This is a genomic window from Streptomyces sp. NPDC058279, from assembly GCF_042881255.1.
Taxonomy (GTDB): Bacteria; Actinomycetota; Actinomycetes; order Streptomycetales; family Streptomycetaceae; genus Streptomyces.
The window spans coordinates 169,681-225,364 of sequence record NZ_JBHVYA010000002.1 but is presented as its reverse complement, the minus strand read 5'-3'; the positions used below and the strand labels follow the sequence as shown (position 1 = coordinate 225,364).

The window sequence follows — 55,684 nt, the reverse complement described above, 5'->3', positions numbered from 1 at the left end:
GACATCGGTGAAGGTGCGCCCGCGCCGCAGCACCGGTCGCGCGGCGAGGGCCAGGAGCCCCGCCCGGGCGGCGGCGCGCACGGGCCCGCGCGGCAGCGCCGAGGTGAGGGCGCCGAGCACGGTGTTGAAGCCGTAGCTGGTGCCGACGTCCAGGGCCCGGCGGGTCTCCCGGTCCGCCCCGTGCCGCAGCGCCCCGTACACGAGCAGGGTCGCCGCCGCGTGCCCGAACAGGAACACCGCCGCCGTCCACCAGGCCCCGTACGCGTACTCCGCGTACCCGAGCACCGCGACCAGCAGCAACGCGTAGGGCAGCGGCATGGGCTCCTCGACGGTGCAGGCGCTGCTCAGCAGGGTCTCCCAGTGGCCCGCGGCCAGATTGTCGACGTTCGTCGAGCAGCGGCGCAGCACCCGGTCCCGCGCCTGCGGGCCGAGCCGCTCCAGCGCGTGGGCGCCGAACTGGACCCCGCCGGCGTAGACGACTCCGAGCGGTACCGACCACGGCGGCTTTTTCACCCGACCATGATCCCGCACGACCTCCTCGCGGAGGGCGGCGGGGTCCGTGGGAGCATGAGCCGACATGTCCCATTCCCGCGCGCCGATGCGCGCCCCGCGGGCCGCGATGTTCGCGGCGGTGTGCGTCACCCTGGGCGCGATGGGGCATTCGTACATGTCCGGCATGGATGTTCCCTTTTCAGGGCTTCTGACCTCCTTCGTGGTGATCGGCGGCCTCGCCCGGCTCGCCACCGGGCGGCGCCGGGGTCCGCTCGCGATCAGCACCGCGCTGCTCGCCGCGCAGGGCGCGCTGCACCTGGCCTTCACCGGGAGCCAGGCGGCCCGGTCGGCTTCGACCCCCGCGCCGATGCCCGTGCACCACCACATGCCGGGCATGGACATGAGCGCCATGGACGGTGCCATGGGTGCCATGGGCGCCGACGCGTCCGCGATGGCGGGGATGCCGGGCATGGCGGGCATGGCCGCGCACGGGCACGGCGGCCTCGGCATGATCGCCGCGCACGTCCTCGCCGGTCTGTTCTGCGCCGCCTGGCTGGCCCGGGGCGAGGCGGCCGTGTTCCGGCTCGCCGCGGCCCTCGCGGCCGCCGCCCTGCCGGCGGCCCGATCGCTCGCCCGCGCGCTCGCGCTCCTGCGGACCAGGCCGGCCCCCGTACCGGCGCCGGTCGGGTACCGCCCCCGGTACGGACGGCCGCGTCGGCTGCGCGGGGCGGTACCCGCCCATACCGTGGTCCGGCGCGGGCCCCCGGTCCGGCGAGACACCCGAGCAACGGCCCCCGGCCGGCCCGTCCCCGCCTGAGAGGCGCGCACGGCGAGGTCAGGGGTCGATCACCCATGTCTTCGCCAACTTTCAGGACAACCATGTCTTTCGACGAGCTCCAAGCCGATCCCGCGCGGACGGCCGAAGCGCAACCCTCCGACACACCCGCCGTCGGATCGACCGCGCGCACCCCGGGAGCGTGGGCCGCGCTGCGACCGCTGCTCTTGCGCATGCACTTCTACGCCGGGCTGCTGATAGCCCCGCTGCTGTTCGTCGCCGCCGCCACCGGACTGCTGTACGCCGGCTCCTGGCAGGCCGAGAAGATCCTCTACTCCGACGAGCTGACCGTCGCCCGGGTCGGCGACCACACCGTGCCGCTCGGCGACCAGGTCGAGGCGGCCAAGCGTGCCGCACCGCAGGGCAAGGTGGTGGCCGTCTGGCCCGCACCGGATGCCGAGGCGACCACCCGGGTGATCATGGAGAGCCCGGGCCTCGCGGACGACGAGACCCTGACCGTGTTCGTCGACCCCTACACGTCGGACGTACGGGGGCAGCTCACCACCGCCGGCGACGCGCTCCCGCTGCGCGCCTGGCTGAGCGGGCTGCACGCCGACCTCCGGCTCGGCGCGTTCGGACGCACCTACAGCGAACTCGCCGCCAGCTGGCTCTGGGTGGTCGCGCTGGGCGGCCTCGCCCTGTGGATCGGCCGCCGACGTGCCCGCAGGGCGAGCCTCGTCCTGCCCGACCGCGCGGCGACCGGTCGCCGTCGGACCCTGTCCTGGCACGGGGCGGTCGGGATGTGGGTGGCGGTCGGCCTCGTCGCCCTCTCCGCCACCGGCCTGACCTGGTCGAAGTACGCCGGGGAGCACATCGGGCAGCTTCAGGACGGCCTCGGCGGCGCCACCCCGTCCGTGTCCGCCGGGCTCTCCGGGAGCGCCGGCGCCGACGGCGGCGACGAGCACTCCGGCCACAACATGGAGGGCATGGAGGGCATGGAGATGCCCCCGCCGCCCACCGCGGACATCGGCATCGACCGTGCCGTGGCCGCCGCCCGGGCCGCCGGCGTCACCGAGTCGCTCCGCGTGACCCTGCCCACCGAGGGCAAGGGGTACGTCGTCAAGGAGACGGACAAGCAGGTGCCCGTGCACCTGGACTCCGTCGCCATCGACCCCGCCGACGGCAAGGTCGTCGACGAACTGCGCTTCGCCGACTACCCGCTGCTCGCCCGGTTGACCCGCTTCGGCATCGACCTGCACATGGGCCTGACGTTCGGGATCGTCAACCAACTGGCGCTCGCGGCCCTGGCCGTCGCGCTGATGTTCCTCGTCTTCTGGGGCTACCGGATGTGGTGGCTGCGCCGGCCCACGAAGGAGCGCGCGCTCTCGGTCGGCCGTGCCCACCCGCGCGGGGCGTGGCGCAGGCTGCCCGTGACGCTGCTGCTGCCGCTCGCCGCGGTGACGGCGGTGGTGGGCTGGTTCGTGCCGATGCTGGGCATCAGTCTGGTGGCGTTCCTGGCGATCGACGGCCTGCTCGGCCTCGCCGCCCGCCGTCGCCCGGCCGGGCTCTAGTCCGACCTGCGGCTGGGCCCGTACGCGCCTCCTCGCGCGTACGGGCCCAGCCGCGGGCTCCGCCGACCCGTCGGCTCAGGGGGCGTACTTGTAACCCACCCGGCGCACGGTCTGGATCGCGTCGCGGTGGGCGGCGCCCAGCTTGCGGCGCAGGCGGGCGATGTGGACGTCGACCGTGCGGCCGTCGCCGACGTGGCCGTAGCCCCAGACCGTGGTGACCAATTGGTCCCGACTGTGGACCCGGTGCGGGTGCGCCACCAGGTGGGCCAGAAGCTCGAATTCCAGGTACGTCAGGTCCAGCACCCGGCCGTCGACCTCGGCGGTGCGCTGCGCCGGGTCGATCCGTACGAGGGCGTCGCCGGTGGTGTCGGCGGCCGTGGGGGTCTTCACCGGAGCCGGAACGGAATGCGGGGCGAAGGCGATCGGCGGCTGCTGGTCGGCCGGTACGAGGACCAGGTAGCCGACCATCGGCGGGTGTCCGGGCAGCGTCGGCACCGTGTGCTGGGGCGCGGGCAGCCAGGTGGCGCCGGGCGGGAGCAGGTCCACCACCCGGGCCACCTCGTCCCGGTCCACGGCGCGCAGCCGGTGGCGGGGTGCGGGCGGATAGGTCAGGGGAGCGGAGGTCGCAGCGGAGGCGGCGGAAGTGAGGGAGCGGGTGTTCGCCATGAGTGGTCAGCTCTTTCACGCGGAGTGGTCGGCAGGAGACGTACGTACGTCGTCGTTGTCGTACCGCGCAGACCGAAGGCCACGGGGAGGCTCTGCTGGTGGTTCCCGGGGGCTTTAGAGGGCCGGCGCGTTCTCCGCGCGGCAACACACCCGGTCGAAATCGTGATCCTGACGGGACGGCCAGAACGGCTCCAGGTCCCTGCGACCTGACGAGGTGTACGAGTGGCTGGCCATGGGCGTCATTCAAGCAGATGTACGGGGTCCGGGGCAGACCGCGTCTCACTTCGTGGATCGGTATCTCATATTCCGCCACCCGGGTTCGGTGAAATCGGGACAATGCGCCAGAATCCCCAGACGTCAGGTCCGGCCGCATGGCCACGCTTCCACTTCCCGTATCACATGGTGGGCAGATCCGTCCCGCTCGCCCGGCCCCGGCGACGACGACGGCGCCCGCCGGACCGAGGTGGTCGGCGGGCGCTGTGGCGGCGGCGTGGCGGCGCTGTGGCGGGCACGCGGCGGGCGCGCGGCGAGTCGGGAGCGGTCAGACGAGGCCGGCCTTCTCCAGTCCGGTGCAGCAGGTGTCGGTGATCAGGCGGGTCACCACGTACGGGTCCACGTTGGCGTTCGGGCGGCGGTCCTCGATGTACCCCTTGCCCTCCTTCTCCACCTGCCACGGGATGCGGACCGACGCGCCGCGGTCGGAGACCCCGTAGCTGAACTCGTTCCAGGGAGCCGTCTCGTGCAGCCCCGTCAGGCGCTCGTCGATGCCGGCGCCGTAGTTCTTCACGTGATCCATGGGCTTGGACCCCTCGCCCAGGGCCTCGCACGCGGAGATGATCGCGCGGTAGTCCTCGCGCATCGCCTTCGTGGAGAAGTTGGTGTGCGCGCCCGCGCCGTTCCAGTCGCCCTTGACCGGCTTCGGGTTCAGCGTCGCGGAGACGTTGAAGTCCTCGGCCGTGCGGTACAGCAGCCAGCGGGCGATCCAGAGCTGGTCCGAGACCTCCAGCGGGCCGACCGGGCCGACCTGGAACTCCCACTGGCCCGGCATGACCTCCGCGTTGATGCCCGAGATGGCGAGCCCGGCGGCCAGGCAGTGGTCCAGGTGCCTCTCTACGATCTCGCGCCCGAAGATCTCGTCGGAGCCGACGCCGCAGTAGTAGCCGCCCTGCGCGGCCGGGAAGCCGTTCACCGGGAAGCCGAGCGGACGGGTCCCGTCGAAGAAGGTGTACTCCTGCTCGATGCCGAAGATCGGCTCCTGCCCGGCGAACTTCGCGGCCACAGGGCGCAGCAGCGCGCGCGTGTTCGACTCGTGCGGGGTCATGTCGATGTCCAGGACCTCGCACAGCACGAGGACGTCGTCCCCACCGCGGATCGGGTCCGGGCAGGAGAAGACGGGCTGGAGCACGCGGTCGGAGGCGTGCCCCTCGGCCTGGTTGGTGCTCGACCCGTCGAAGCCCCAGACGGGCAGCGCGTCCCCTTCGGCGAGGATCTTCGTCTTGGAGCGCAGCTTCGCCGTCGGCTCGGTGCCGTCGATCCAGATGTACTCAGCCTTGTAGCTCACGGGCCCCATCCTTCGGTACGTCGCTCCGGCGCGGACCCCGCGAACGGCGGGTCCGACACTGCCCTGCTGATCGCAGCGTGCCCCCGCGCGATTTCTCTTCCGTTGCCCGGCTGTGAACCCCGTGTTACCGAGGTTTACACCGCAGGTGGGCGTGGCCGTGCGGGTCGGCGGTGGGACACCCGTTCGGGTGCGGCAGACTGGGCAGGTGAGCATTTCGTACGATTTGAACTCGTCCGTCGATCCCGCCCGGCACGCCGACGCGGGCTCCCGCCTCCGGGTCGGGCTGCTCGGCACCGGCCCGTGGGCGCGCCGCACCCATGCCCCGGCCCTCGCCGCGCACGCCGGTTCCGACTTCGCCGGAGTGTGGGGCCGGCGTCCCGAGGCGGCGGCCGAGCTGGCGCGGACCCACGGTGTGAAGGTGTACGAAGACCCCGACGCGCTGTTCGCGGACTGTGACGCCGTGGCCTTCGCCCTGCCGCCGGACGTCCAGGCGCCGCTCGCCGTGCGCGCCGCCGCCGCCGGCTGCCACCTGCTGCTCGACAAGCCCGTCGCGACCACCGTGGCGGAGGCCCGCGCGGTCGCGGACGCCGCGGCGCGCCACGACGTGGCCTCCGTCGTCTTCCTCACCCTCCGCTTCGCCGAGCCGACGGCCGCCTGGGTCGAGGAGCAGGCCGGGCGGAGCGGCTGGTTCACCGCCTCCGCCCACTGGCTCGGCGCGGTCTTCCCGCCCGACGGCGGGCCGAGCCCCTACGCCGACTCGCCCTGGCGCAAGACCAAGGGCGGTCTGTGGGACGTCGGGCCGCACGCCCTGTCCGTACTGATCCCGGTACTGGGCGACGTCACCGCCGTCTCTGCGACGCGCGGGCCGTCCGACGTGGTCCAACTCGCCCTGCGCCACTCCTCGGGCGCGGCCAGCACGGCCGTGCTCTCCCTGGGCGCGCCGCGTGCCGCGGCGGGGGTCGGCCTGGAGCTGCGCGGCGCCGAGGGCGTCTTCGCCCTGCCCGACTGGAGCGACGTACCCGGCGCCTACGGCCGGGCGCTGGACGCGCTGCTCGCCGCGGCCCGGACGGGAAGGCCGGATCCGCGCGGGGCGGAGTTCGGGGCGAGGCTGACGGAGATCCTCGCCGAGGCGGAGCGGCTGACCGCGGCGGTGTGACGGGCCGTCCGGGGCGGAGGGGGCGTGAGGGGCGTGGTGCGGGTGCGGGTGCGGGACGCGGCTATTTGATGACGGCGTTGGCCACGATGACCACCATCCCGATCGCGGAGTCCGCCAGGCCGATGGGCAGCGCGCTGCGCAGTCGGTAGCCGGCCCGTACGGCCGCGAAGGTTCCCCAGCCGAACAGCAGCGCGGTGTTCAGCAGGAGGGCCACGCCGGTCACCTCGTACTCGGGCCAGCCCGTGAGCCCGGCGAGCAACAGCAGCACGACGCTCGGCAGGGTGGCCGCCACCATGGGCCACTCGTGCCACACGGTGCGCCCGAGCCCCAGCCACCGATGGCCGGGGGAGCCGGGCTGATGGGTGGTCATGTGGTGGGCGTAGCCGTGCGCGAGAGCGGCCGTCGCGGCGGTGACCAGGACCCAGGCGGCGTCGTAGAAGGGCGTGTACGCCTTGCCCGGCCGCTCCAGCGCGGCCAGCAGCCCGCTGGCCAGGACGGTCCCGTACACCCCGCCGAACATCCAGCGGTCCCGGCGGCCGGGCGGGGGGAGCGGGAGGGCGTGTTCCTGCGGTGATGCCGTCACGATGGTCCCTTTTGGCGTATTGGGTGGTTATGTACTCCTTTTTCCTCGGCCCACAGTAGGGGGTCGGGGGTCGGTCCCGGTTAAGCGCGAGCGGTCCGGCGCGGTCCGATCGCCTTCTCGTCCGCGTCCGCCAGCCAGAAGTAGACCGGCGACAGGGCGAGTTCGACGACCATCAACACCACCTGGAACGCGTGCGGCCATCCCGCGACCGCGATCGACAGCACGCGGGCGAGTCCGCCGAGCAGGAACACGCCGGTCAGCATGCGCACGGCCGCCGCCGGAACCGGCGTTCGGCGCGCCGCCCACAGCCAGGTGAGGCCGTAGCCCACGAAGATCGCGCCGAGGAACCGGCCCAGGCTGTCGATGGTCGCGCCCGCGTCCGCCTCGCCCGGAATGGCGGCGTTGCCGCCGAGGACGTGGAAGAGGCCGATCGCCACGCACGCGATCCCCATCGCCCACGCGAGCGCCCTGAGGGCCTTCGCCTTGCCCATGCCGCACACCCCTCACCCTTGGTTGACATGTGTCTACTTAAACTAAGGGTCGTTGGTGGACGCGTGTCAAGTAACCTGCGGGAGTGCCTTCCTCCCCTCCCCGGCGCAGCCGGCTCGCACCGGCCGACCGCCGCGCCCAGCTCCTCGGCGTCGGCGCGCGGCTCTTCGCCGCCCGCCCCTACGACGAGGTGCTGATGGAGGAGGTGGCGGAGCGGGCGGGCGTGTCCCGTGCCCTGCTCTACCGGCACTTCGCGAGCAAGCACGACCTCTTCGCCGCCGTGTACCGGCAGGCGGCCGACGACCTGCTCGCCGAGACGCGTTTCGACCCGGACCGCACCTTCGTCGAGCAACTGGTCCAGGGTCTCGACGCGCACCTCGACTACTTCGTCGCCAACCGGCACGCCGTCCTGGCCGCCAACCGCGTCCTCGCCGGCGACCCGGTCATCCAGACGATCATGGGGAACGAACTCGACGCCCTCCGCGCGGGCCTGCTCGGCGTGCTCCCGCTCACGGATGCCGCCACCCGGGAGGCGGTCTCCGGCGTCCTCAAGAGCTGGCTCGTCTTCGTCCAAGTGCTCTGCGTGGACTGGCTCACCCGGGAAACCTGCACCCGTGCCGAACTGCGGGACGTGTGTGTCGGAGCCGCGGTGGGCGCCCTCCGGCCCCTCCTCGACTCCGATCCGGCCCCCGACTGGCCGCCGGCGTCCCGCTCCTGAGCGGGTCGGGGCCCTACGGCCGCACGGGCCGCCCCTACCGGCGGGAGAGGGCGTCGCGGACCGCTTCCTCGGAGCGGGCCACCACGGCCGTGCCGTCCTCTGCGGTGATGATGGGCCGCTGGATCAGCTTCGGGTGCGCCGCCAGGTGGGCGATCCAGCGCAAGCGCGCCTCCTCGGTCTCCTCGCGCGGCAGTTCCCGTACGCCGGTCTCCTTCGCCAGCGGATCCGAGGTGCGGGTGATGTCCCAGGGCTCCAGCCCGAGGCGGCCCAGCACCTCGCGGATCTCGGCCTCGGACGGTACGTCTTCCAGGTAGCGGCGCACCGTGTACTCGGCGCCCTCCGCGTCCAGCAGGGTCAGTGCGCCACGGCACTTCGAACACGCGGGATTGATCCAGATCTCCATGCCCTCCAGGGTAGTCAGGTGCCGTCTGGCCAGGGGCGATTGTCAGTGGGTCACCGTAAAATCGAGGGAGCACGACAGGAAGCCAACTACCGTTTGGGAGGCTGTAGATGGCCGCTGCCGCGATCATTTCGATGCCCAAGAAGAAGCCACTGCCGGCCGGGCTGCCGCGCGAGTGGTACGAGAGCCACAACCGCCGCCTCAAGGCGATGCGGTTGGCGATATCCCTGCTCGACACGGGGACGTACGACGCCAAGCGCGCCACCAACCGCAAGATACGCACCATGGCGGTCCGGGTGGGCATCCACCGCCCGTCCAACACCACCTGCCGGATGGTGCGCTCCTTCATCCGCGACGGCGGCTGACGAATCCGGCGGCGGGGGCCGGGCGCGGGCCGGGCAAGGTCGGAACGAGCCGGCCTAGCCCGGCGCCGCGTCGGCCCCCGCCGCCGACAGCACCAACACGGCCACGTCGTCGCCCGGTCCGCCGTCCGTGAAGGCCAGCAGGTCCCGCCACACCGCGCGCGGCAGCCCCTCCGGGTCCTTCGCCAGCATCGGGACCCGCTGCGCCAACGGGTAGAAGTGCCCGGCGGCGTCCCGCGCCTCGGTGACCCCGTCCGTGTGGACGAGCAGCCGGTCGCCCGGGAGCAGCGGGACCTCCGTGATCCGTGTGGGCGCCGGGCCCGCGAGACCCAGACCCAGCGGAGGGCCCGGTTCCACGGCCAGCTCGCAGGCCGCGAAATCCCGGAGCAGCAGCACCGGAGGGTGCCCGCAGGAGGCGATCCGCACCACGTCCCGTTCCGGCGGGAACTCCAGCAGGACAGCCGTCGCGAACAGCTCCGGATGCTCCTCGGGCCCGGTCGCCGCATCCTCCACCAGCCGCCGGTCCAGCCGGGCCGCGACCGCCTCCAACCCGGGGTCGTCCAGGGTCGCCTCCCGGAAGGCACCCAGCAGCGCGGCCACCGTCCCGACCGCGGCCAGCCCGTGCCCGCGTACGTCGCCGACCACCGCCCGCACCCCGTACGGCCCGGCCCGTACGTCGAAGAGGTCCCCGCCGACCAGCGTGCCGCGCTGGGCCGCCCGATAGAGGCCGTCGCAACGCACCCGGCCCACCCGTTCCGGCACGGGGGGCAGCAGCGCGAGCTGCGCCGCCTCGGCGACCGTACGGACGCTGACCAACTGGGCGTCCCGTCGCCGCCGCACCCAGGCGATGACCACGCTGAGCAGACCGACGGTGGCCACCGTGGCCAGGTCGGTCCCCCTGGCGTGCCCGACGCCCAGCCGGTGCACGCCGAGCAGGAGCGTGACCACCCCGGCGAAGGCGGCCGTCCCGACGGCCCCGTACGAGAACGCGGCCACGGCCGGGATCGCGGCCAGGAAGTAGCCGAGTTCCGCGATGCCGGGAGTGAGCCACTGGACGCACGTCAGCCCCACCAAGGCCGCCAGGGGCGCGGCCCGGGCCCACCGGGGCGGCGGCGCACCCCGCAGCCGGCCGGGCTCCTCGCGTCCGTGCATCACCCCTCCACCCTGGCGCCGGCGGACGGGCGCCGCACGCTGGGTGGTGCCGAACGCGCCGGCGCCGGACAGTGGTGCCGTGACGGATACGGCGGACACCCGCAGCGGGACGATCAGCGCCCGGCTGAACTGGCTGCGGGCGGGGGTGCTGGGCGCCAACGACGGGATCATCTCCACGGCGGGCCTGGTGGTCGGAGTGGCCGGTGCGACGACCGCCCGGGGGACGATCCTGGAGGCGGGAGTGGCCGGGCTGCTGGCGGGCTCGCTGTCCATGGCGGCCGGGGAGTACGTGTCGGTCAGCTCCCAGCGCGACTCCGAGCGGGCCGCGCTGGAGGTGGAGCGGCGCGAGCTGGTGGAGGAGCCGGAGGCGGAGCTGGAGGAACTGACCGTGCTGCTCACGGAGCGGGGGCTGAGCCCGCGGCTGGCGCGCGAGGCGGCCGAGCAGCTGACGGAACGGGACGCGCTGCGGGCGCACGCGCGCGTGGAGCTCGGGATCAACCCGGACGAGCTGGCGAACCCCTGGAACGCGGCGTGGGCCAGCCTGATCGCCTTCACGGTGGGGGCGATGCTGCCGTTGCTCGCGATCGTGCTACCGGGCCCCTCGGCGCGGGTGCCGGTCACGGTGGTGGCCGTCCTGGCGGCGCTCACGCTGTGCGGGGTGGTCAGCGCCCGGCTGGGCGGCGCCCCGGCCGGCCGGGCGGTGCTGCGGAACGTGGGCGGCGGCGCGCTGGCCATGGCGGTCACCTACGCGGTGGGCACCCTGCTGGGCAGCACCGGCTGACGCCGCGGACGCCGCCCGAGGCCACGCCGCCCGGCGCCGCCCCGGCCCGCGTGCCACCGCTCCGCGCGGCTCGCCGGGCGCGGCACCGGTGGGCGAGGGCCCGCACCACGGGGTCAGGGGCCCCGTCCCGGGCCGAACGCCCCGGCACGGGGGAGGCCGGGGTCGTCGGTCGGCAGGGCGCCACGCCCGTGCGTCTCCGCGCGGCCGGCCACCGGGCCGAACGCGCACACTGGGCCCATGCGAATCGCCGTCACCGGATCAAGCGGTCTCATCGGCAGTGCCCTCGTACGGGCCCTCCACGCCGACGGGCACGAGCTCGTGCGCCTCGTGCGCCGCGCGCCCGCCCGGGAGGGCGAGGCGCTGTGGGATCCCGCTCGCGGGTACGTGGATCCGGCCGGGCTCGCCGGCTGCGGGGCCGTCGTGCACCTGGCCGGCGCCGGGGTCGGCGACCGCCGCTGGACCGCCGCCTACAAGCGGGAGATCCGCGACAGCCGGGTCCTCGGGACCGCCGCGATCGCCGGCGCCGTCGCGCGGATGGAGGAGCCCCCGAAGGTCCTCGTCTGCGGGAGCGCCATCGGGTACTACGGCGACACCGCCGACCGCACCGTCGACGAGGACGCCCCGGCCGGGGAGGGGTTCCTGCCCTCCGTGTGCGTGGAGTGGGAGGCCGCCGCCGCGCCCGCCCGGGCCGCCGGCGTCCGGACCGTGTTCGCCCGTACCGGATTGGTGGTCTCCGCCGAGGGGGGCGCCTGGGGCAAGCTCTTCCCCATCTTCCGTGCCGGACTCGGCGGCCGGCTCGGCGACGGCCGCCAGTTCTGGTCGCACATCTCGATGCACGATGAGATCGCCGCACTGCGCCACCTCATCGACACGCCGGGACTGACGGGACCGGTCAACCTCACCGCCCCCGAGCCGGTGACGAACCGTGAGGTCACGGCCGCCATGGGCCGCGCCCTGCACCGACCGGCGGTGTTCGCCGTGCCGGCCCCGGCGATGCGCCTGGTGCTCGGGGAGTTCGCCGAGGACGTGCTCGGCAGCCAGCGGGTGCGTCCCACCCGCCTGTTGGAATCGGGCTTCGTGTTCCGCTACCCCGGCATCGACGCCTCGATCCGCGCGGCCCTGACCGGCTGAGCCCCCCGCCCCGGCCCCGCCGCGCCCCGGCCCCGGCCCCGCCCCGGCGGTCCGGGGGGAGCGCCGAGCGCACATGTGCGACCGTTTGTGACCCACATGCGACCGTCATGCGACCGAAGTTGTGCGCAATACCCCACAGGACATGGGTTCTGCCGGAGTCGGAGTGGGGAAGGAGGACCCCACACAGCCGCGCCGACCTCGGGGAGGGGCACGTGCTCAGCAGCGCACACCATGCGGACGTCGTCATCGTAGGAGCCGGAGTCTCAGGACTCGCGGCCGCGCACCACCTGATCGCCCAAGGCGTCACCGTCACCGTGCTGGAGTCCGCCGACGACCCCGGCGGCCGGATGGCCACCGAATCGGTCGACGGATTCCGACTCGACCGGGTCGGCCAACTCCTGAACACCTCGTATACGGAGCCCGCCCGCACCCCGGGCCTGGAGGACCTCACCCTGCGCGCCTTCGCGCCCGGCGTCCTCGTCCACGGCGCCGACGGCAGGCGGCAACGCGCCGGGGCCCGCACGCCCGCCCGCGCCCTGGCCGGCGGCTCCCTGGACCAGGCCCGACTCAGCGCGGCCCTCGCCCGACTCGCCGCCCAACCGGAGGAACGCCTGCTCGCCCGGCCCGAACGCACCGCCCACGCCGCCCTCACCTCGCGCGGACTGCCCCCGCGCACCCTGGCCGGCGTGGTGCGCCCGCTCCTGGCCACGCTGTTGCGCGATCCGGAGCTCACCACCTCCAGCCGGGTCGCCGACCTCGCGTTGCGCGGCTTCGCCCGGGGCCGGTTCGCCGTGCCCGAGGGCGGCGCGGCGACCCTGCCCACCCTGCTCGCCGCCGCCCTGCCGCCCGGCACCGTACGCACCGGGGTCCGGGTGCGGTCGGTGGCGACCAACCTGGTCACCACCGAGCGGCACGGGGAGTTCGGCTGTCGCTCCGCGGTCCTCGCCACCGGGGCCCGGGCCGCCGCCGAACTGCTGCCCGGACTGCGCGTGCCCGACTTCCACGAGGTCACCGTCCTGCACCACGCGACACCCACCGCCCTGTCCTGGGACGGCTCACTGCTCCTGGACGCCGACCCGAAGTGGCCGGTCGCCCACACCACGGTGATGAGCGCGGTCGACCCGACGCGGGCCCCCGCGGGGCGCGGCCTGGTCACCACCACCGTGCACGGACCGCCGCCGGCGGCCCGGACCGTCGCCTCCCGGCTGGCCCGGCTCTACGACACCTCCACCCGGGACTGGGAGCTGCTCGCCGTCCACCACACCCCGGAGGCGGTGCCCGCCATGCCACCGCCGCACGACCTGCGGCGCCCGGTACGGGTGCTGGCCGGCCTGTACGTGTGCGGGGACCACCGGGACTCCAACACCGTCGACGGCGCCCTGCACTCCGCCCGCCGCGCCGCCGCCGCCGTCCTGCGCGACTTCGGCATCCCGGTACCGGCCGCCACCGAACGCCCCCTGCGGGTGGCGGCCTGAACCCACCCGGCCGGGTCGCGGCTCACGCCAGCGCCGCGACCCGGTCCCGGTAGGTCCGTACCGCCGGGGCGTCCCGGTACGGCTCCAGCCGTCGCTCGAAGTCCCGTACGTACTCCACCGCGCGCACCGAGCGCATCTCCATCGCCTGCTGCGCCGCCTCCGCGCCGAGCGCGCACGCCTGGTCCAGTTCGCCCAGCCCCAGCCGCGCGGTGGCCAGCACCACCCGGCAGAACAGCCGGGAGCGCGCGTACGCGGGCGCCCGCAGCTGGAGGGAGCGCTCGGCGTGCTGCGCCGACGCCCGGTACTGCTGGAGGTCCCGGTGGCAGTGCCCGAACTCGTCGGCGAGCTGCGCCTCGTCGAAGTCCCGGGCCCAGTGCGGCACGTCGTCGCCCGGGCGGGTCGCGCCCAGCGCCCGCTCGGCTCGCACCAGCGAGGCCGTGGCGGCCCGCACCTCGCCGAGCACCGCGTGCCCGCGCGCCTCCGCCGAGTGCAGCAGCGCCTGCACCACCGGCGGCGGCCCCGACCCCACGCCCTGCTGGGCGACCCGGGCCAGCTGTACCGCCTCGCGGCCGTGGCCGAGGTAGACCGCCTGCCGGCTCATGGTGATCAGCACGTACGACCCGTACGGCCGGTCCCCGGCGGCCTGCGCGAGCCGCAGCGCCTGCACGAAGTACCGCTGGGCGAGCCCGTGGGCCGCGATGTCGTACGAGGTCCAGCCCGCGAGCCGGGTCAGGTCGGCGGCGGCGGAGAACAGCCGCCGCCCGGTGGTCTCCCCGTAGGTACCGCGGAGCATGGGCTCCGCCTCGTGTTCCAGGTACCGCACCAGGGCTTGGCGGGCGTGCCCGCCGCCGTAGGCGTGGTCCAGGGCCCGGAACAGCTCGCCCACCGACCGCAGGGCCGCGATGTCCCCGCCCGTCACCCGCTGCCCGGGGCCGCGGTCGATCTGCCGCTGGCGGGGCACCGTGGTGCGGCCCTGGAGCGGGACGCGGGCGGCGGCGCTGTCCGCCCCCCGCCCGACCCGCTCGTCGGCCCGGCCGATGAGCCAGTCCCGGCTCGGGACGACCAGCCCGGCCGGGGTGAAGGCGATCTTGCGCAGCTCGGCGTGCGAACCGGAGTCCTTGCGCCACAGCCCGCTCGCGATGTCCACGGCCTCCTCGGGGGTGGCGGCGAACTCCAGGCCCGCGTAGACGGGCGCGCACGCGTCCAGCCCCAGGTCCTGGGCCGAGAGCCGTCTGCCCAGGCGTCGGGTGAAGACCTCCGCGATCAGCGCGGGGGTCGTGCCGCGGGGCTGCTGCCCGCGCAGCCAGCGGGTCACGGAGGTCTTGTCGTACCGCAGATCGAGACCGTGCTCCAGGCCAAGCTGGTCGACGCGGCGGGCGAGCCCGGCGTTGGAGAACCCGGCTTCGGCGATCAGCGCCGCGAGCTGCCGGTTGGGGACGCGCTGGGCAGGTCGTTCCGTCATCGGCTCCACGGTTTCCTGACGTGACGGACCGGAGTCGCCGGCCCAGTGAACGGCGTGAATGTAGCGGCGAACTCCGTCCCTACCGCCCGCTCTGTCCCACATTCATCCGATCGTGTGCAGAACCGGTATGACCCTTTACGGATCCACCCCCTTCACCCGCATAGGCTGCGCCCCATGACCCGCCGTCCCACCGAGGCGCAGTTTCCCGACGACTACGCAGAGTCCGCCACCCCGCTGCGCGCGCCCGAGCTGACCGAGGCGGAGTGCCGCCGCTGCGGCACGTACATCGCGGGGCTCGACGGGCGGTACGCCTGCGGGGTGTGCGGGTGGGTCAACGACCACTCGGAGGGCCATCGGCGACTGCCGCGCGCGGACGAGGACCCGGACCGCCCGCCCCGGGGCGGGCGGCGGCCGAAGCGGCTGCCGGGCCCCCCGCCGGGGCCCTGAGGGGCCGCGCCCGGACCGCCGTACCCTTGCTGGTGCGATACGTGCACACAGCAGGTTCAAAGAGGAGGCGCTGCGGTGACTGACCTTCGGTTTGTCCATCTGGGCTTCGGGCCGGATTACGTCGAGTACACCGAGGCATGGGAAGAGCAGCGCCGCGTCCACGCCGCCCGCTTCGCGGACGAGATCCACGACACGTGTCTGCTGCTGGAGCACCTGCCGGTCTACACGGCGGGCCGGCGCACCGATGCCAATGAGCGGCCGTTGGACGGCACGCCCGTGGTCGACGTGGACCGCGGCGGGAAGATCACCTGGCACGGCCCGGGCCAGCTCGTCGGCTACCCGATCATGAAGCTGCCCCGGCCGGTCGACGTCGTCGCCCACGTACGCCGGCTGGAGGACGCGCTGATCCGCACCGCGGCCGACTTCGGCGTGGAGACCTCCCGGGTCGAGGGGCGCAGCGGGGTGTGGGTGCTCGGCGACCCGGTGGAGGAGCGCCCGCGGCTCGGCGGGCTCAGCCTTGACTTCGACCCCCGGCTGCACGACGAGGAGTTCGACCCCCGGCTGAACGGCCCCGAGTACGCCCCCTCCAACGCCGGCCAGCGACGCGAGGACCGCAAGCTCGCGGCCATCGGCATCCGCGTCGCCAAGGGCGTCACGATGCACGGCTTCTCGTTCAACGTGAACCCCGACAACACCTGGTTCGACCGGATCGTGCCCTGCGGCATCCGGGACGCCGGTGTGACCTCGCTCTCCTACGAGCTGGGACGCGAGATCACCGTCGCCGATGTGGTCCCGGTCGTGGAGCGCCACCTCAAGGACGTCTTGGAGCACGCCGAGCTGCGGCCCAGGGAGACAGAGCCGTCGGTCGGCTGACGCTCGGGAATGCCGTCGGCGGCCCCCAGGTTGCCCGACGTAAGAGCGTATGAAATTACGGGCGTACCCTGGTGGGCGCCGAAGAATCGAAGTCACAGGGAGCCGGTCGTGTCCGCAGTCGCACCCGACGGACGCAAGATGCTGCGCCTGGAGGTCCGTAACAGCCAGACCCCCATCGAGCGCAAGCCCGAGTGGATCAAGACCCGGGCGAAGATGGGTCCCGAATACACCAAGATGCAGGCCCTGGTGAAGGGTGAAGGACTGCACACGGTCTGCCAGGAAGCCGGTTGTCCCAACATCTACGAGTGCTGGGAGGACCGCGAGGCCACCTTCCTCATCGGTGGCGACCAGTGCACCCGGCGCTGTGACTTCTGCCAGATCGACACCGGCAAGCCCGAGGCGCTCGACCGCGACGAGCCGCGCCGCGTGGGCGAGTCCGTCGTCACGATGGACCTGAACTACGCCACCATCACCGGCGTCGCCCGCGACGACCTGCCGGACGGCGGGGCGTGGCTGTACGCGGAGACCGTGCGCCAGATCCACGCGCAGACGGCGGGCCGTGAGTCCGGCCACACCAAGGTCGAGCTGCTGGCCCCCGACTTCAACGCGGTGCCGGAGCTGCTGGAGGAGGTCTTCGCCTCCCGCCCCGAGGTCTTCGCGCACAACGTCGAGACCGTGCCGCGCATCTTCAAGCGCATCCGGCCCGGCTTCCGCTACGAGCGCTCGCTCGACGTGATCACCAAGGCCCGCGCGTACGGTCTGGTCACCAAGTCGAACCTGATCCTGGGCATGGGCGAGGAGCGCGAGGAGGTCAGCCAGGCCCTGCGCGACCTGCACGAGGCGGGCTGCGAGCTGATCACCATCACCCAGTACCTGCGCCCGTCGCCGCGCCACCACCCCGTCGAGCGCTGGGTGAAGCCGGCGGAGTTCGTGGAGCTGGCGAAGGAGGCCGAGGAGATCGGCTTCTCCGGCGTGATGTCCGGCCCGCTCGTCAGGTCGTCGTACCGGGCGGGTCGCCTCTACCAGCAGGCGATGGAGAAGCGCGCGAACGTCTGACCGCCGACCGTGTGAAGTCCCGCACAAATGGCTACCAACGGGTAACCCCGCCGTGACGCGGCCCCTAGGCTCTTGGAGGAGAGCCCGGCGGGCCGCGTCGCCTTGTGCAACATGTCGATCACATTTGACCGGCCGGTCATGCCCTGGTAACACCGTTCAGTGACGATTGGTCCACGCACCGCACACACCGACGCACACCGTTCGCCCCCCGTGAGCACCGTTCCGTGAGCACCGTGAGCACCGTGAAAGGGATCGACATCATGCAGGCCGCGCCCGTACGCGCCATCGCCATCCCGACCTTCTCCGACGCCTTCCGCGGCATCGAATCGCTGCTCATGAGCGGCGCCCGCCGCAACGCCTGGACCGCCGTCCTCGAAGACCGGCGCAGGGCCAAGGACCGCGTCGAGACCGAGCACGTACTGGAGGCCGCGGCGACCCGGACCCCGCAGGCCACGTAAACTTCGCCTTATGGCGAGGAAGTCAAACGCAGAGACTGCTGCGAACCCCGGGCGACTGAAGCAGATCGCCCTGACGTACAAGATGACGCGCAAGGCCGACCCGAAGGTCGGTCTGATCGTCGCGGGCGTGGGAATCGTCACCTTCGGTGTCTTCCTTGCGATCGGCTTCCTGATCGACCACCCGGTCTACCTGGGCATCCTGGGCTTCCTGGTGGCGTTCCTCGCGATGGCGATCGTCTTCGGACGACGGGCCGAGCGGGCTGCCTTCGGGCAGATGGAGGGGCAGCCGGGCGCGGCCGCGGCCGTACTGGACAACGTGGGGCGGGGTTGGACCACCACCCCGGCCGTCGCGATGAACCGCAGCCAGGACATCGTCCACCGGGCCGTCGGCAAGGCGGGCGTGGTGCTGATCGCGGAGGGCAACCCGAACCGGGTCAAGAGCCTGCTCGCGGCCGAGAAGAAGAAGCTGGCCCGGATCATGCCCGACGTTCCCGTCCACGCCTTCATCGTGGGCACCGGCGAGGGCGAGGTGCCGCTCAAGAAGGTCCGTACGACGCTGCTCAAGCTGCCGCGCGTGCTGGCCGGCCCCCAGATCACGGAGGTCAACGACAAGCTCCGGGCCATGGGTGACCTGATGAGCAACATGCCGATCCCCAAGGGCCCGCTCCCCGGCCGCGCCCGCGGCGGTCAACGGCCGCCGCGCGGCTGACCGCGTCGCTTCATCGCATACGACGTGGGGCGCCCCCCCGCCCGGCCGGGGGGGGGGGGGCGCCGCGGCGGGGGCCCGGGGGAGCGGCGTCGTATGCGATCCGCCGTTACATGCGCACCTGGACCGCGCGCGCCAGTCGGTCGTGCAGGCCGCGGCCGTCCCGGTCCCAGACCAGCGCCGGGATGACGAGGGCCAGCAGGACCGTGCGCAGCAGCACACGCGCGACGCCGAGGCGACCGCCGTCCTCCGCGACCACCCGGAGGCCGAGAATCCGCTTGCCGGGGGTGAATCCCACGGTGGCGACCGTCAGGACGGACAGGACGACGAAGACGGCCAGCGTCCAGTTGCCCGTGGCCCCCAGGTCGCCGCGCGTGATCAGCCCGTAGGCGATGAGCTGGCAGCCGACCCAGTCGATGGCGACGGCGCCGAGCCGCCGCCCGAACCGGGCCACCGAACCGGGCCCCGACGGGGGCAGCCCGAGGCGCTCGCCGCGGTAGCCGAAGTCGACGCCCATCTCCTCGGCGGCCGCGCGGGGGCCGGAGAGCCAGGATCCGATTGCTTGCCTGTTGTCCACTCGACCACGGTACCGGTGGCGCTCCATGCGACCTGGACGGGCCCCTGGTTAACTTGTGCGAAACAAATGGGTCATGCTTGAGAAATCCCGTCTGCTTATGGTCGGGTCAGCGTGCGGCACCGCACTGACGCACCACGAGCTATACAGCCCGTCCCTGCCCCGGGGTCGGGAGTAGGAGGAGTTGGATGTTCCAGAACGCCGACGAAGTGAAGCAGTACATCGAGGAGAACGACGTCAAGTTCGTCGACGTCCGCTTCTGCGACCTGCCTGGTGTGATGCAGCACTTCACCATCCCGGCTCGGGCGTTCGACCCGGCCGAGGAGCTCGCCTTCGACGGCTCCTCGATCCGCGGGTTCCAGGCCATCCACGAGTCCGACATGGCTCTGCGTGCCGACATCACCACCGCGCGTCTCGACCCGTTCCGCCGCGACAAGACGCTGAACATCAACTTCTTCATCCACGACCCGATCACGGGCGAGGCGTACAGCCGCGACCCGCGCAACATCGCGAAGAAGGCCGAGGCGTACCTCGCCTCCACCGGCATCGCCGACACCGCGTACTTCGGGCCCGAGGCCGAGTTCTACATCTTCGACAGCGTGCGCTTCGCGACCACCGCGAACGAGGGCTTCTACCACATCGACTCCGAGGCCGGCGCCTGGAACACCGGTTCCGAGGAGAACAACCGCGGCTACAAGGTCCGCTACAAGGGCGGTTACTTCCCGGTCGCCCCGGTCGACCACTTCGCCGACCTGCGTGCCGAGATCTCCCTGGAGCTCGACGCCCAGGGCCTCCAGGTCGAGCGCCAGCACCACGAGGTCGGCACCGGCGGCCAGGCCGAGATCAACTACAAGTTCAACACGCTGCTGGCCGCGGCCGACGACCTGATGCTCTTCAAGTACGTCGTGAAGAACGTCGCCTGGCGCAACGGCAAGACCGCGACCTTCATGCCGAAGCCGATCTTCGGTGACAACGGCTCCGGCATGCACGTCCACCAGTCCCTGTGGGCCGGCGGCGAGCCGCTGTTCTACGACGAGGCCGGCTACGCGGGTCTGTCGGACACCGCCCGCTACTACATCGGCGGCATCCTCAAGCACGCCCCGTCGCTGCTGGCGTTCACCAACCCGACGGTGAACTCCTACCACCGCCTGGTGCCCGGCTTCGAGGCCCCGGTCAACATGGTGTACTCGCAGCGCAACCGCTCCGCGGCCATGCGCATCCCGATCACCGGCTCGAACCCGAAGGCCAAGCGCGTCGAGTTCCGCGCGCCGGACCCGTCCTCGAACCCGTACCTGGCGTTCGCGGCCCTGCTGCTGGCCGGCCTCGACGGCGTCAAGAACAAGATCGAGCCGATGGAGCCGATCGACAAGGACCTCTACGAGCTCTCCCCGGACGAGCACGCGAGCGTCCCGCAGGTCCCGACCAGCCTCGAGGACGTCCTCAAGGCCCTGGAGGCGGACCACGAGTACCTCCTGGCCGGCGGTGTCTTCACCCCCGACCTGATCGAGACCTGGATCGACTACAAGCGCACGCACGAGATCGCCCCGATCGCCCAGCGTCCGCACCCGCACGAGTTCGAGCTCTACTTCGACCTGTAAGAAGCCGCACGTCGGAGCGGGCGTCCCGCAGGACGCCAGTAGGCCGTCGGCCGCGTCCTTCCCCCGGTGGGAAGGCGCGGCCGGCGGCCTTTTCGCGCGGTGTCCCGCGCCTCCCCCGGCATGCGGGAGCAGGGCGCGGGGAGCACGATGGACGTGTCCGGACCCCCAGGTGGAGAAGTCGTGGTGCCGATGCCCGGCAAGGACGCAACGCTCATCAGCAGGCGGCGCGCGGCCCGGGCGGGGGTGACGCTCACGCTGGCCGCCTGCGTGCTGCTCCCGGCCGGCGGTCTCGTCTCCGCCGCTGCGGGGAGCCACGCCACGACGGTGGCGGGCACGGCCGCCGTGGCCGCCCCGGCCGAGACCCGGTACGACCGGATCGCCGTCGGGACGCTCGACGACATCGTGAACGGCAGGTTCGCCGCGGCCACGGCCCACTTCGATCCGACGACGCGCCGGCTGCTGCCGCCCGCCGCCCTCGCGCAGGCATGGACGGCCTACCAGGCGGCGTTCGGCAGCTACCGGTCGCACGGGCGACCCGCGGACGTCGCGTCCGGCGCGCTCACCGTCGTGAATGTGCCCTTGAGCATGGAGCACCGGCCCGGTGAGTTCCGTGTGGGCTTCCACGAGGACGGGAGCATCGCCGGCGTGTGGTTCCTCAGGGCGGGAGTGCCGGTCTCGGCGTGACGGCTCCGCGCGGCGGTGACGGAGCGGCTCAGCCCCCCGACACGACCGTCATCCCGCGCGTCAGCTCACGCAGGCAGCGCAGTGCGAGTTCGGCCGGGGAGCCGGGACCGGAGGTGGGGGCGTCCGTGGCCGACCAGAGTTCCAGGGCGATCCGGATCGCGTCGGTCGCGGCCGCGGCCAGCAGACGGATGTGGACGGGATCGGCGTCCGGGCCGGCGAGCCGGGCGATGACCGGCACCAGCCGCTCCTCCGAGTCCTGGTTGACCCGGTACCAGACCCCGCGCAGGGCCTCGTCGGTCGCCGCCGCGCGGAGCAGGCCGCGGGTGACCTCCAAGCCCTCCTCGACGGACCGCAGGTCGCTGAGCGAGCGGGTCACGGCACGGTCCAGTGCCTCCGCGAGCGGAGTGCCGGGGTCCTCCTCGGCGAGGAGGGCGCGCCAGGCGTCGCCGCCGCCCGCCAGCAGCGGGGCCACGGCCTCCTGCTTGTTGCGGAAGTAGCGGTAGAAGGTGCGCAGCGCCACCCCGGCCCGGTGGGCGATGTCCTCGGCGGTGGTGCCGTCCGGGCCGTGCTCGGCGAAGAGTTCACAGGCCGCGCGGGCGATGTCGAGCTGCGTGGCCGCCTTGCGGCGCTCGGTCAGCGACTGGGCTCCGGAGCCGGCCTGGGGGGAGTACGGACGAGGGGATCTCACGGGGGAAGCCTACCGTCCTGACACCAGCGGCATTACATCTTTTGACATGGTGGCAAAACGTGCCAGGGCCCGAGTAGGCTCGCCGCATGAACCGTTACGAAGGACGTCGCGTCCTCATCACCGGCGGCGGCTCCGGCATCGGCCGCGCCACCGTCCACCGCATCCTCGCCGAGGGCGGCCGGGTCCACACCGTGGACGTCGACGAGGCCGGCCTGAAGGCCACGGCCGAGCGGGCCGCCGCCGAAGGGCACCCGGACCGCCTGAGCACCGCCGTGCTCGACATATCCGACGAGCAGTCGGTGACCTCGGGGGTCGCCGCCGCCGTCGTCGCCCTCGGTGGCCTGGACGTGCTGGTCAACGCCGCGGGCATCCTGCGTTCCGCGCACACGCACCAGACCACGCTCGACTTCTGGAACAAGGTCATCGGGGTCAACCTGACCGGCACCTTCCTGATGATCCGCGAGTCCCTCCCGGCGCTGCTGGAAGGGGACCGGCCGGTCGTCGTCAACTTCAGCTCGACCTCGGCGTCCTTCGCGCACCCCTACATGTCCGCCTACGCGGCCAGCAAGGGCGGCATCCAGTCGATGACCCACGCCCTGGCCGCCGAGTACAGCAAGCAGGGCCTGCGCTTCGTCTCCGTCGCGCCCGGCTCCATCGAGAGCGGCATGACCACCGGCAACGGTCCCGGCCTGCCCGAGGACACCGACTGGAGCCTGTTCACCAAACTCGCCCCGGCCCTCGGCCAGGGCTTCGCGGGCCCGGAGACGGTGGCCGGCGTCGTCGCGATGCTGGGCTCCGACGACGGCGCGTTCATCACCGGTACGGAGATCCGCATCGACGGCGGCACGCACTACTGAGCGTCGGGGGTGTCCGCCGGACACCCCTCAGCCCCTGAACCGGTCCCACAGCCGGGGGAAGCGCTCCGCCAGGACGGCTTCGTTCTCGAAGTCCAGCGGCGCGCCCTCCGGCTCGGCCGGCTGCAACGCGACGCCCAGGTCCGGCGCCACCGAGCCCGTCAGCTGCTCGTACGCCTCGTCGGCCGCGTACCCCAGCTCCTCGCCGTCCCCGTCGATCTCCTCGTCGAAGTCGGTCAGCAGCTCCGCGAGCGCGTCCGGATCGTGCACCGCGCCCTCGAAGACCTCCCGCCCCTGGCCGATCAGCCAGCACCGGAAGTAGTCGAACGCGTCGTCGCTCGCCCCGTCCAGCAGCACCCACGCGGCGCCCCACAGGTCCCACGTGTACGCCCGGTTGTACCGGGACTCGAAGTGCCGGGCGAAGTCGAGCACGGAGTCCGGGTCGAGCTGTGCCAGCCGCTCGACGAGCAGCTCGGCGTGTTCCTCGGGGTCGCCCTCGGCGGCCTCGCGGGTACGGTCGACGATCTCCCAGAACTCCGTCTCGTCCATCACGGCTCAAGCATCACGGGTCCACCCCCGCGCCGCCACCGCTCATACGGCCAAAGGCCGGTGAACGCCCCCCGCGTGGCCGCAAAAAGCGGCCGGGGAAACACGGACGAGGCGGTCCGCCCCCCCCACGGGGCGGACCGCCTCACCGGTCGTGCTTCGGCGTCGGGGCCTAAAGGCCGTAGCGCTCCCGGGCGTCCTTGATGGCCGAGGCCGGGACCTCGCCGCGGCGGGCGAGCTGGGCCAGCGCGGCCACCACGATCGACTGCGCGTCGACGCCGAAGTGGCGGCGGGCGCCCTCGCGGGTGTCGGACAGACCGAAGCCGTCCGTGCCCAGCGAGGTGTAGTCCTGCTCCACCCACTGGCTGATCTGGTCCGGGACCTGACGCATCCAGTCGGAGACGGCGAGCACCGGGCCGGCGGCGCCCTCCAGTGCGCGGGTGACGTACGGGGTGCGCGTCTCGCCGCGCAGCAGCGCCTCGTCGCACTCCAGCGCGTCGCGCCGCAGCTCGCCCCAGGAGGTGGCGGACCAGACGTCGGCGGCCACGTTCCAGTCGGCGGCGAGCAACCGCTGCGCCTCCAGGACCCAGTGGATCGCCGTACCCGAAGCCATGAGCTGGATCTTCGGGGCGTCGGCGGCCGGGGCCGACTCCGCCAGGTCCGCCGACGTGTTGAAGCGGTACAGACCCTTGAGGATGCCTTCCTCGACGCCCTCCGGCATCGCCGGCTGCACCTTCGGCTCGTTGTAGACCGTCAGGTAGTAGAAGACGTCTTCCGGCTTCTCGCCGTACATCCGGCGCAGACCGTCCTTGACGATCACCGCGATCTCGTACGCGAAGGCCGGGTCGTAGTTGAGCGACGCCGGGTTCGTGGACGCGATCAGATGCGAGTGGCCGTCCGCGTGCTGGAGGCCCTCACCGGTCAGCGTGGTGCGGCCCGCGGTGGCGCCGACGATGAAGCCCTTGCCGAGCTGGTCGGCGAGCTGCCACATCTGGTCGGCGGTGCGCTGCCAGCCGAACATCGAGTAGAAGATGTAGAACGGGATCATCGGCTCGCCGTGCGTCGCGTACGACGTACAGGCGGCGATGAAATCGGCCATGGCGCCGGCCTCGGTGATCCCCTCGTTGAGGATCTGGCCGTCCTTGGCTTCCTTGTAGTACATCAGCTGGTCGCGGTCGACCGGCTCGTACGTCTGTCCCAGCGGCGAGTAGATGCCGGCCGACGGGAAGAGGGACTCCATACCGAACGTGCGCGCCTCGTCGGGGACGATCGGCACCCAGCGCTTGCCGGTCTCCTTGTCCCGCATCAGGTCCTTGACGAGCCGGACGAAGGCCATGGTGGTGGCCATCTCCTGCTTGCCGGAGCCCTTGAGCAGCGGGGCGAAGGAACGCTCGGCCGGGGCCGGCAGGGCCACGTGGTGGACCTTGCGGGCGGGGGCCGGGCCGCCGAGGGCCGCGCGGCGCTCGTTCAGGTAGCGGACCTCGGGGCTGTCGGCGCCCGGGTGTCCGTACGGGACCTGGCCGTCGGCGAAGGCGCTGTCCGGGATCGGGAGGCCGAGGAGGTCGCGCATGTCCTTGAACTCGTCGATCGTCAGCTTCTTCATCTGGTGGTTCGCGTTCTTCGACTCGAACCCGGCGCCCAGCGTGTAGCCCTTGACCGTCTGCGCGAGGATGACGGTCGGCGCGCCCTTGTGCTCCAGGGCGGCCTTGTACGCGGCGTACACCTTGCGGGGCTCGTGGCCGCCGCGGGAGCTGTGGAAGCACTCGGCGATCTTCGCGTCGGCGAGGACCGCGGCGAGCTGCTTGAGCTCGGCGTTGGCGCCGAAGAAGTGCTCGCGGATGTAGGCCACGTCGCGGGTCGCGTACGTCTGGAACTGCGCGTCGGGTACCTCGCGCAGCCGGCGTACCAGGGCGCCCGTGGTGTCCAGCCGGAACAGCTCGTCCCAGGCGGAGCCCCACAGCGACTTGATGACGTTCCAGCCGGCGCCGCGGAACTGGGCCTCCAGCTCCTGGACGACGCGGAAGTTGGCGCGGACCGGACCGTCGAGGCGCTGCAGGTTGCAGTTGATGACGAAGGTCAGGTTGTCGAGCCGCTCGCGGGAGGCGAGGGCCAGGGCGGCGGTCGACTCGGGCTCGTCCATCTCGCCGTCGCCGAGGAAGGCCCAGACGTGCGAGTTGGCGGTGTCCTTGATGTTCCGGTTCTGCAGGTAGCGGTTGAAGCGCGCCTGGTAGATCGCGGAGAGCGGGCCGAGGCCCATGGACACCGTCGGGAACTCCCACAGCCAGGGCAGGCGCCGCGGGTGCGGGTAGGACGGCAGGCCGTTGCCGCCGGACTCCTGGCGGAAGTGGTCGAGCTGCTGCTCGGAGATCCGGCCGTCGAGGAAGGCGCGGGCGTAGATGCCGGGGGAGGCGTGGCCCTGGATGTAGAGCTGGTCGCCCGATCCGTCGGCCTCCTTCCCGCGGAAGAAGTGCTGGAAGCCGGTCTCGTAGAGCCAGGCCGCCGAGGCGAAGGTGGCGATGTGGCCGCCGACGCCGTACTTGGAGCCGCGGGTCACCATGGCGGCCGCGTTCCAGCGGTTCCACGCGGTGATCTTGGCTTCCATCTCCATGTCACCCGGGAACTCGGGCTCGGCGGAGGTGGGGATGGTGTTGACGTAGTCCGTCTCCAGCAGCTTCGGCAGGGCGAGGCCCGCGGCTTCGGCGTGCTGGAGGGTGCGACGGAGCAGGTATTCGGCGCGGCGCGTACCGGCGGCCTTGGCGACGGCGTCGAGCGAGGCCGCCCATTCGGCGGTCTCCTCGGTGTCGCGGTCCGGGAGCTGGTCGAGCTCGCTCGGAAGCTTTCCTACGGGGTCGGACATCGGTGTGCGCCGCCTTCCGGACAAAGGAGAGGTGGTGAAGAAGAACCCTGACGGGCAGGACAGGGCCGGCGGACCCGGGTAGGGGTCCGCGACGACTGTAAATCGCTGATCGATGATCGATCAAACGAAAGTGGCGAAGAAATGTCGATCCGGCCAAAGTCGGCACCGGGTGCCATGAAAACGGGCACCCGGTGCCGGGCAAAACCGGACAAGTCCCCCGGTCAGGCGCGGGGCGCGCACCCCAGGACGTGCCGTTTCACCAGCACGCCGATGTCCGGATCCTGGTGGCGGAACGCCTCGACGAGGGCCGCGTGCTCTTCCGCGTACGACTTCTGCACCGTCCCGAGCCAGCGGATGGACAGGGCCGTGAACACCTCGATGCCCAGGCTCTCCCAGGTGTGCAGCAGCACGCTGTTGCCGGCGGCGCGCACCAGCTCGCGGTGGAAGCCCACCGTGTGGCGCACCTGCGCCGTCCCGTCCTCGGTCCGGTCCGCCTCCCACAGGGCCGCCACGTGCGGCTCCAGCGCCGTGCAGTCGGCGGCCAGGCGGGGCGCCGCCAGCTCGGCCGCGATCTGCTCCAGACCGGCCCGGACCGGGTAGATCTCCTCCAGGTCGGCGGCGGAGAGGTTCCTTACGCGGACCCCCTTGTTCGGCGCCGACTCGATCAGTCGCAGCGTCTCCAGCTCGCGCAGGGCCTCGCGGACCGGCGTCTGGCTGACCTCCAGCTCGACGGCGATCCGTCGCTCGACGATCCGCTCGCCGGGCTTCCAGCGGCCGCTGACGATCCCCTCCACGATGTGCTCGCGGATCTGCTCGCGCAGCGAGTGCACGACGGGTGGGGTGATCATCGGCGCTTCATCTCCTGGGGGGCGCGCAGGGCTGATGCGTAGACAATACGGCGGTGTCGGCCGACGCGATGCGTTCCTGGTCAGGGACCCGGGGTGAGGCTCGTTACAAGACCGGGGACGGGCCGGGGACGACGACGGCGCCCCCGTCCGGAAGGTTCCGGACGGGGGCGCCGTACGCGACAGCTGTGCGGCTACCGCCGCGGCTGGTTCCCTACAGGCCGAGCTCGACCTCGAACTCGCCGGCCTCCAGGATGGCCTTGACGGCCGAGAGGTACCGGGCCGCGTCCGCGCCGTCCACCAGGCGGTGGTCGTAGGACAGGGTCAGGTACGTCATGTCGCGGACGCCGATGACGGTGCCCTCGGGCGTCTCGATGACCATCGGACGCTTGACGGTGGCACCGATGCCCAGGATGGCGACCTGGTTCGGCGGCACGATCACGGTGTCGAACAGCGCACCGCGCGAGCCGGTGTTGCTGATGGTGAAGGTCGCGCCCGACAGCTCGTCCGGCGTGATCTTGTTGCCGCGGACCTTGGCGGCCAGGTCGGCGGTCGCCTTGGAGATGCCCGCCAGGTTGAGGTCACCGGCACCCTTGATGACAGGGGTCATCAGGCCCTTCTCGGAGTCCACGGCGATGCCGATGTTCTCCGAGTCGAAGTAGGTGATGGTGCCCTCGTCGTCGTTGATCCGGGCGTTGACGACCGCGTGGGCCTTCAGCGCCTGGGCGGCGGCCTTGACGAAGAACGGCATCGGCGAGAGCTTGACGCCCTCCCGGGCCAGGAAGGACGCCTTGGCCTGCTCGCGCAGCTTCATGATCTTGGTGATGTCCACCTCGACCACGGAGCTGAGCTGCGCCTGCGTGTGCAGGGCCTTCATCATGTTGTCGCCGATGACCTTGCGCATGCGGGTCATCTTGACCGTCTGACCGCGCAGTTCCGACACCTCGGCCGGAGCCTTGGCGGCGGCCGGGGCGGCAGCGGCGGCGACCGGCGCCGGGGCGGCGGCGGCCTTGGCGGCCTCGGCGGCGGCCAGGACGTCCTGCTTGCGGATGCGGCCACCGACACCGGTGCCCGAGACCGTGGACAGGTTGACGCCGGACTCCGAGGCGAGCTTGCGCACCAGCGGGGTCACGTACGCGCCCTCGTCGCCGGCCGGGGCCGGGGCGGCGGGGGCGGGCGCGGCGACCGGAGCCGGGGCGGCGACCGGAGCGGGAGCCTGGACCGGAGCCGGAGCCGGAGCGGCGGGGGCAGCCGGGGCCGGAGCCGGGGCAGCGGCCGGGGCCGGAGCCGGGGCAGCGGCCGGAGCCGGAGCCGCGGGGGCGGCGGGGGCCGGGGCCGGGGCGGCCGGGGCGGCGGCCGGAGCCGGGGCAGCGGCCGGGGCGGCACCGGCGACGCCGATGACGGCCAGACGCGCGCCGACCTCGGCGGTCTCGTCCTCGCCGACCAGGATCTCCAGCAGCGTGCCGGAGACCGGCGCGGGGATCTCGGTGTCGACCTTGTCGGTGGAGACCTCCAGCAGCGGCTCGTCGGCCTCGACCGACTCGCCGACCTGCTTGAGCCAACGGGTGACGGTGCCCTCGGTGACGGACTCGCCCAGCGCGGGCAGCACGACATCGGTGCCTTCGGCCGAACCGGCACCGGCGGCCGCCTCGGCCGTCGGAGCGGGAGCCGGCGTCTCGACCTCGGTCGACGGGGTGGCCTGGGGGGCCTCCGGCGCGGGGGCGGCGGCGGTCTCGGCGGCCGGAGCGGCGGCCTGGGCCGGCGCGCCCGAGCCGTCGTCGATGACGGCCAGCTCGGCGCCGACCTCGACGGTCTCGTCCTCGGCGACCTTGATGGAGGCCAGGATGCCGGCGACGGGCGACGGGATCTCGGTGTCGACCTTGTCGGTCGAGACCTCGAGCAGCGGCTCGTCGGCCTCGACGCGCTCGCCCTCGGCCTTCAGCCAGCGGGTGACGGTGCCCTCGGTGACGCTCTCACCGAGCGCCGGAAGGGTTACGGAAACCGACATGGTTTCAGTTGCTCCTAACGAAAGTGCGGAAGTGGTCGTCGCGCCCGTGACTGTGGATTAGTCGTGGGAGTGAAGCGGCTTGCCGGCCAGGGCCAGGTGGGCCTCGCCGAGCGCTTCATTCTGGGTCGGGTGCGCGTGGATGAGCTGTGCGACCTCGGCCGGCAGAGCCTCCCAGTTGTAGATCAACTGGGCCTCGCCGACCTGCTCGCCCATCCGGTCGCCGACCATGTGGACGCCGACCACGGCACCGTCCTTGACCTGGACGAGCTTGATCTCGCCCGCGGTCTTGAGGATCTTGCTCTTGCCGTTGCCGGCCAGGTTGTACTTCAGCGCCACGACCTTGTCCGCGCCGTAGATCTCCTTGGCCTTGGCCTCGGTGATGCCGACGGAGGCGACCTCGGGGTGGCAGTACGTGACGCGGGGAACACCGTCGTAGTCGATCGGGACGGTCTTGAGACCGGCCAGACGCTCCGCCACCAGGATGCCCTCGGCGAAGCCGACGTGCGCGAGCTGGAGGGTCGGGACGAGGTCACCGACGGCCGAGATGGTCGGCACGTTGGTCTGCATGTACTCGTCGACCAGGACGTAGCCGCGGTCCATCGCGACGCCCTGCTCCTCGTAGCCCAGACCCTGCGAGACCGGGCCGCGGCCGATGGCGACCAGCAGGACCTCCGCCTCGAAGGTCTTGCCGTCGGCCAGGGTGACCCGTACGCCGTTCTCGGTGTACTCGGCCTTGTCGAAGAAGGTGCCCAGGTTGAACTTGATGCCGCGCTTGCGGAACGCGCGCTCCAGGAGCTTGGAGCTGTTCTCGTCCTCGACCGGCACCAGGTGCTTGAGGCCCTCGATGACGGTGACGTCGGTACCGAAGGACTTCCACGCCGAGGCGAACTCGACGCCGATCACACCGCCGCCCAGGATGATCGCGGACTCGGGCACGCGGTCCAGGACCAGCGCGTGGTCCGAGGAGAGGACGCGGTTGCCGTCGATGTTCAGGCCCGGGAGCGACTTCGGCACGGAGCCGGTCGCCAGCAGGACGTGGCGGCCCTGGACGCGCTGCCCGTTCACGTCGACGGAGGTCGGGGAGGAAAGCCGGCCCTCACCCTCGATGTACGTCACCTTGCGGGAGGCGACCAGACCCTGGAGGCCCTTGTAGAGGCCCGAGATGACGTCGTCCTTGTACTTGTGCACACCCGCGATGTCGATGCCCTCGAAAGTGGCCTTGACACCGAACTGAGCGGCTTCGCGCGCCTGGTCCGCGATCTCACCGGCGTGCAGCAGAGCCTTCGTGGGGATGCAGCCGTTGTGCAGGCAGGTGCCACCGAGCTTGTTCTTCTCGATCAGCGCAACGTCGAGACCCAGCTGGGAGGCGCGCAGCGCCGCGGCGTAACCGCCACTGCCACCGCCGAGGATCACTAGGTCGAAAACGGTGCTGGCGTCGTTCGCCACGTCACGTCCTCCATGCATGTGCGCCGGGCACCGGTCCTCTGTGACCGGGCGGCGGCTGGTATTCGGCCGCTTGTTTCTTCGGCCCTGTGGTGGGGGCCCTGTCCTGCCGAGAACCCATCTTCGCATTTGTCGGGGGAACACGGGACGCCGGGCCCCGGCCGACGACGGCCGTTCCGCCGGAATGCGGGTTACCGGTGCGTAGAAAACTACTGATCGTCGAGATTTCGTCCAGAGCGAACGCGCCCCGGGACCCTCGTCGGGGTCCCGGGGCGCGTGCTCGCGAGGAGGTCGGGCGTCAGCCGAGGTCGCCCGTGGCGGTCCGCTCGGCCAGCCGCACCAGGGTGCGCACGGCGGAACCGGTGCCGCCCTTGGGGGTGTAGCCGTACGGGGCGCCCTCGTGGAAGGCGGGGCCCGCGATGTCGAGGTGGGCCCAGGTGATGCCCTCGCCGACGAACTCCCGGAGGAAGAGGCCGGCCACCAGGCCGCCGCCCATCCGGACACCCATGTTGGCGATGTCGGCGGTGGGGGAGTCCATGGTCTTGCGCAGCTCCTCGGGGAGCGGCATAGGCCAGGAGGACTCGCCGACCTCCTCCGCGATCTCGTGGATCGAGGTGCGGAAGGCGTCGTCGTTGGCCATGATCCCGAAGGTCCGGTCGCCCAGGGCCAGCACCATGGCGCCGGTCAGGGTGGCGACGTCGACGATCGCGTCCGGGTTCTCCTCCGAGGCGCGGGTCAGCGCGTCGCCCAGGACCAGGCGGCCCTCGGCGTCGGTGTTGAGGACCTCGACGGTCTTGCCGCTGTACATGCGCAGGACGTCACCGGGCTTGGTGGCGGAACCGGACGGCATGTTCTCGGCGAGCGCGAGCCAGCCGGTCACGTTGACCCGGAGGCCCAGCTTGGCGGCGGCGACGACGGCGGCGAACACGGCGGCGGCGCCGGCCATGTCGCACTTCATCGTCTCGTTGTGACCGGCCGGCTTGAGGGAGATGCCGCCCGAGTCGTAGGTGATGCCCTTGCCGACGAAGGCCAGGGTCTTCTCCGCCTTGGCGTGGGTGTAGGACAGCTTCACCAGGCGCGGCGGGTTCTCGGAGCCCTTGCCGACGCCCATGATGCCGCCGAAGCCGCCCTTGATCAGCGCCTTCTCGTCCAGTACCTGGACCTTGACGCCGTTCTCCTTCGCGGTCGCGGTGGCGACCGCGGCGAACGCCTCGGGGGTCAGGTCGTTGGGCGGGGTGTTGACCAGGTCACGAGCGACGTTGACCTCGGTCGCGAGGACGACGGCGCGCTCGGCGGCCGCCTTGTGCTCCTTGTCGCGCGGCTTGGCGCCGAGCAGGGCGATCTCGGCGAGCGGCTGCTTCGGTCCGCCGTTCTTCTCACCGTTCTTGGCGACCTTGTCGGCGCCGCCCTGGTAGGCGGTGAAGGCGTACGCGCCGAGCAGCGCGCCCTCGGCGACGGCGGTGACGGCGGAGGCGTCGTCCAGGGGAAGGGCGAACGCGGCCTTCTTCGAGCCGTGCAGGGCGCGGGCGGCGGAGCCGGCGGCGCGGCGCAGGGCCTCCTCGTCGTACGACTCGTCCTGCTCCGGGACGGAGCCGAGCCCGACGGCCAGCACGACCGGGACCTTCAGACCGGCGGGTGCGGGCAGCTTGGTGACCTCGCCTTCGGCGCCCGAGGCGCCCATGGCGTCGAGCACGGCGGCGAGCCTTCCGTCGAACGCCTTGTCCACGGCCTCGGCGCCCGCGGCGACGACGGGCCCCTTCGGGCCCTTCGCCACGCCGACCACGAGGGCGTCGGCGCGGAGCGTCGCCGCGCCGGCAGTGCTGAGAGTCAGAGCAGTCACGGTGGTGAAGTCTCGCTTCCGTTTGTGTATGGGTGCGCTGCGGTCGCGTCGGGGTCGCCGGCCGCTCCGCAGCGATCGTATTCGGGCGCGGCGGCACCCGGAAAGGAGCCTACGCGTACGCCCCCGTCCGTACATCACTCGAAGGTTTGGCAAGTTGTTCGACGGAACCACTGACAGGTTCACCCATCTGTGGTCTCTGTTCCAGGTTTGCCCTTTAGACCTGACGAGGTCCGAGAGGATCGAGCCACTCTCGCAAGGGGGCGTGGGGTCCCTTTGCATGATTTCCACAGAGCCTCCCCGGCTCGGCCGTCCGCCATGGCCGGCGCCGAGGGAGCCTGCGGGGGGAAGGCCGAAATGGTCAGCAAGGCCGAAATGGTCCGCAAGAACAAGAACCGGATGAACAGGGTCGCCGCGGCGATGGCCGCGACCGCCCTGTTGTCCGTGGCAGTGCCGGCGGCGACCGCCCAGGCGGCCACCGTCGTACCGCGCGTCGACCTGAGGGTGCTGGTCGTCGACGACGGCGGCAGTTCGGTCGCGGCGATCACCGCCGAACTCCGGGACACCGGAGTGCCCTACACCCGCGTCGACCTGGGCAGCGGCAGTCGCCCGGTGATCAACGCGGCGTTCCTGAGCGACACCGTCGACGGCCGGCCGCGCGCCAAGTTCCAGGGCGTCGTCCTGCCCAACGAGAACCCCTTCGGCGAAGGCTCCGCCGAATCGGCCGCGCTGAGCGCCTACGAGACGACGTACGGCATCCGCCAGGTCGACGCCTACACCTGGGCGCACCCCGAAGTCGGCCTGGAATACACCGACAACGGCGGCTACAGCGGCACTCTTGACGGCACCCAGGCCGCCGTCACCGCCGCCGGCAAGGCGGGCCCGTTCGGCTACCTCGGGGGCCAGGTCACCTTCGAGGACAACTCGCCGCTGATCCCGGAGAGCTACGGATTCATCGCCAAGCCCCGTACCGGCTACACCAGCTACCTCGACGCCCCCGTCGGCTCCGGACGGGCCTCGCTGGTCGGCGAGTACGCCCACGACGGGCGCAGCGAACTGGTCGTCACCTTCGGCTACAACCAGTACCAGCAGCAGTTTCGGCTGCTCGCCCGGGGCATCGTCGACTGGCTGACCCAGGGGGTCCACCTCGGCCAGGAGCGCAACTACTTCGCGGTCCACGTCGACGACGTCTTCGCCCCCGACGCCCGCTGGGACCAGGCCCTCAACTGCACGCCCGGCGACTACGCCTGCGCGGGCGGCGACGGCAAGGAGAGCACCATCCGGATGACCGCCGCCGACGCCCAGTACGCGGCGCAGTGGCAGCAGTCCAAGGGCTTCAAGCTGGACCTGCTCTTCAACGCGGGCGCCGGGGAGGAGTGGAAGACCGAGAACGGCGGCACCGACGCGCTGACCGCCCAGCTGATCGCGGACCGGGCCCAGTACCGGTGGATGAACCACACCTACACCCACCTCTTCCTCGGCTGCGTCCAGGACGTCACCACCGTGCCCTGGAGCTGCACCAAGAACGCCACGGGCGCCATCAACTGGACGAGCCGCGCCGACATCTCCGCCCAGATCCGCGACAACAACAACTGGGCCGCCTCCAAGGGCATCACCACCGACCGCTCCGAGCTGGTCACCGGCGAGCACTCCGGCCTCAAGACCCTCCCGCAGCAGGCCGACGACAACCCGAACCTGGCGGGCGCCCTCGCCGACAACGGGGTCAAGTGGGCCGGCAGCGACAGCTCCCGCGAGCCCGGGCAGCGCGCCGTCGGCGCCGCCCTGACCGTCCCCCGCTACCCGATGAACGTGTACTACAACACGGGCACCAACGCGGAGATGGCCGACGAGTACAACTGGATCTACACCAGCCGCGCCCAGGGCGGCAGCGGCGCCTGCGAGGACAACCCGGCGACCTCCACCTGTCTGCCCGCCCCCCTCGACAACGCCACCGGCTACCTCGACTACATCGTCCCGACCGAGGCCCGCACCGCGCTGCGGCACGTGCTGGCCAACGACCCCCGCCCGCACTATGTCCACCAGTCCAACCTCGCCGAGGACCGCACCCTCTACCCGGTCCTCAACCAGGTCCTCGACACCTACCGCACGCTCTACGCGCCCAGCGCCCCGATCGTGAACCAGAGCATGAAGGACACCGGCGTCGAGCTCAGCCGCCGCGCCGCCTGGGACGCCGCGCTCGCCGCCAACAAGGTCACCGCCTACCGCATCGGCAAGGACGTCACCGTCAAGGCGCCCTCGGGCGTGGTCGCGCCCGTCACGGCACCCGTCGGCACCAAGAAGCAGCTCCTGCTCGGCACCGCGGACTTCGGCACCGCGTACGCGGGCTCCCGGTCCGCGTGGACGGCTCCCGAGCTGCTCCAGTCGGCGGTCACGCTCAAGCTGGCCTGACCGCCCGCCGGCCCTCCGCCGGGCCGGAACCGCTCCATCCGCACGCGTACGCAGCACCACCTTGCGCCGGCGCTCCGCGAACCACGGGCGCCGGCCCCTTTTAACGTCCTGGGGGGACACACCGCATGAGCCATGGGCGCCATGTCACCATGCTCACCGAAGGCACCTACCCGCACGTCCACGGGGGCGTCAGCACCTGGTGCGACCAACTCGTCCGGGGAATGCCGGAAGTCGACTTCAACGTCATAGCCCTGACCGGCTCCGGACGCGAGCCGGTCACCTGGCAACTGCCCCGCAACGTCTACCGGCACACCGCCGTGCCGCTCTGGGGCCCGCCGCCGCCCCGCACGCTCCGTTCCGCCCTGCGCGGCAGGACCCGGCGTCGCTTCACCGACACCTACGAAACCTTCCTGCTGTCGATGCTCGACCCCGCGCACGGCGGATTCTCCGACGCCCTGCGCGAACTGGCCCTGCTGGCCCGTTCCGGCCGCCTCGCCCCGGCCCTGCGCTCCGAGTCCGTCCTACGGCTACTGATGGACCTGTGGACCCGCCCGGGCATGCCCACCGCGGAGGCCGCGCCCACCATCCACGACGCGCTCACCGCGACCGACCTGCTGGAACACGCCCTGCGCCCGCTCAGCGTGCGCATCCCGCGCGACAGCGTCTCGCACGCCGTCAGCAGCGGCCTCGCCACCCTGCCGGCCCTCGCCGCGAAACACCTCGACCAGGTGCCCTTCCTGCTCACGGAACACGGCATCTACCTGCGCGAGCGCTACCTCGGCTACCGCACCGCCGAACAACGCTGGCCCGTCAAGGCCCTCATGCTCGGCTTCTACCGCGAGCTGAACAGCGAGGGCTACCGGCAGGCCGACCTGATCACCCCCTGCAACCAGTACAACCGCCGCTGGGAAGAGCGCGGCGGCGCCGCCTCCGACCGCATCCGTACCGTCTACAACGGCGTCGACCCGCACGCCTTCCCCGAGGCCGGGCCCGAACCCGAGGTGCCCACCCTCAGCTGGTGCGGTCGGGTCGACCCGATCAAGGACCTCGAAACCCTCATCCGCGCCTACGCCTTCATGCGCGAGGAGGTCCCCGCCCTGCGGCTGCGCCTCTTCGGCCCGGTCCCGGCCGGCTGCGAGGACTACAAGCTCCGCCTGGAGAAGCTCGCCGCCGAACTCGGGGTGTCCGACGGCGTCACCTTCGAGGGCCGCGTCACGGAGGTCGCCCGCGCCTACGCGGCCGGCTCGATCGTGATGCTCTCCTCCATCAGCGAGGGCTTCCCCTTCAGCATCATCGAGGCCATGTCCTGTGGTCGCACCACCGTCTCCACCGACGTCGGCGGAGTGCGCGAGGCCGTCGGCGACACCGGGCTCGTCGTCCCGCCCCGCGAACCGGAGACCATGGCCCGCGCCACCCTCGCCCTGCTCCGCGACGACGAACGCCGCGCCGAACTGGGCCGGCTGTCCCGCAAGCGGGTCGTCGAGAAGTTCACCCTCCACCAGTCCGTGGACGGGTTCCGGCACATCTACCGGGAACTCGCCGGCCAGCCCGTCATGCCGGTCCACCCGGGCGACGACTGGACCCAGCGCCTCGCCGACCCCTGGTACCGCGAACTGGCGGCCGACGGACGTGCGTGGTGAGCGGATCGCTGTGGCTCAAGGTGCCGGGCGGCAACACCCTGCCCGCCATCCCCCGTCCCCGGCGGACGGCCCGACCGGCCGCCGACCCCATGGACGAACTCGTCGAACGCTTCGAGGGGTTCGTCGCCGCCGCCGTCCACCCCGACGAGATCGCCGCCATCCTCGAATCCGACGGGATGAACGACGAATTCATCCGCCTCACCTACGGCCGCCACGACTCCTTCGCGCTCGCGGAGGAGCTCTACGCCCGGGTGCCCCGCTCCTTCCCCGAGCCCCGGAGCGTCCCCGACCCGTGGAAGGTGTCCCTCACCGCCTGCCTGCTGCGCGGGGTGATCTTCGCCCTGCCGGGGCTCGCCTACCTGCTGGGCGCCCCCCTGCTGGAAGGCCCGCCCGACCGGCTCGGCCTGCCCGCCGGGACGCTGACCCTGCTCGCCGGCGCCCTGATCGGCTGGGTGTGGGACCAGACCCTGTCCCACCGGGCCTACTCCTGGCTCGGCCTCGGCGACCGGGCCGCCGCCGGGCGGACCCTGCTCGCCGGGGCGCCCGCCGGGGCGCTGCTCGGCACCGCCGCCGCCCTGGCGGTGCCGGGCGGCCCGCCGTTCTCCTACGTGTTCGCCGCCGGGCAGGCGCTGTACGTCGGCGCCGCCACCGTGCTGCTGGTCCTCGGCCGGGAGCGGCTGCTGCTGGCCGCGCTCGGCCCGATGGCCGCCGGTGCGGTGCTCAGCCTGTTCGTCGACCTGCCGGTGCCGGCGCGGGTGACCCTGCTGGCGGTCTCCCTGCTGGCCGCCTGCGCCCTGGCCGTCCGGGAACTCCCGCTGGTCGAAGGGGTACGGGCCCTCGTGGGCCGGGTCCGGGACCGCGCGCGGGCCCGCACCGGCGGGGGCCCCGTGCGGTGGCGGACGCTGCGCGGCGGCGAGGAGGAGTACACGCCGCGCGGGCCCCGGCTCGCGGACTCCGTGCCGTACGGCCTCTTCGGCCTGGGCACCGGGCTGCTCGTGCTGTACGCCGCCCTGGGGGAGGTGCTCGCCGGGGGTCCCGCCGAGGCGGTAGCCGCACCCTCGGCGGTGGCCCTCACCCTCAGCATGGGCCCCGCCGAATGGTTGCTGCACCGCTTCCGCAGCGGCAGCCTCGCCGGGCTGCGGGCGGCCCGGTCCCCCCGGGCGTTCCGCCGCCGGATGCTGACCACCCTGGCCGGCTGCCTCGCCCGGTACCTGGCGGTGCTGTCGGCGCTGGGCGTGAGCGGGACCCTGCTGTGGCCCGACGCACCCGGCCTGACGGGGGCCCGGGTGGCGACGTTGCTGCTGCTCGGGGCCGTCATGTGGACGGGGCTGCTGCTCCAGTCCTTCGGTGCGGTGCGACCCGCCGCGATCGTCTGCGCCTGCGCGGCGTTCGCCCAGAGCCTGGCCGTGCTGACCGGGCTCGGGCAGCCGCGGCTGGTCCAGTCGGTGGTGGCGGCCACGGCCGCGGCCGCCCTGGCGACCCTGGTCTGCCTGTTGTTGGGCCGAGCCACGGCCCACCGCTGAGCGCGCCCGGCCCGGAGGGCCCCGCGCACGTGTCACCGTACGAGACGACGCACAAGAAGAAGGACCTCATGCTGTTGGTGCCCCTCTACGAGCACCCCGCCGACCGGCCCGAGGCGTGGGAGCTGCTGATCGCCTCGGCCGGCCGGCTGCATTCGGTGGTGCTCAACCCCGACAGCGGGCCGGGGGAGGCCCCCGACGAACGGTTCGCCGCCGTCGCCGGGCGGCTGCGGGACGCCGGAGTGCCCGTCCTGGGGTACGTCGACACCGACTACGGGCGGCGCCCGCACGCCGATGTCGTCCAGGACCTGTTGCGCCACCGCGACTGGTACGCCACCGACGGCGCGTTCCTCGACCAGGCCTCCGCCGACCCGGAACTGCTCCCGCACTACGGGCGGTTGGTCGTCGCCGCCCGGGCCGCGGGCGCCCTCACCCTCGTCCTGAACCACGGCGTCCACCCGCACCCGGGATACGCGGCGCTCGCCGACCTGCTCGTCACCTTCGAGGGCCCCTGGGACGCCTACCGCGACGCGGGCGCCGCCCCGAGGTGGACCGCCGACCACCCCGCCCAGCGGTTCTGCCACCTCGTGTACGCCGTCCCGCCGGGCGCACCGGCCGCCGAACTCGCCCTGGAGCGGGGGGCGGCCGTGCACTGCGCGGTCCCCGGCTCCGGCGCGCACCCGTGGGGCACCCTGCCGTACGACCTGGAGGCCGGAGCATGAGGCGCCGCGCACTGGCCTGGCTGCTCGTCGGCCCGCTCCTGCTTCTCGCCTCCTGTACGTCGGCGCCCGAGCTGCCGGAACCCGACGACCTGTCACCCGACCCGGCGCCCGGTCAGCGCTGGCAGCCCGCACCGCGGGTGAGCTGGCAGTGGCAGCTCACGGGCACGCTCGACACCTCCGTGAAAGCGGCGGTGTACGACGTCGACGGCTTCCACACCACCAAGGAGCAGGTGACCGCCTTGAAGAAGGCGGGCCGCAGGACCATCTGCTACCTCTCCACCGGCGCCTGGGAGGACTTCCGCCCCGACGCCGCCGCCTTCCCGAAGGAACTGCTGGGCGAGGGCAACGGCTGGGAGGGCGAGCGGTGGCTGGACATCCGGCGCTCGGCCGAGCTGGAACCGCTGATGGCCAAGCGGTTCGACATGTGCAAGGAGAAGGGCTTCGACGCGATCGAGCCCGACAACATGGACGGGTACGCCAACTCCTCCGGCTTCCCGCTCACCGCCGCCGACCAACTGGCCTACAACCGGTTGATCGCCAAGCTGGCGCACGACCGGGGGCTGTCGGTCGGGCTCAAGAACGACCTGGACCAGATCCCCCAGTTGGTCGGGGACTTCGAGTTCGCGGTCAACGAGCAGTGCGCGCAGTTCGAGGAGTGCGAGCGGTACCGGCCGTTCGTCGCGGCGGGGAAGGCCGTCTTCCATGTCGAGTACGAGGGCTCGCTGCGCGAGTGGTGCCCCGTCTCGCAGCGGGAGGGGCTCAGCTCGCTCCAGAAGAAGACCGACCTGGACGCCTGGCGCCGTTGGTGCCCGCCCCGGGGCAACCCGTAGCTCAGGCGCCGACGCGGGCCGCGTACGCGGCGACGCCCGTCCCCGTGTCGCCCGCCCAGCCGATGTGGCCGTCGGGCCGGACGAGGAACACCCCGTCGCCGTAGGGCGCGTAGGACGGGACGCGCAGGGTGCGGACGTCGGGCAGGATCGGAAGGTCGACCTCCGGTTGTTTGCCGACGGCCAGCAGGGTCCAGTGCGGTCCGCGGAACGCGTCGAAGAGGCGAACGCCGCCGGGAGCCCCGTCCGGAGCGCGGTCGCCCGCGCGCAGGGCGTCCCCCGGCAGGGCGGTGCGGGTGTCCACGGCCAGGGAGGAACCCCGGTAGTTCAGGCCCAGCATCCGGGTGGCCGCGCCGCGCCGGGTCTCGCCCCGGTGGACCCGGGTGGAGAGGCCGAGCATGGCGGCGGCCACGGGCAGCCGTTCCTCCTCGTACGTGTCGAGCAGGGACCCGGGGGCCCGCCCGGCCAGCACCGCGGCCAGCTTCCACCCCAGGTTGTACGCGTCCTGGACGCTGGTGTTGAGCCCCTGGCCGCCCGCGGGGGAGTGGATGTGCGCGGCGTCCCCCGCGAGGAAGACCCGGCCCTCGCGGAACCGGTCGGCGAGCGCGGTCCGGGGGCGGAAGTCGGAGGCCCAGCGCACTTCCGTCACGTCCTCGGCGGCGAGGTGGGAGCGGGCGGCGACGACCGCGCGGACGGCGTCGGGGGAGAGGTCGATGTCCGTGCCCTCCGGGAACTGCGCGGTGAGCTGGAAGTCCCCGGTCCCGGCGAGCGGGCAGAGCGCGAGGACCCCGGTGTCGTCGTCGGCCGGGAAGACGTGCCAGTTGTCCCGGTCGAGTCCGGTGACGCGGACGTCGGCCACCAGGACCGGGTTCGGGTCGACGCTCTCGCCGGTCATCACGATCCCGAGCGCCCGGCGCACGGTGGACCGGCCGCCGTCGGCGGCCACGACGTACCGCGCCCGGACGTCTTCCCCGGAGGCGAAGCCGGCGCTCACCCCGTCGGTGTCCTGGTCGAGCCCGGTCAGTTCCCGGCCGAACGCGACCGCGCCGCCGAGTTCCGCGAGCCGGGCGAAGAGGATCTCCTGGGTGCGCCACTGCGGCACCATCCACGGCTCGTGGTACGGCGACTCCTCGCCGGGCTCGCCCGGCTCGAACATCCGCTGCTCGCCCTGGCGCCGCCCGTCCCGCCAGATCATCGCGACCGGGTAGGGGCCGCCGGCGGCGTCGACGGCCGCACCGACGCCGAGGTCGTCGAAGACCTCCCGGGTGCGCGGCTGGATGCCCTTGCCGCGGGAGCCGGGGAAGAGGCCGTCGGCCCGCTCCACGACGAGGGCGTCGATCCCACGCCGGGCGAGGTCGACGGCGAGGGCGAGGCCGGTGGGGCCCGCACCGACGATCAGAACGTCCGTGTCGGTCACCGCGGTCGTGTGCACGACTCTCTCCTTAACGTCGTTAAGTTGCTCCCGAAGCATTGCCTTAACGCTGTTAAACTGTCAAGCGTGACGACCCGGAGAGCCCCCAAACTGGACAAGAAGCTGGTCGTGGAGACCGCGCTGCGCCTGCTCGGCGACGTCGGCCTCGACGGACTGACCCTGCGGGCCATCGCCAAGGAGCTGGACGTCCAGGCCCCCGCCCTGTACTGGCACTTCAAGGGCAAGCAGGAACTGCTGGACGAGATGGCCACCGAGATGTACCGCCGATTGGTCGCCGGCCTGCGGCTCCCCCCGGAGGCCGGCTGGCAGGAGCGGCTGACGACCGCCAACCGCGCGCTGCGCGCGACGCTGCTCGGCTACCGCGACGGCGCCAAGGTCTTCAGCGGCTCCCGGTTCGCGGGCACCGAGCACGCCCTCCGGCTGGAGACGGACCTGCGCGCCCTGGTCGACGCCGGCTTCGCGCTGCCCCAGGCGGTCCGCGCGTTCTCGACCGCCTACTTCTTCACCCTCGGCTTCGTCACCGAGGAACAGGGCGTGCAACCGCTGCCGGGCGAGCGCCGGGAGGGCTACGACGTCACCGAACGCGCGGCCCGGATGGCGGCCTTCCCCCTCGCCGCGGCGGCGGGCGCCGAGCTGTTCCAGGAGTACGACGAGGGCTTCGAGGAGGGCCTGGCCCTGGTGATCGCGGGCATCGAGGCCCGCTACCACGCGCCCTGACGAGCGGTACGCGCCTTCCGGGCGCCCGGGTCTACGCGGGCAGGACCGCGTGCACGCGGTAGCCGCCGCCGTAGCGGGGGCCGGCCGAGCACGATCCGCCCAGGGCCCCGGCGCGCTCCCGCATGCCCAGCAGGCCGTGGCCGCCGCCCGGGTCGGCCGGGCGGGGCGCGGAGTCCGCCGAGGTGCCCCCGTCGTCCAGCACGGTCACCTCGACCGACGCCCCCACCCGCACCACGCTGACCTCGGCGGTCGCGCCCGGCCCCGCGTGCTTGCGCACATTGGTCAGCGCCTCCTGGATCACCCGGTACGCGGCCAGGTCCACGGCCGCCGGAAGGGAGCCCTCCCGGCCCAGCTCGACCATCACCTTCACCGGCAGCCCGGCGTTGCGGAAGGTGTCCGTCAGCTCCTCCAGCACCCCCAGCCCCGGCGCGGGCTCCGTCGGTGCCTCCGGATCACCGGACTGCCGCAGCAGCCCCACCGTGGCACGCAGCTCGTTCAGCGCGGAACGGCTGGCGTCCCGTACGTGGGCCAGCGCCTCCTTGGCCTGGTCGGGACGCTTGTCCATCACGTGCGCGGCCACCCCCGCCTGCACGTTGACCAGGGCGATGTGGTGGGCCACCACGTCGTGGAGGTCCCGCGCGATCCGCAGCCGCTCCTCGGCGACCCGGCGGCGGGCCTCCTCCTCCCGGGTGCGTTCGGCGCGCTCGGCCCGCTCCCGGATGGCGTCGATGAACGCCCGACGGCTGCGCACCGCGTCCCCGGCGGCGGCGGCCATCCCGGTCCAGGCGAAGACGCCGATGTTCTCCTGCGAGTACCAGGGCAGCGGTCCGGCCAGCATGGCCACGCCCGTCAGCCCCGCCATGGTGAGCAGGCCCACCTTCCAGGTGGTGGGCCGGTCGGTGCGGGCCGCCAGCGTGTAGAGGGCGATCACCGCGCACATCGCGACGGGCGCCCGGGGCTCCCCGGTGGACAGCTCCAGCAGGGACAGGGAGACGGTCGCGGCGAGCACCGCGCGCGGCCGGCGGCGCCGGCACACGAGGGCGGCCGAGCCCAACAGCATCAGCAGCAGCGAGAACGGCTCGGGGGTACGGGTGCCGAAGGTCGGCCCGTGCGGGCCGTGCGGGCTGGCGAAGGAGCCGACGACCATGGCAACGAGCGCACCGACCGCGAGGATGCCGTCGGTGGCCGGCGGATGGAGCCGCAGCCACCGCCGGAGCGCACGGAAGCGTCCCTGTCGGGTGGGGTCTGTCGTCACGGGAAGCCACGGTACGGCCTCCCCCGCGGTCCGGGTCAGCCCCGGGGGGCGGGCGGTGAGGGCGCGGGCGGTGACGGCGCCGGCGGCGGGCGGCGGCCCAGCGGCGCGCGGGAGCGCTCCGGCCCCCACTTCGCGCGGACCACGCACACCGCCATCACGGCGGCGATGGCCGCGAGGTGTTCCTTGCCCGCCAGGTTGTCCTTGACCAGCACCTCACCGATCATGACGGCGATCACCAACCCGCCGGTCAGGTACGCCCGGTAGCGCCAGCAGACGTAGATGGCGAGCCCCACCACCGCCGCCGACGGCCCGGTGTCGTTGACGACGCGGTCGGACACCGGCAGGCCGAAGGGGTGGTGGGGGCCCAGCGAGAGCCCGATCCGGGCGTACGTGGTCCCGGCGAGCGTGGCCACGTAGCCGATCACCAGCGTGCGCCACCAGCCGATGCAGATCTCGGAGATGCCGAAGACCAGCAGGACCTGCGCGAGCGCCCCCCACACCGGCAGGTCGAGTGCCGGTACGAACAGGGAGAGCGGGGTCCGCAGGAGCGCCAGCCAGAGAGGGTCGGCGGCCTTGACGGAGCCGAGGTCCTGCACCGGCTGGAAACCCCAGGGGGTGTTCTGGACGATCTGGAACAGCGAGGTCAGGGCGACCGCGCCGATGGTCATCGGGATCGCCCGCCACCTGTCGTGGACGAGCGCGTCCCGGATCGTCCGGAACAGGGGCCCCCACTCGCGGCGGGCGAACCGCCGCGGTGAGGGTTTCGACCACGCTGTCAACGACGCGTCTCCAGATGTCTGCGGTGCAGCCACTTCGGCAGGCCGGGTGCCTCCAGGAAGCCCTCGGCCCGGCCCGCCGCGATACCGATCCGCAACAGGTCGGAACTCTTCTCGAAGAGCATGAACCGCGGTTCCCAGATCGGCCGGTATTTGGCGTTGGCCCGGTAGAGGGACTCGATCTGCCACCAACGGGAGAAGAAGCTCAGCAGCGAGCGCCACATGCGCAGCACCGGACCCGCGCCGAGCTTGGACCCCCGTTCGAAGACGGAACGGAACATCGCGAAGTTCAGTGAGACCTGTGTGACGCCGATCTCCTTCGAGCGCTCCAGCAGTTCGATGACCATGAACTCCATCAGGCCGTTCTCGGAGTCCCGGTCACGGCGCATCAGGTCGAGCGACAGACCCTTGGGCCCCCACGGCACGAAGGACAGCAGGGCGCGCAGCTCGCCCTGGCCGTCGAAGCACTCCAACATCACGCACTGGCCGTCGTCCGGGTCGCCCAGCCGGCCCAGCGCCATGGAGAAACCGCGCTCGGTCGCGCCGTCGCGCCAGTCGTCCGCCCGCTTGAGGAGGTTGTCCATCTCCTCCGTCGGAACGTCGGCGTGACGGCGGATGCGGACGGTGTACCCGGCGCGCTTGACCCGGTTGAACGCCTGCCGGACGGTCCGCATGGCGCGGCCCTCCAGGGTGAACTCGTCCGTCTCGACGATCGCCTCGTCACCCAGTTCCAGGGCGTCCAGGCCGTGGCGCGCGTAGATCTGGCCGGCCTCCTCACTGGCACCCATCACGGCCGGGATCCAGCCGTGCTCGCGGGCCTCGGCCAGCCAGGGCTCGATGGCGCCCGGCCATGCCTCCGGGTCGCCGATCGGGTCGCCGGAGGCCAGTGACACACCGCCGACGACGCGGTAGGTGACGGCGGCCTTGCCGGTGGGGGACCAGATGACCGACTTCTCCCGGCGCAGCGCGAAGTAGCCCAGGGAGTCGCGGTCGCCCTGCTTGGCGAGCAGCGCCCGCAGCCGCTCCTCGTCCTCGGGGGTCAGCGGGTCGACGGCACGGCGGGCGCGGAACGCCGCGAACAGCACGGCGAGCAGCAGCATCATCGACATGACGTTGATGGAGACGTCCACCCAGGAGGGGGTGGCGATCCCGTCGTAGGCCCGGTCGTTCGGCTCCAGGGTGACCAGCCGCATCACGCCGTACCGCCAGCGGGCCAGGAACGTCGCCTGGGCGCGGTCGGGGTCGGTGTTGGTGGCGCCGACCAGCAGGGCGGCGACGAGCGAGGTCAGCAGCAGGCCCACGGCGCCGACGGCGGTGGCCAGCTTGGGGTTGGACCGGTCGCCCTTGGCGTAGAACTCGTGGCGGCCCAGCACCAGGGCGCCCACGAACGCGGCGGTCAGGACCAGCGACACCCAGTTCTGGGCGTGGTCGCGGAACTCGGGGTAGCAGAAGTTCAACTCGCCGCCGGTGCACGGGGCGAAGGCCGCGGTGGCGAAGGCGAACAGCAGCATCCCGCTGATCACCAGGTTGAGGATCCAGGCGGCCCGCTTGCGGCGGCCCATGGTGACCGCGAGGATCAGCGAGAACAGCCCGGACGCGAATCCGGCCGTGAGCAGGTACGGGGTGTAGAAGTCGGCGGTGTTGTGCCGGCGCAGGTCCTGCCCGAGCGAAAGCCACACCGCGCTGAGGAAGTTCACGAAGGTGACGGCTCTCAGGTACCAGACGGCGAAGGCGGCCCCGCGCCGCGATCGTCCCGTCCCCCTGCGGTTCGCCGCCTTGTCGGCGCCGTCACCGCCCGGCTCTTTCCTGCCGTTGGCTGTCGTCGTGGTTTCTACGCTGGTCAAGCGGACCTCTCCCATGGAATGCGATGTATGGGGCGCCACCGTCCACGGGCGGTTCGAGCACCCCGGACTGCTCAGGCCCGTGGCGCCCGTCGACTCAGTCCTTCGGTTCCCCCGCCACCCGCTCGGGCAGGTCCGCCGCGAGCGCGGCGGCCGCTTGGACGAGGGGGAGGGCCAACAACGCCCCGGTTCCTTCCCCCACTGTGACGCCGTGGTCGAGCACGGGGTTGAGCGCCATCCGGTCCAGGGCCTTCGCCTGACCCGGCTCCCCGCTCGCCTGGCCGGCCAGCCACCAGTCCGGAGCGCGGAACGCGGCCCGCTGGGCCACCAGCCCGCACGCCGCCGACACGACACCGTCCAGGATCACCGGCGTACGGCGCACCGCGCACTGGAGCAGGAACCCCGTGATGGCGGCGACGTCCGCGCCGCCGACCTTCGCCAGCAGGGCCACCTGGTCGCCGAGGACCGGGCGGGCCCGGCGCAGCGCGTCGCGGATCGCCGCGCACTTGCGCATCCAGGCCAGGTCGTCGACGGGCACCCCGCCGCGGCCCGTGACCACGGAGGCGTCGGTGCCGCACAGGGCCGCGATCAACGTCGCGGCCACCGTGGTACCGCCCACGCTGAGGTCGCCGAGCACGACCAGGTCGGTCCCGGCGTCGGCCTCCTCGTCGGCGACGCGCATCCCGAGCCGGAGCGCGGCCTCCGCCTCCTCGGGCGTCAGCGCGTCCTCCACGTCGATGCGCCCGCTGCCGCGCCGGACCCGGTGCCGGGTGACGTCCGCCGGAAGCAGCCCCGGGTCGCAGTCCAGTCCGGCGTCGACGACGCGGATGGTGGCCCCGAACCGGCCGGCAAGCACCGAGACCGGGTTGGCCCCGTCGAGCACCGCGCGCACCAGCTCGTGGGCGGAGCCGGCGGGCCTGGCGGAGACCCCGGCGGCGGCGATCCCGTGGTCGGCGGCGAACAGCACGACGCGCGGTCGCTCGATCGCCCGGACCGGCACGCGGCCCTGGGCGGCGGCCAGCCACTCGCCGAGCTCGTCGAGCCGACCCAACGCGCCGGGCGGCACGGCCAGCCGTTCGCGGCGGTCCTCGGCATCACGACGGACGCCCCCGTCGGGGCGTTCGATCAGATCGGAGAACTCGTCGAGGTTCAGCGTGGTCATCTGCCAGAGCGTACAGGCGGTATGGCCCTCCCCGGCCGCTCCGTCGGGCCACCAGCGGGTTCCGGCACGGGTGTCGGCGACTTCCGCGCCCCCGTCAGGGCTTCAAGATCAACGCTTGGCCCGCCACGACCAGCAGGACGTGCTCGCACTCGGCCGCCACCGCGTTGTTCAACCGGCCCAGCTCGTCGCGGAAGCGCCGCCCCGAGGCCGTCGCCGGGACCACGCCCGCGCCCACCTCGTTGCTGACGAACACCACCGGCCGACGGGTCGCCCGCACGGCCTCCACCAGCTCGCCGGTCCGCTCGCGCAGCCCGGTCATACCGCCCGCCGCCCACACCGGGTCGTCCCAGGCCCCGACCCGGTCCATCGCGTCCGTCAGCCACAGCGCCAGGCAGTCCACCAGCAGCGGCGGCCCGTCGTCCGCCGCCAGGAGCGGCACCAGCTCACACGTCTCCACCGTCCGCCAGCCCGCCGGCCGCCGCTCCCGGTGCAGGCCCACGCGCTGCGCCCACTCCGCGTCCCCGTCCCGGGAGCCGCCCGTGGCGACGTAGACCACCTCCGGGAACGCCGCCAGCCGCCGCTCGGCCTCGAACGACTTCCCCGACCGGGCCCCGCCCAGCACCAGCGTCCGCCGCGGCACCTCCGGCAGCGCGCGGTACTCGCCGGTCACCACCGTGGTGCCGTCGGGCACCGTCCGCGCCCCGACCGCGGCGCACCGGCGTGCCGCCTCCCGGCCCGGCGGGACGTCGTGGTCCAGGTGCACGGCGATCACATCGGTGCCGGGGCCGACCGCCCCGTTCGCCCGCAGCCGCGCCAACGCCTCCGGGCGGCCCACCACGTCCGCGAGGACCACGTCGTACGGGGCCTGCGCGCTCCCGGCGGCCCCCAGACCCGCCGGCGCGCCGCCCGGCGGCAGGTACAGCAGCCGGCCGCCGTCCGGGCCGACGACCTCGTACCCCGTCCCGGGCGCGTCCATCGGCACCGCCCGCACCCGGTGCCCGCTGATCACGGCCAGCTCCCGGCCGTCGGGCACCCGGCCGGCGGCGGGCAGCCCGGGCGGCAGCTCCACGGCCGGGCCGTCGTGCGGGTGGGTGAGCAGGACCTGCCGTACGCCCGACAGCGAATGCCCCGCGCGGGCGCCGGCCAGCACCGCCCCCGGGGTCAGGTCCAGCAGCAGCGCGCCGTCCACGAGGACGGAGGTCGCCGCGCGGGCCGCCGGGCCGACGGCCAGGGCGCAGCCGGCGCAGGGACAGCCGGGGCGGGGCAGTCCTTCGGGTGTACCGGTACCGAGGAGAGTGAGTTCCACGGGATGATCCTCCCGCGTCGTCGGGACTGCTGCGCGCCCGGCTACTCTGCGGGCAGACTCAAGGCGGAGTACGCGCGCGAGCGACAGACGAGCGGCGGACGAGCAACGGAGGCGGACATGGCGTGGACGTGGCGGTTCGAGGCGGCCGACGGCGGCGAGACCAACCCGTCGGTGGAGCCTGAGGAGTTCACCACGCAGGGGGACGCGGAGTCCTGGATCGGGGAGTACTGGAAGGACCTGCTGGAGGGCGGCGTCGAGCGGGTGAAGCTGTCCGACGACGGCGGCGCCGAGCTCTACACGATGAGCCTGCGCGAGGCGCTGGACGCGTGAGGCCCTGAGGAACGGCGGTGTGCGGGGGCGACCCCGTACACCGCTCGCGGGCGCCGGCCCGGCGGTACCGGCCGGCTCCCGGCGGCCCGGACGCGTCAGCCCCGGACGCCGCACAGGTGCAGCAGCGCCGCCACACCGCGGTAGGGGTCGGTCCGCCCGGCGCGGTCCTCGGCGGCCAGCAGCCGCTCCAGTTCCGCGTCCTGCGGCAGGCTCTCGCCGGCCTCGGTGCCGTCGGTGAAGACGCGCACGCCGTACCAGGCGTGGAGCGGGGCGCCGATCCCGGACAGGGTCGCGGTCAGATCGGCCAACCGGTCCGCCCGTACCTCCAGGCCGAGCCGGTTGGTGTACTCGACGGTGTCGAAGGCGGCCAGAGCGGCGCTCCAGTCCCCGGCCGACCCCGGTCGCATCGCGAGGGCGTCGCCGTTGCGCACGAGCAGGGACAGCAGTCCGCCCGGAGCCAGCATGCGGGCCAGCCCGGCGAGCATCGCGTCCGCCTCGGGCACGTACATCAGCACGCCGTGGCACAGCACCACGTCGAAGCTGCCGGGGCCGAAGTGGGCTCCCGTCTCGCGGCCGTCGCCCTCCAGCAGGCGGACCCGCTCCCGGATACCGGGCGGCTCGGCGGCCAGCGCGGCGTGCGCGACCGCGAGCATGTCGGGGTCCTGCTCCAGGCCGGTGACCATGTGCCCGGCGCGGGCCAGGCGCAGCGCCTGGGTGCCCTGGCCCATGCCGACGTCGAGCACGCGCAGCCGCTGCCCGACCGGGAAGCGGTGCACGATCTGCTCGTCGACCTGACGGCCCACGAGTTCCTGGCGGACGGCGTTGCGCAGTCCGCCCAGTCCCTCCAGCCACAGCCGGGCGCCCCCGGCGAAGCCCTTGTTCCCCTCCCCCGACGCCCCAGAGGGGGGCGTCGCTCGGCTCAGGGCCGTTCCCCGCGCTTGACCTGCGGCTTCGGAAGACGCAGGCGGCGCATCTGGAGGGTGCGCATCAGGCCGTACGCGACGGCGCCGCGCTTCGGCTCGTCCGGGAAGCGCGTGTTCACGGCCTTGCGCAGCCGGATGAACAGGCCGACGGAGTCCAGCAGGATCAGGACGATCACACCGAGCCACAGCAGCAGCGCGATCTTCTGGATCGACGGGATCCGCACCATGCTCAGCACCAGGATGATCACCGCGAGCGGCAGGAACATCTCGGCGACCGAGTAGCGGGAGTCCACGTAGTCGCGGACGAACTTGCGGACCGGGCCCTTGTCACGGGCGGGCAGGTAGCGCTCGTCGCCGTTGGCGAGTGCCTCGCGCTGCTTCGCCAGCTCTACGCGGCGGCGCTCACGGGCACGCTTGGCATCCTCCTTGCGATTGCCGGTCGAGGCCACCACTGCCTTGCGCTGCGACTGGGCCACAGCACGCTTCGGCGTCGGGCGGCCCTTCGGGGCCTGGGGGTCACGGGGCTGCGAAAGGCCGGCGCCCACCTTCTCGGTGGCGGCGTCCTTGTCTTCCTTGGAGGAACGGCTACCAAACACAAAACCCAAGCGTACGTGCTCGTACGCCCCCGCCCCACCTCCTCGGGGAACGATCCGGCAACGGCGGGCGTCTTCCTTGTGCAGGGTTCTTACGGCGGGTGCGCCTCCCGCGCGGACGTCCGGGGAAGCCCCCGGGAGGCCCCGGGAGGTCGGGGGCTTTCCCGGGGTCTCCTGGGATCACCTACTCCTCACGCCTGATACGGCGTGGGGGGCAGTCGTCCTGGAGGAGGAGCGCATCCGCACCGGAACAGTGCGGTAATAGAGGCAGGGCCCGTACTGTGGGTCCTGCCGGCGGCCGGCTCGGGAGACCGGGCACCGCCGTGGCTGTGACCTGGAGCGAAGTCCGTCTAGAAGGGGGCGCGCGAAGCCCATGAGCGGTGTCATGAAGCGTATGGGGATGATCTTCCGCGCGAAGGCGAACAAGGCCCTTGACCGGGCCGAGGACCCGCGCGAGACCCTCGACTACTCCTACCAGAAGCAGCTGGAACTGCTGCAGAAGGTGCGTCGGGGCGTCGCCGATGTGGCGACCTCCCGCAAGCGGCTGGAACTGCAGCTCAACCAGCTCCAGGGCCAGTCGGCCAAGCTGGAGGACCAGGGCCGCAAGGCGCTCGCCCTGGGCCGCGAGGACCTGGCCCGCGAGGCCCTGGCCCGGCGTGCCTCCCTCCAGCAGCAGGTCAGCGACCTCGAGGTGCAGCACCAGACCCTCCAGGGCGAGGAGGAGAAGCTGACCCTCGCCTCGCAGCGCCTCCAGGCCAAGGTGGACGCCTTCCGGACGAAGAAGGAGACCATCAAGGCCACCTACACCGCCGCCCAGGCGCAGACCCGGATCGCCGAGTCCTTCTCCGGCATCTCGGAGGAGATGAGCGACGTCGGTCTCGCCATCCAGCGGGCCGAGGACAAGACCGCGCAGCTCCAGGCCAGGGCCGGCGCGATCGACGAGCTGCTGGCCTCCGGCGCCCTGGACGACCAGAGCGGCCTCGGCTCCAGGGACGACATCCAGGCCGAACTCGACCGCCTCTCCGGCGGGACCGACGTGGAATTGGAGCTCCAGCGGATGAAGGCCGAGCTGGCGGGCGGCCCGTCCGCCCAGCAGCAGGCCATCGAGGGCGGCGCCCCCGGCACCGGCCAGTCGTCGCAGAGCCCGCACCGGTTCGACAAGCAGTAGGACGGGGCCCGTCATGATTGTCCGCATCATGGGGGAAGGCCAGGTGAAGCTGGCCGACAGCCACTTCGCCGAGCTCGGCAAGCTGGACGACGACCTCCTCGCGGAGATGGAGTCCGGTGACGAGCAGGGCTTCCGCACCACGCTCGGCGCGCTGCTCGACGCTGTCCGGCGGCTCGGGGAGCCGCTGCCGGACGACGCGCTGGAGCCGTCGGAACTCATCCTGCCCGCCCCGGACGCCACGCTGGACGAGGTCCGGGAGATGCTCAGCGACGACGGCCTGATCCCGGGCTGAGACCCGGGTCGTCCGTACGGGTCGTACGGGGAGCCGTACGCGGTGTCGTATGGCAGGAGGGCTCGCCGCTCAGCGCGGCGGGCCCTTCCTCATGGAGATCCGCTCCGGGTCCGGGGTGCCGCCGATGAAGTTCTCGAACCGGCGCCGGGGCGCCGCCCACCGCCGGTCGTGGTGGAAGGCGCGCAGCCCGGCCCGGGCACGGGCCCGCGGGCGCCGGGCGTAGAACCGCTTGGCGTACGGGGAACCGGGGCGGGCCAGCCGGATCGCGCCGATCAGCGCCACGAAGGGCACGACCGTCCCGAACAGGGCGGTGCGCGGCTTGCCCTTCCACAGGGCGATCAGGGCCAGGAAGAAGTTCCCGGCCATGTTCAGGACGACCAGGCCCCGACTCTCGCGTTCCCCGGCGCTCAGGTCGTTGACCCCGAACGGCAGGAACCCGCCCAGTACCAGCGCCACCAGAGCGGCCGTCAGGACCACGACCTCCACGCTCTTGCGGCCCTGCTCGCTCCAGTAGACGTCGTCGAGGTGCAGGATCAGCGCGAACTCGTCCAGCACCAGCCCCGCGCCCAGTCCGAAGAGCACGGCAGAGGCCAGCGCCCCGAAGCCGCTCCGGCCGCTGGCGACCGCCCCGAACCCGCCGATGATCACCAGGACCACCCCGGGCACCACGTGGTGGATGTGCAGGCCGCCCGGGGAGACGTTGCGGAACGGCCCCTTCCCCGCCCGGATCAGCCGGGTGATCACCCTGGTGACCAGGAACGACAACACGAAGGAGAGCAGGGCGAGCAGCAGCGGCAGCTTCCCCGGTTCGACGATGTTCCGATACCACCAGTGACCCATACCGCCGACTCCTTCCCCGACACCTCCCGGTTTAGCAGGTTTGGGGCAATTTACCGGCCGGCGCGAGCGGGTAGCGTTCGCGCCGATGACAGATTCGTACGAAGATCCGCCGGCCGCCCCGCCCGGGGAGCGCGCCCCGCTCGGCGACGGCATCCGCTTCGCGTTCGGCACGCTCACCGTGCTGCCCGCGCGCGTCAACCGCTGGGACCGGCCGGCCGCCCGGACCGGGATGGAGTGCGCCCCGCTCGCCGGCCTCGTCGTCGGGGTGTGCGCGGCGGCGGCCGGAGCCCTCCTGCTGCTGCTCGGCGGCGGCCCGCTGCTGGCCGCGGCCGTCACCGTCGCCGTACCGGCCGCGTTGACCCGGGGCCTGCACCTCGACGGGCTGGCCGACACCGCCGACGGGCTGGGCAGCGCGAAACCGGCCGAGGACGCGCTGCGGATCATGAAGCAGTCCGACATCGGCCCCTTCGGTGTGATCACCCTGCTGTTCGTCCTGCTGATCCAGGTGGCCGCCTTGGCCGACGCGTACGCGGACGGCTGGGCGCGGGGCGCGCCGGCCGCCGTCACCGCCGCCGTCGCCGCCCGGCTCGCGATGACCCTCGCCTCGCGCGCCGGCGTCCCCGCGGCCCGGCCCGGCGGCCTGGGCGCGGCCGTCGCGGGTGTGGTCCCGCGCCGCTCGGCCGCCGTCGTCACCGCCCTGACCGTGGCGGCCGTCGCCGCCGCGGCCCTGCCGTCGGGGCTGCCCGCCGCCGCGCGGCACGCCGGGGCGGTCGTCCTCGCCCTGGGAGCCGCCGAACTCCTGTCGCGCCGCTGCGTGCGCCGCTTCGACGGGGTCACCGGGGACGTCTTCGGAGCCCTGTCCGAGGTCGCGGCCACCGTGGCGCTGCTGACCCTCGCCCTGGGCTGAGGGGACGGGCCCCGTACGCTCGGGGCGTGGAAGAGACGCCGACGCCCATCAGGGTGCTGCTCGCCGACGACCAGGCGCTGCTGCGCAGCGCGTTCAAGGTGCTCGTCGACTCCGAGCCCGACATGCACGTCGTGGGCGAGGCGTCCGACGGTGCCCAGGCGTACGCCCTGGCCCGCGAACACCGGGCCGATGTCGTCCTCATGGACATCCGCATGCCGGGCACGGACGGTCTCGCCGGCACCCGCATGATCACCGCCGACCCGGAACTCGCGGCGGTCCGCGTCGTCATGCTGACCACCTTCGAGGTGGACGAGTACGTGGTGCAGGCGCTACGGGCCGGCGCCTCCGGCTTCCTCGGCAAGGGCGCCGAGCCCGAGGACCTGTTGAACGCCATCCGCGTCGCCGCCGCCGGCGAGGCGCTGCTCTCCCCGGCCGCCACCAAGGGGCTCATCGCCACCTTCCTCGCCCAGGGCGTCCATGCCGAGCCCCCCACCGCCGGCTCCGCGCACGCCGACCGACTCGCCGCGCTGACCGGCCGCGAGCGCGAGGTCCTCGTCCTCGTCGCGGCGGGCCTCTCCAACGACGGCATCGCCGGCCGCCTGGAGGTCAGCCCGCTCACCGTCAAGACGCACGTCAACCGGGCGATGGCCAAGCTCGGCGCCCGCGACCGGGCCCAACTGGTCGTCGTCGCCTACGAATCCGGCCTGGTCCGCCCCCGCGCGGACTGAGCGGCGCCGGGCCGGTCCCGTAGTAGGACGGCGTACTGCGGGCGCGGTACGCGGGGCGCGAGGACGGCACCTGGGAGCGACGCGGCGCCACCGCGGCGCTTGGGAGGCTGAGGGGCCCCTCGTGTCTGAACCTGCAGAGAGATCCCCAACCATGTCGTGGCTGTCCCGCTTCAGCCTGGCCCAGAGAGCGCTGATCGGCCTCGTGTCGATCGTCGCGCTCTTCTTCGGTGCCATAGCCATCCCACAGCTCAAGCAGCAACTGCTGCCCTCCATCGAACTGCCGATGGTGTCCGTGCTCGCGCCGTACGAGGGTGCCTCGCCCGACGTGGTGGAGAAGCAGGTCATCGAGCCGATCGAGGCCACCCTCAAGGGCGTCGACGGCATCACCGGCGTCACCTCGACCGCCAGTGAGGGCAACGCCCTGATCACGGCGCAGTTCGACTACGGCGACGACGGCACCAAGCAACTGGTCGCCGACGTCCAGCAGGCCGTCAACCGGGCCCGGGTCCGGATGCCCGCCGGCGTCGACCCGCAGGTGGTGGCCGGCTCCACCGACGACATGCCGACCGTGGTCCTCGCCGCCACCTCCGGCAAGGACCAGCAGGCCCTCGCCGACCAACTGGAAAGCTCGGTCGTCCCCGTCCTCTCCGACATCCCCGGCGTCGGCCGGGTCACCGTCGACGGCGTGCGCAAGCTCCAGGTCAGCGTCACCCCCGACCCCGCGAAGCTGGCGGCGGCCGGACTCGACGGCGCCTCGCTCGCCAAGGGCCTCCAGGCCGGCGGCGCCACCGTCCCCGCCGGCTCCTTCGACGAGGACGGCAAGAACCGCACCGTCCGGGTCGGCACCGGCTACACCTCCCTCAACCAGCTGGAGGAGCTGCGCCTGAGCCCGGGCCCCGGCAAGCCGGCCGTGCGCCTCGGTGACGTCGCCACGGTGAAGCAGGAGCCCGCCAAGGCCGCCTCCCTCACCCGCACCAACGGCAAGCCCAGCCTCTCCGTCACCCTGACCATGGACAAGGACGGCAGCGCCGTCGCGATCTCCGACGCGGTCAAGGACAAGCTGCCCGAGCTGCGCTCCACCCTCGGCTCCGGCGCCGACCTGACCGTGATCATGGACCAGGGGCCGGCCGTCGCCAAGTCCATCTCCGGCCTGACCACCGAGGGCGCGCTCGGCCTGGTCTTCGCGGTGCTCGTGATCCTGGTCTTCCTCGCCTCGCTGCGCTCGACGCTGGTCACCGCGGTCTCCATCCCGCTGTCCGTCGTCCTCGCGCTGATCGTCCTGTGGACCCGGGACCTGTCACTGAACATGCTGACGCTCGGCGCGCTCACCATCGCCATCGGCCGGGTCGTCGACGACTCGATCGTGGTCCTGGAGAACATCAAGCGCCACCTCGGCTACGGCGAGGAGCGCGAGACCGCCATCATCACCGCGGTCAAGGAGGTGGCCGGGGCGGTCACCTCCTCCACGCTCACGACCGTCGCCGTCTTCCTGCCGATCGGCCTCGTCGGCGGCATGATCGGGCAGCTCTTCAGCTCCTTCTCGCTGACCGTCACCGCCGCCCTGCTGGCGTCGCTGCTCGTCTCCCTGACCGTCGTGCCCGTCCTGTCGTACTGGTTCCTGCGCGCCCCGAAGGGCGTGGCCGAGGAGGCCGCCAAGGACGCGGCGAAGGCCCGGCGCGACGCGGAGGAGAAGGAGGCGCGCGGCCGGCTCCAGCGGTTCTACGTCCGCGTCCTGGGCTTCGCCACCCGCCGCAGGCTGACCAGTGTCGCCATCGCGGTGGTGGTCCTCGTCGCCACCTTCGCCATGACCCCGCTGCTCAAGACGAACTTCTTCGACCAGGGCGAGCAGGACACCCTGACGGTCAAGCAGACCCTGGCCCCGGGCACCTCGCTGGCCGCCGCCGACGAGGCGAGCCACAAGGTCGAGCGGGTCCTCGCCTCGGTCGACGGCGTCAAGGACTACCAGGTCACCGTCGGTTCCTCCGGCTTCATGGCGGCGTTCGGCGGCGGCACGGGCACCAACCAGGCCTCCTACCAGGTCACCTTGG

At 72.7% G+C, this 55,684-nt stretch carries 53 protein-coding genes (2 of these 53 running past the window's edge); 28 read left to right on the top strand and 25 right to left on the bottom strand.

What is annotated here, in order from left to right:
- A protein-coding gene (locus ACFVXJ_RS05780; protein WP_389659189.1) for a rhomboid-like protein crosses the window boundary here: on the bottom strand, positions 1-513 show its 5' portion. Its footprint begins 117 nt before the window's first position; 513 of the gene's 630 nt are visible here — the first part of the coding sequence; its start codon is at positions 511-513; its stop codon lies off the left edge, out of view.
- A 64-nt stretch (positions 514-577) separates the two neighbouring features.
- Here ACFVXJ_RS05780 and ACFVXJ_RS05775 point away from each other — a divergent pair, with 64 nt between their 5' ends.
- Positions 578-1,309, top strand: a complete 732-nt coding sequence (locus ACFVXJ_RS05775) for a hypothetical protein (RefSeq protein WP_389659186.1) — start codon at positions 578-580, stop codon at positions 1,307-1,309.
- Positions 1,310-1,371: 62 nt separating this feature from the next.
- Positions 1,372-2,838, top strand: a complete 1,467-nt coding sequence (locus ACFVXJ_RS05770; protein WP_389659183.1) for a PepSY-associated TM helix domain-containing protein — start codon at positions 1,372-1,374, stop codon at positions 2,836-2,838.
- Between the two features lie 75 nt (positions 2,839-2,913).
- Here the strand turns inward: ACFVXJ_RS05770 and ACFVXJ_RS05765 are convergent, their stop codons facing one another.
- Together ACFVXJ_RS05765 and glnII are read right to left on the bottom strand one after the other, a co-directional pair.
- Complete coding sequence (locus ACFVXJ_RS05765) at positions 2,914-3,504, bottom strand: winged helix-turn-helix domain-containing protein (protein WP_389659180.1); 591 nt, start codon at positions 3,502-3,504, stop codon at positions 2,914-2,916.
- A gap of 541 nt (positions 3,505-4,045) precedes the next feature.
- Positions 4,046-5,065, bottom strand: coding sequence for a glutamine synthetase (glnII, locus tag ACFVXJ_RS05760; protein WP_389659177.1), 1,020 nt, complete (start codon positions 5,063-5,065; stop codon positions 4,046-4,048).
- A gap of 211 nt (positions 5,066-5,276) precedes the next feature.
- Here glnII and ACFVXJ_RS05755 point away from each other — a divergent pair, with 211 nt between their 5' ends.
- Positions 5,277-6,221, top strand: coding sequence for a Gfo/Idh/MocA family protein (locus tag ACFVXJ_RS05755; protein WP_389660074.1), 945 nt, complete (start codon positions 5,277-5,279; stop codon positions 6,219-6,221).
- A gap of 61 nt (positions 6,222-6,282) precedes the next feature.
- Here ACFVXJ_RS05755 and ACFVXJ_RS05750 read toward each other — a convergent pair whose 3' ends face one another.
- A complete protein-coding gene (locus ACFVXJ_RS05750) occupies positions 6,283-6,804 on the bottom strand; it encodes a hypothetical protein (RefSeq protein ID WP_389659175.1) in 522 nt (173 codons plus the stop codon).
- 80 nt (positions 6,805-6,884) lie between these two features.
- Positions 6,885-7,295 (bottom strand): DUF4345 domain-containing protein, encoded by a 411-nt coding sequence (locus tag ACFVXJ_RS05745; RefSeq protein ID WP_389659172.1) that lies wholly within the window; start codon positions 7,293-7,295, stop codon positions 6,885-6,887.
- Positions 7,296-7,378: 83 nt separating this feature from the next.
- On the opposite strand from ACFVXJ_RS05745, the gene ACFVXJ_RS05740 reads away from it, so the two are divergent.
- On the top strand, positions 7,379-8,011 hold the full coding sequence (locus tag ACFVXJ_RS05740; protein ID WP_389659169.1) for a TetR/AcrR family transcriptional regulator: 633 nt from the start codon (positions 7,379-7,381) through the stop codon (positions 8,009-8,011).
- 34 nt (positions 8,012-8,045) lie between these two features.
- On the opposite strand, the gene ACFVXJ_RS05735 is transcribed toward ACFVXJ_RS05740, so the two are convergent.
- On the bottom strand, positions 8,046-8,414 hold the full coding sequence (locus ACFVXJ_RS05735; RefSeq protein WP_389659166.1) for an ArsC/Spx/MgsR family protein: 369 nt from the start codon (positions 8,412-8,414) through the stop codon (positions 8,046-8,048).
- A 107-nt stretch (positions 8,415-8,521) separates the two neighbouring features.
- Between ACFVXJ_RS05735 and ACFVXJ_RS05730 the strand changes: the two genes are divergently transcribed.
- Entirely contained in the window at positions 8,522-8,776 is a 255-nt protein-coding gene (locus ACFVXJ_RS05730; protein ID WP_136215518.1) for a hypothetical protein, read from the top strand.
- Positions 8,777-8,830: 54 nt separating this feature from the next.
- Here the strand turns inward: ACFVXJ_RS05730 and ACFVXJ_RS05725 are convergent, their stop codons facing one another.
- Positions 8,831-9,925 (bottom strand): PP2C family protein-serine/threonine phosphatase, encoded by a 1,095-nt coding sequence (locus ACFVXJ_RS05725; RefSeq protein ID WP_389659162.1) that lies wholly within the window; start codon positions 9,923-9,925, stop codon positions 8,831-8,833.
- Between the two features lie 79 nt (positions 9,926-10,004).
- On the opposite strand from ACFVXJ_RS05725, the gene ACFVXJ_RS05720 reads away from it, so the two are divergent.
- The 3 genes from ACFVXJ_RS05720 (at position 10,005) to ACFVXJ_RS05710 (ending at position 13,312) form a co-directional block, all read left to right on the top strand.
- Positions 10,005-10,706, top strand: a complete 702-nt coding sequence (locus ACFVXJ_RS05720; RefSeq protein ID WP_389659159.1) for a VIT family protein — start codon at positions 10,005-10,007, stop codon at positions 10,704-10,706.
- A 237-nt stretch (positions 10,707-10,943) separates the two neighbouring features.
- Positions 10,944-11,837: a TIGR01777 family oxidoreductase gene (locus ACFVXJ_RS05715; RefSeq protein ID WP_389659156.1), complete on the top strand. Its 894-nt coding sequence runs from the start codon at positions 10,944-10,946 to the stop codon at positions 11,835-11,837.
- Between the two features lie 212 nt (positions 11,838-12,049).
- Positions 12,050-13,312 carry an NAD(P)/FAD-dependent oxidoreductase gene (locus tag ACFVXJ_RS05710; RefSeq protein ID WP_389659152.1) on the top strand — a complete coding sequence of 421 codons (1,263 nt, stop codon included), beginning with the start codon at positions 12,050-12,052 and terminating at the stop codon, positions 13,310-13,312.
- A gap of 22 nt (positions 13,313-13,334) precedes the next feature.
- Here the strand turns inward: ACFVXJ_RS05710 and ACFVXJ_RS05705 are convergent, their stop codons facing one another.
- On the bottom strand, positions 13,335-14,774 hold the full coding sequence (locus ACFVXJ_RS05705) for a regulator (RefSeq protein WP_389659149.1): 1,440 nt from the start codon (positions 14,772-14,774) through the stop codon (positions 13,335-13,337).
- Positions 14,775-14,948: 174 nt separating this feature from the next.
- Between ACFVXJ_RS05705 and ACFVXJ_RS05700 the strand changes: the two genes are divergently transcribed.
- From ACFVXJ_RS05700 to ACFVXJ_RS05680, 5 genes are all read left to right on the top strand, one after another.
- On the top strand, positions 14,949-15,221 hold the full coding sequence (locus ACFVXJ_RS05700) for a hypothetical protein (RefSeq protein WP_389659146.1): 273 nt from the start codon (positions 14,949-14,951) through the stop codon (positions 15,219-15,221).
- 75 nt (positions 15,222-15,296) lie between these two features.
- Complete coding sequence (gene lipB / locus ACFVXJ_RS05695; RefSeq protein ID WP_389659143.1) at positions 15,297-16,094, top strand: lipoyl(octanoyl) transferase LipB; 798 nt, start codon at positions 15,297-15,299, stop codon at positions 16,092-16,094.
- A gap of 108 nt (positions 16,095-16,202) precedes the next feature.
- Positions 16,203-17,150: a lipoyl synthase gene (lipA, locus tag ACFVXJ_RS05690; protein WP_389659140.1), complete on the top strand. Its 948-nt coding sequence runs from the start codon at positions 16,203-16,205 to the stop codon at positions 17,148-17,150.
- A 260-nt stretch (positions 17,151-17,410) separates the two neighbouring features.
- Positions 17,411-17,608 (top strand): hypothetical protein, encoded by a 198-nt coding sequence (locus ACFVXJ_RS05685; RefSeq protein WP_136215599.1) that lies wholly within the window; start codon positions 17,411-17,413, stop codon positions 17,606-17,608.
- A gap of 10 nt (positions 17,609-17,618) precedes the next feature.
- Positions 17,619-18,317 carry a DUF4191 domain-containing protein gene (locus ACFVXJ_RS05680; protein WP_389659137.1) on the top strand — a complete coding sequence of 233 codons (699 nt, stop codon included), beginning with the start codon at positions 17,619-17,621 and terminating at the stop codon, positions 18,315-18,317.
- Between the two features lie 106 nt (positions 18,318-18,423).
- Here the strand turns inward: ACFVXJ_RS05680 and ACFVXJ_RS05675 are convergent, their stop codons facing one another.
- Positions 18,424-18,891 carry an RDD family protein gene (locus ACFVXJ_RS05675; RefSeq protein ID WP_389659134.1) on the bottom strand — a complete coding sequence of 156 codons (468 nt, stop codon included), beginning with the start codon at positions 18,889-18,891 and terminating at the stop codon, positions 18,424-18,426.
- A 185-nt stretch (positions 18,892-19,076) separates the two neighbouring features.
- On the opposite strand from ACFVXJ_RS05675, the gene glnA reads away from it, so the two are divergent.
- Both glnA and ACFVXJ_RS05665 read left to right on the top strand, forming a co-directional pair.
- Positions 19,077-20,486, top strand: coding sequence for a type I glutamate--ammonia ligase (gene glnA, locus ACFVXJ_RS05670; protein ID WP_389659131.1), 1,410 nt, complete (start codon positions 19,077-19,079; stop codon positions 20,484-20,486).
- Between the two features lie 189 nt (positions 20,487-20,675).
- Complete coding sequence (locus ACFVXJ_RS05665; RefSeq protein WP_389660071.1) at positions 20,676-21,170, top strand: DUF3887 domain-containing protein; 495 nt, start codon at positions 20,676-20,678, stop codon at positions 21,168-21,170.
- 28 nt (positions 21,171-21,198) lie between these two features.
- On the opposite strand, the gene ACFVXJ_RS05660 is transcribed toward ACFVXJ_RS05665, so the two are convergent.
- Positions 21,199-21,858 (bottom strand): TetR/AcrR family transcriptional regulator, encoded by a 660-nt coding sequence (locus tag ACFVXJ_RS05660; protein WP_389659128.1) that lies wholly within the window; start codon positions 21,856-21,858, stop codon positions 21,199-21,201.
- An 86-nt stretch (positions 21,859-21,944) separates the two neighbouring features.
- Between ACFVXJ_RS05660 and ACFVXJ_RS05655 the strand changes: the two genes are divergently transcribed.
- Positions 21,945-22,715 carry an SDR family NAD(P)-dependent oxidoreductase gene (locus ACFVXJ_RS05655; RefSeq protein WP_389659125.1) on the top strand — a complete coding sequence of 257 codons (771 nt, stop codon included), beginning with the start codon at positions 21,945-21,947 and terminating at the stop codon, positions 22,713-22,715.
- 27 nt (positions 22,716-22,742) lie between these two features.
- Here ACFVXJ_RS05655 and ACFVXJ_RS05650 read toward each other — a convergent pair whose 3' ends face one another.
- The 6 genes from ACFVXJ_RS05650 to ACFVXJ_RS05625 form a co-directional block, all read right to left on the bottom strand.
- The gene (locus ACFVXJ_RS05650; RefSeq protein WP_389660068.1) at positions 22,743-23,261 is read right to left on the bottom strand and encodes a DUF4240 domain-containing protein; all 519 of its coding nucleotides are present in this window, start codon (positions 23,259-23,261) and stop codon (positions 22,743-22,745) included.
- 169 nt (positions 23,262-23,430) lie between these two features.
- A complete protein-coding gene (aceE, locus tag ACFVXJ_RS05645) occupies positions 23,431-26,115 on the bottom strand; it encodes a pyruvate dehydrogenase (acetyl-transferring), homodimeric type (protein WP_389659122.1) in 2,685 nt (894 codons plus the stop codon).
- Between the two features lie 221 nt (positions 26,116-26,336).
- Positions 26,337-26,960 (bottom strand): GntR family transcriptional regulator, encoded by a 624-nt coding sequence (locus ACFVXJ_RS05640; RefSeq protein WP_361316152.1) that lies wholly within the window; start codon positions 26,958-26,960, stop codon positions 26,337-26,339.
- 214 nt (positions 26,961-27,174) lie between these two features.
- Complete coding sequence (gene sucB, locus ACFVXJ_RS05635) at positions 27,175-28,968, bottom strand: 2-oxoglutarate dehydrogenase, E2 component, dihydrolipoamide succinyltransferase (protein ID WP_389659119.1); 1,794 nt, start codon at positions 28,966-28,968, stop codon at positions 27,175-27,177.
- A 57-nt stretch (positions 28,969-29,025) separates the two neighbouring features.
- A complete protein-coding gene (gene lpdA / locus ACFVXJ_RS05630) occupies positions 29,026-30,414 on the bottom strand; it encodes a dihydrolipoyl dehydrogenase (RefSeq protein WP_389659116.1) in 1,389 nt (462 codons plus the stop codon).
- A 295-nt stretch (positions 30,415-30,709) separates the two neighbouring features.
- Positions 30,710-32,251, bottom strand: coding sequence for a leucyl aminopeptidase (locus ACFVXJ_RS05625; protein ID WP_389659113.1), 1,542 nt, complete (start codon positions 32,249-32,251; stop codon positions 30,710-30,712).
- 354 nt (positions 32,252-32,605) lie between these two features.
- On the opposite strand from ACFVXJ_RS05625, the gene ACFVXJ_RS05620 reads away from it, so the two are divergent.
- From ACFVXJ_RS05620 to ACFVXJ_RS05600, 5 genes are all read left to right on the top strand, one after another.
- Positions 32,606-34,657 carry a hypothetical protein gene (locus tag ACFVXJ_RS05620; protein ID WP_389659110.1) on the top strand — a complete coding sequence of 684 codons (2,052 nt, stop codon included), beginning with the start codon at positions 32,606-32,608 and terminating at the stop codon, positions 34,655-34,657.
- Between the two features lie 125 nt (positions 34,658-34,782).
- The gene (gene pelF / locus ACFVXJ_RS05615; protein WP_389659107.1) at positions 34,783-36,297 is read left to right on the top strand and encodes a GT4 family glycosyltransferase PelF; all 1,515 of its coding nucleotides are present in this window, start codon (positions 34,783-34,785) and stop codon (positions 36,295-36,297) included.
- Positions 36,294-37,820 carry a hypothetical protein gene (locus ACFVXJ_RS05610; RefSeq protein WP_389659104.1) on the top strand — a complete coding sequence of 509 codons (1,527 nt, stop codon included), beginning with the start codon at positions 36,294-36,296 and terminating at the stop codon, positions 37,818-37,820. Before pelF ends, ACFVXJ_RS05610 begins: the two co-directional genes overlap by 4 nt.
- A gap of 68 nt (positions 37,821-37,888) precedes the next feature.
- The gene (locus tag ACFVXJ_RS05605) at positions 37,889-38,539 is read left to right on the top strand and encodes a spherulation-specific family 4 protein (protein ID WP_389660063.1); all 651 of its coding nucleotides are present in this window, start codon (positions 37,889-37,891) and stop codon (positions 38,537-38,539) included.
- Positions 38,536-39,369, top strand: coding sequence for an endo alpha-1,4 polygalactosaminidase (locus ACFVXJ_RS05600; protein WP_389659101.1), 834 nt, complete (start codon positions 38,536-38,538; stop codon positions 39,367-39,369). The genes ACFVXJ_RS05605 and ACFVXJ_RS05600 overlap by 4 nt, the downstream gene beginning before the upstream one ends.
- 1 nt (position 39,370) lies before the next feature.
- Here the strand turns inward: ACFVXJ_RS05600 and ACFVXJ_RS05595 are convergent, their stop codons facing one another.
- Positions 39,371-40,837 carry an FAD-dependent oxidoreductase gene (locus tag ACFVXJ_RS05595; RefSeq protein ID WP_389659098.1) on the bottom strand — a complete coding sequence of 489 codons (1,467 nt, stop codon included), beginning with the start codon at positions 40,835-40,837 and terminating at the stop codon, positions 39,371-39,373.
- Between the two features lie 27 nt (positions 40,838-40,864).
- Here ACFVXJ_RS05595 and ACFVXJ_RS05590 point away from each other — a divergent pair, with 27 nt between their 5' ends.
- Positions 40,865-41,515, top strand: coding sequence for a TetR/AcrR family transcriptional regulator C-terminal domain-containing protein (locus ACFVXJ_RS05590; protein ID WP_389659095.1), 651 nt, complete (start codon positions 40,865-40,867; stop codon positions 41,513-41,515).
- Positions 41,516-41,546: 31 nt separating this feature from the next.
- Here ACFVXJ_RS05590 and ACFVXJ_RS05585 read toward each other — a convergent pair whose 3' ends face one another.
- The 5 genes from ACFVXJ_RS05585 to ACFVXJ_RS05565 form a co-directional block, all read right to left on the bottom strand.
- Entirely contained in the window at positions 41,547-42,770 is a 1,224-nt protein-coding gene (locus ACFVXJ_RS05585; protein ID WP_389659092.1) for a sensor histidine kinase, read from the bottom strand.
- 35 nt (positions 42,771-42,805) lie between these two features.
- Positions 42,806-43,438: a hypothetical protein gene (locus ACFVXJ_RS05580; protein ID WP_389659089.1), complete on the bottom strand. Its 633-nt coding sequence runs from the start codon at positions 43,436-43,438 to the stop codon at positions 42,806-42,808.
- A gap of 107 nt (positions 43,439-43,545) precedes the next feature.
- Positions 43,546-45,405: a phosphatidylglycerol lysyltransferase domain-containing protein gene (locus ACFVXJ_RS05575; protein WP_389659086.1), complete on the bottom strand. Its 1,860-nt coding sequence runs from the start codon at positions 45,403-45,405 to the stop codon at positions 43,546-43,548.
- A gap of 79 nt (positions 45,406-45,484) precedes the next feature.
- A complete protein-coding gene (cobT, locus tag ACFVXJ_RS05570; RefSeq protein WP_389659083.1) occupies positions 45,485-46,549 on the bottom strand; it encodes a nicotinate-nucleotide--dimethylbenzimidazole phosphoribosyltransferase in 1,065 nt (354 codons plus the stop codon).
- Positions 46,550-46,643: 94 nt separating this feature from the next.
- Entirely contained in the window at positions 46,644-47,855 is a 1,212-nt protein-coding gene (locus ACFVXJ_RS05565) for a bifunctional adenosylcobinamide kinase/adenosylcobinamide-phosphate guanylyltransferase (RefSeq protein WP_389659080.1), read from the bottom strand.
- Between the two features lie 117 nt (positions 47,856-47,972).
- Between ACFVXJ_RS05565 and ACFVXJ_RS05560 the strand changes: the two genes are divergently transcribed.
- Positions 47,973-48,185: a hypothetical protein gene (locus tag ACFVXJ_RS05560; protein WP_361316079.1), complete on the top strand. Its 213-nt coding sequence runs from the start codon at positions 47,973-47,975 to the stop codon at positions 48,183-48,185.
- A gap of 95 nt (positions 48,186-48,280) precedes the next feature.
- Here the strand turns inward: ACFVXJ_RS05560 and ACFVXJ_RS05555 are convergent, their stop codons facing one another.
- Together ACFVXJ_RS05555 and ACFVXJ_RS05550 are read right to left on the bottom strand one after the other, a co-directional pair.
- Positions 48,281-49,024: a class I SAM-dependent methyltransferase gene (locus ACFVXJ_RS05555; RefSeq protein WP_389660060.1), complete on the bottom strand. Its 744-nt coding sequence runs from the start codon at positions 49,022-49,024 to the stop codon at positions 48,281-48,283.
- Positions 49,025-49,104: 80 nt separating this feature from the next.
- Complete coding sequence (locus ACFVXJ_RS05550; protein WP_389659077.1) at positions 49,105-49,713, bottom strand: DUF3043 domain-containing protein; 609 nt, start codon at positions 49,711-49,713, stop codon at positions 49,105-49,107.
- Between the two features lie 361 nt (positions 49,714-50,074).
- On the opposite strand from ACFVXJ_RS05550, the gene ACFVXJ_RS05545 reads away from it, so the two are divergent.
- Entirely contained in the window at positions 50,075-50,869 is a 795-nt protein-coding gene (locus ACFVXJ_RS05545; RefSeq protein ID WP_389659074.1) for a PspA/IM30 family protein, read from the top strand.
- A 13-nt stretch (positions 50,870-50,882) separates the two neighbouring features.
- Positions 50,883-51,161, top strand: a complete 279-nt coding sequence (locus ACFVXJ_RS05540; protein WP_389659071.1) for a hypothetical protein — start codon at positions 50,883-50,885, stop codon at positions 51,159-51,161.
- A gap of 69 nt (positions 51,162-51,230) precedes the next feature.
- Here the strand turns inward: ACFVXJ_RS05540 and ACFVXJ_RS05535 are convergent, their stop codons facing one another.
- Positions 51,231-52,001 carry a hypothetical protein gene (locus ACFVXJ_RS05535; protein ID WP_389659068.1) on the bottom strand — a complete coding sequence of 257 codons (771 nt, stop codon included), beginning with the start codon at positions 51,999-52,001 and terminating at the stop codon, positions 51,231-51,233.
- A gap of 85 nt (positions 52,002-52,086) precedes the next feature.
- Here ACFVXJ_RS05535 and cobS point away from each other — a divergent pair, with 85 nt between their 5' ends.
- The 3 genes from cobS to ACFVXJ_RS05520 all read left to right on the top strand — a co-directional run.
- Entirely contained in the window at positions 52,087-52,908 is an 822-nt protein-coding gene (gene cobS, locus ACFVXJ_RS05530) for an adenosylcobinamide-GDP ribazoletransferase (protein ID WP_389659065.1), read from the top strand.
- A gap of 26 nt (positions 52,909-52,934) precedes the next feature.
- The gene (locus ACFVXJ_RS05525) at positions 52,935-53,636 is read left to right on the top strand and encodes a response regulator (protein WP_389659062.1); all 702 of its coding nucleotides are present in this window, start codon (positions 52,935-52,937) and stop codon (positions 53,634-53,636) included.
- A 151-nt stretch (positions 53,637-53,787) separates the two neighbouring features.
- A protein-coding gene (locus ACFVXJ_RS05520; protein WP_389659059.1) for an efflux RND transporter permease subunit crosses the window boundary here: on the top strand, positions 53,788-55,684 show its 5' portion. The gene runs 1,229 nt beyond the window's last position; only the first 1,897 of its 3,126 coding nucleotides appear in the window; it begins with the start codon at positions 53,788-53,790; the stop codon falls past the right edge of the window.

Coding starts and splice junctions, on each gene's coding strand:
- ACFVXJ_RS05665 (WP_389660071.1), top strand. CDS start 20,676: ATGCCCGGCAAGGACGCAACGCTCATCAGCAGGCGGCGCGCGGCCCGG.
- ACFVXJ_RS05650 (WP_389660068.1), bottom strand. CDS start 23,261: ATGGACGAGACGGAGTTCTGGGAGATCGTCGACCGTACCCGCGAGGCC.
- ACFVXJ_RS05655 (WP_389659125.1), top strand. CDS start 21,945: ATGAACCGTTACGAAGGACGTCGCGTCCTCATCACCGGCGGCGGCTCC.
- ACFVXJ_RS05770 (WP_389659183.1), top strand. CDS start 1,372: ATGTCTTTCGACGAGCTCCAAGCCGATCCCGCGCGGACGGCCGAAGCG.
- ACFVXJ_RS05595 (WP_389659098.1), bottom strand. CDS start 40,837: ATGCTTCGGGAGCAACTTAACGACGTTAAGGAGAGAGTCGTGCACACG.
- ACFVXJ_RS05745 (WP_389659172.1), bottom strand. CDS start 7,295: ATGGGCAAGGCGAAGGCCCTCAGGGCGCTCGCGTGGGCGATGGGGATC.
- ACFVXJ_RS05620 (WP_389659110.1), top strand. CDS start 32,606: ATGGTCAGCAAGGCCGAAATGGTCCGCAAGAACAAGAACCGGATGAAC.
- ACFVXJ_RS05560 (WP_361316079.1), top strand. CDS start 47,973: ATGGCGTGGACGTGGCGGTTCGAGGCGGCCGACGGCGGCGAGACCAAC.
- glnA (WP_389659131.1), top strand. CDS start 19,077: ATGTTCCAGAACGCCGACGAAGTGAAGCAGTACATCGAGGAGAACGAC.
- ACFVXJ_RS05730 (WP_136215518.1), top strand. CDS start 8,522: ATGGCCGCTGCCGCGATCATTTCGATGCCCAAGAAGAAGCCACTGCCG.
- ACFVXJ_RS05775 (WP_389659186.1), top strand. CDS start 578: ATGTCCCATTCCCGCGCGCCGATGCGCGCCCCGCGGGCCGCGATGTTC.
- ACFVXJ_RS05725 (WP_389659162.1), bottom strand. CDS start 9,925: ATGCACGGACGCGAGGAGCCCGGCCGGCTGCGGGGTGCGCCGCCGCCC.
- ACFVXJ_RS05705 (WP_389659149.1), bottom strand. CDS start 14,774: ATGACGGAACGACCTGCCCAGCGCGTCCCCAACCGGCAGCTCGCGGCG.
- ACFVXJ_RS05715 (WP_389659156.1), top strand. CDS start 10,944: ATGCGAATCGCCGTCACCGGATCAAGCGGTCTCATCGGCAGTGCCCTC.
- ACFVXJ_RS05605 (WP_389660063.1), top strand. CDS start 37,889: ATGCTGTTGGTGCCCCTCTACGAGCACCCCGCCGACCGGCCCGAGGCG.
- ACFVXJ_RS05700 (WP_389659146.1), top strand. CDS start 14,949: ATGACCCGCCGTCCCACCGAGGCGCAGTTTCCCGACGACTACGCAGAG.
- ACFVXJ_RS05600 (WP_389659101.1), top strand. CDS start 38,536: ATGAGGCGCCGCGCACTGGCCTGGCTGCTCGTCGGCCCGCTCCTGCTT.
- cobT (WP_389659083.1), bottom strand. CDS start 46,549: ATGACCACGCTGAACCTCGACGAGTTCTCCGATCTGATCGAACGCCCC.
- ACFVXJ_RS05765 (WP_389659180.1), bottom strand. CDS start 3,504: ATGGCGAACACCCGCTCCCTCACTTCCGCCGCCTCCGCTGCGACCTCC.
- ACFVXJ_RS05580 (WP_389659089.1), bottom strand. CDS start 43,438: ATGACCATCGGCGCGGTCGCCCTGACCTCGCTGTTCCAGATCGTCCAG.
- ACFVXJ_RS05545 (WP_389659074.1), top strand. CDS start 50,075: ATGAGCGGTGTCATGAAGCGTATGGGGATGATCTTCCGCGCGAAGGCG.
- ACFVXJ_RS05680 (WP_389659137.1), top strand. CDS start 17,619: ATGGCGAGGAAGTCAAACGCAGAGACTGCTGCGAACCCCGGGCGACTG.
- ACFVXJ_RS05575 (WP_389659086.1), bottom strand. CDS start 45,405: ATGGGAGAGGTCCGCTTGACCAGCGTAGAAACCACGACGACAGCCAAC.
- ACFVXJ_RS05535 (WP_389659068.1), bottom strand. CDS start 52,001: ATGGGTCACTGGTGGTATCGGAACATCGTCGAACCGGGGAAGCTGCCG.
- ACFVXJ_RS05685 (WP_136215599.1), top strand. CDS start 17,411: ATGCAGGCCGCGCCCGTACGCGCCATCGCCATCCCGACCTTCTCCGAC.
- aceE (WP_389659122.1), bottom strand. CDS start 26,115: ATGTCCGACCCCGTAGGAAAGCTTCCGAGCGAGCTCGACCAGCTCCCG.
- sucB (WP_389659119.1), bottom strand. CDS start 28,968: ATGTCGGTTTCCGTAACCCTTCCGGCGCTCGGTGAGAGCGTCACCGAG.
- ACFVXJ_RS05735 (WP_389659166.1), bottom strand. CDS start 8,414: ATGGAGATCTGGATCAATCCCGCGTGTTCGAAGTGCCGTGGCGCACTG.
- cobS (WP_389659065.1), top strand. CDS start 52,087: ATGACAGATTCGTACGAAGATCCGCCGGCCGCCCCGCCCGGGGAGCGC.
- ACFVXJ_RS05540 (WP_389659071.1), top strand. CDS start 50,883: ATGATTGTCCGCATCATGGGGGAAGGCCAGGTGAAGCTGGCCGACAGC.
- pelF (WP_389659107.1), top strand. CDS start 34,783: ATGAGCCATGGGCGCCATGTCACCATGCTCACCGAAGGCACCTACCCG.